Annotated in this window: 46 protein-coding genes and 1 pseudogene (2 of these 47 cut by a window edge); 8 read left to right on the top strand and 39 right to left on the bottom strand. The window is 63.3% G+C overall.

Annotated elements, in window-relative coordinates; translation table 11 throughout:
- From BMY06_RS30435 to BMY06_RS30370, 14 genes are all read right to left on the bottom strand, one after another.
- Positions 1–197, bottom strand: the start of a protein-coding gene (locus BMY06_RS30435) for a VOC family protein (protein WP_074986863.1). Its footprint begins 511 nt before the window's first position; the window shows 197 of its 708 coding nt (coding positions 1–197); the start codon lies at positions 195–197; the stop codon falls past the left edge of the window.
- Positions 198–265: 68 nt separating this feature from the next.
- Positions 266–1,564, bottom strand: coding sequence for an MFS transporter (locus BMY06_RS30430; protein WP_161495559.1), 1,299 nt, complete (start codon positions 1,562–1,564; stop codon positions 266–268).
- 372 nt (positions 1,565–1,936) lie between these two features.
- Positions 1,937–2,998 carry an amidohydrolase family protein gene (locus tag BMY06_RS30425; RefSeq protein WP_390971777.1) on the bottom strand — a complete coding sequence of 354 codons (1,062 nt, stop codon included), beginning with the start codon at positions 2,996–2,998 and terminating at the stop codon, positions 1,937–1,939.
- Positions 2,999–3,080: 82 nt separating this feature from the next.
- Entirely contained in the window at positions 3,081–4,721 is a 1,641-nt protein-coding gene (locus BMY06_RS30420) for a cation acetate symporter (protein WP_074986860.1), read from the bottom strand.
- Positions 4,718–5,080 carry a DUF485 domain-containing protein gene (locus tag BMY06_RS30415; RefSeq protein ID WP_065062998.1) on the bottom strand — a complete coding sequence of 121 codons (363 nt, stop codon included), beginning with the start codon at positions 5,078–5,080 and terminating at the stop codon, positions 4,718–4,720. The genes BMY06_RS30420 and BMY06_RS30415 overlap by 4 nt, the downstream gene beginning before the upstream one ends.
- Positions 5,081–5,160: 80 nt before the next feature.
- On the bottom strand, positions 5,161–6,384 hold the full coding sequence (locus BMY06_RS30410) for an FAD binding domain-containing protein (RefSeq protein ID WP_074986859.1): 1,224 nt from the start codon (positions 6,382–6,384) through the stop codon (positions 5,161–5,163).
- Between the two features lies 1 nt (position 6,385).
- On the bottom strand, positions 6,386–6,880 hold the full coding sequence (locus BMY06_RS30405; protein ID WP_074986858.1) for a VOC family protein: 495 nt from the start codon (positions 6,878–6,880) through the stop codon (positions 6,386–6,388).
- Between the two features lie 344 nt (positions 6,881–7,224).
- A complete protein-coding gene (locus tag BMY06_RS30400; RefSeq protein ID WP_065063004.1) occupies positions 7,225–7,944 on the bottom strand; it encodes a TetR/AcrR family transcriptional regulator in 720 nt (239 codons plus the stop codon).
- A gap of 100 nt (positions 7,945–8,044) precedes the next feature.
- Entirely contained in the window at positions 8,045–8,965 is a 921-nt protein-coding gene (locus tag BMY06_RS30395) for a LysR family transcriptional regulator (RefSeq protein ID WP_065063006.1), read from the bottom strand.
- Between the two features lie 6 nt (positions 8,966–8,971).
- Positions 8,972–11,236, bottom strand: a complete 2,265-nt coding sequence (locus BMY06_RS30390; RefSeq protein WP_074986857.1) for a xanthine dehydrogenase family protein molybdopterin-binding subunit — start codon at positions 11,234–11,236, stop codon at positions 8,972–8,974.
- Positions 11,233–11,754 carry a (2Fe-2S)-binding protein gene (locus tag BMY06_RS30385; protein ID WP_065063010.1) on the bottom strand — a complete coding sequence of 174 codons (522 nt, stop codon included), beginning with the start codon at positions 11,752–11,754 and terminating at the stop codon, positions 11,233–11,235. Before BMY06_RS30385 ends, BMY06_RS30390 begins: the two co-directional genes overlap by 4 nt.
- The gene (locus tag BMY06_RS30380; RefSeq protein WP_074986856.1) at positions 11,751–13,046 is read right to left on the bottom strand and encodes a c-type cytochrome; all 1,296 of its coding nucleotides are present in this window, start codon (positions 13,044–13,046) and stop codon (positions 11,751–11,753) included. The genes BMY06_RS30385 and BMY06_RS30380 overlap by 4 nt, the downstream gene beginning before the upstream one ends.
- Positions 13,047–13,092: 46 nt before the next feature.
- Positions 13,093–14,229, bottom strand: a complete 1,137-nt coding sequence (locus tag BMY06_RS30375; RefSeq protein ID WP_074986855.1) for an alkene reductase — start codon at positions 14,227–14,229, stop codon at positions 13,093–13,095.
- A 58-nt stretch (positions 14,230–14,287) separates the two neighbouring features.
- Positions 14,288–15,502: an MFS transporter gene (locus tag BMY06_RS30370; RefSeq protein ID WP_074986854.1), complete on the bottom strand. Its 1,215-nt coding sequence runs from the start codon at positions 15,500–15,502 to the stop codon at positions 14,288–14,290.
- A 707-nt stretch (positions 15,503–16,209) separates the two neighbouring features.
- On the opposite strand from BMY06_RS30370, the gene BMY06_RS30365 reads away from it, so the two are divergent.
- The 4 genes from BMY06_RS30365 (at position 16,210) to BMY06_RS30350 (ending at position 21,385) form a co-directional block, all read left to right on the top strand.
- Positions 16,210–16,764: a sigma-70 family RNA polymerase sigma factor gene (locus BMY06_RS30365; RefSeq protein WP_065059246.1), complete on the top strand. Its 555-nt coding sequence runs from the start codon at positions 16,210–16,212 to the stop codon at positions 16,762–16,764.
- Positions 16,757–17,845, top strand: coding sequence for a FecR family protein (locus BMY06_RS30360; RefSeq protein WP_080180407.1), 1,089 nt, complete (start codon positions 16,757–16,759; stop codon positions 17,843–17,845). Before BMY06_RS30365 ends, BMY06_RS30360 begins: the two co-directional genes overlap by 8 nt.
- A 178-nt stretch (positions 17,846–18,023) precedes the next feature.
- Complete coding sequence (locus BMY06_RS30355; RefSeq protein WP_080180408.1) at positions 18,024–20,384, top strand: TonB-dependent siderophore receptor; 2,361 nt, start codon at positions 18,024–18,026, stop codon at positions 20,382–20,384.
- A gap of 182 nt (positions 20,385–20,566) precedes the next feature.
- On the top strand, positions 20,567–21,385 hold the full coding sequence (locus tag BMY06_RS30350; RefSeq protein WP_074986852.1) for an alpha/beta hydrolase: 819 nt from the start codon (positions 20,567–20,569) through the stop codon (positions 21,383–21,385).
- 17 nt (positions 21,386–21,402) lie between these two features.
- On the opposite strand, the gene BMY06_RS30345 is transcribed toward BMY06_RS30350, so the two are convergent.
- From BMY06_RS30345 to BMY06_RS30310, 8 genes and pseudogenes are all read right to left on the bottom strand, one after another.
- Positions 21,403–26,244 (bottom strand): NAD-glutamate dehydrogenase, encoded by a 4,842-nt coding sequence (locus tag BMY06_RS30345; RefSeq protein ID WP_074986851.1) that lies wholly within the window; start codon positions 26,242–26,244, stop codon positions 21,403–21,405.
- 176 nt (positions 26,245–26,420) lie between these two features.
- Positions 26,421–27,305: pseudogene (locus BMY06_RS30340) on the bottom strand (SMP-30/gluconolactonase/LRE family protein).
- A complete protein-coding gene (xylB, locus tag BMY06_RS30335; protein ID WP_074986850.1) occupies positions 27,302–28,069 on the bottom strand; it encodes a D-xylose 1-dehydrogenase in 768 nt (255 codons plus the stop codon). Before xylB ends, BMY06_RS30340 begins: the two are co-directional and overlap by 4 nt.
- A 53-nt stretch (positions 28,070–28,122) precedes the next feature.
- Complete coding sequence (locus tag BMY06_RS30330) at positions 28,123–30,525, bottom strand: glycoside hydrolase family 3 N-terminal domain-containing protein (RefSeq protein ID WP_074986849.1); 2,403 nt, start codon at positions 30,523–30,525, stop codon at positions 28,123–28,125.
- A 110-nt stretch (positions 30,526–30,635) separates the two neighbouring features.
- Positions 30,636–31,766, bottom strand: coding sequence for an ABC transporter ATP-binding protein (locus BMY06_RS30325; RefSeq protein ID WP_074986848.1), 1,131 nt, complete (start codon positions 31,764–31,766; stop codon positions 30,636–30,638).
- Between the two features lie 38 nt (positions 31,767–31,804).
- Entirely contained in the window at positions 31,805–32,656 is an 852-nt protein-coding gene (locus BMY06_RS30320; protein ID WP_074986847.1) for a carbohydrate ABC transporter permease, read from the bottom strand.
- 3 nt (positions 32,657–32,659) lie between these two features.
- Positions 32,660–33,541, bottom strand: a complete 882-nt coding sequence (locus BMY06_RS30315) for a carbohydrate ABC transporter permease (protein ID WP_074986846.1) — start codon at positions 33,539–33,541, stop codon at positions 32,660–32,662.
- Between the two features lie 119 nt (positions 33,542–33,660).
- Positions 33,661–34,941, bottom strand: coding sequence for an extracellular solute-binding protein (locus tag BMY06_RS30310; protein WP_074986845.1), 1,281 nt, complete (start codon positions 34,939–34,941; stop codon positions 33,661–33,663).
- A 296-nt stretch (positions 34,942–35,237) separates the two neighbouring features.
- On the opposite strand from BMY06_RS30310, the gene BMY06_RS30305 reads away from it, so the two are divergent.
- Entirely contained in the window at positions 35,238–36,305 is a 1,068-nt protein-coding gene (locus tag BMY06_RS30305) for a LacI family DNA-binding transcriptional regulator (RefSeq protein WP_065059235.1), read from the top strand.
- A gap of 83 nt (positions 36,306–36,388) precedes the next feature.
- On the opposite strand, the gene BMY06_RS30300 is transcribed toward BMY06_RS30305, so the two are convergent.
- The 3 genes from BMY06_RS30300 to BMY06_RS30290 form a co-directional block, all read right to left on the bottom strand.
- Positions 36,389–36,778 (bottom strand): type II toxin-antitoxin system VapC family toxin, encoded by a 390-nt coding sequence (locus BMY06_RS30300; protein WP_065059234.1) that lies wholly within the window; start codon positions 36,776–36,778, stop codon positions 36,389–36,391.
- A 9-nt stretch (positions 36,779–36,787) separates the two neighbouring features.
- Positions 36,788–37,060 (bottom strand): type II toxin-antitoxin system Phd/YefM family antitoxin, encoded by a 273-nt coding sequence (locus BMY06_RS40280; RefSeq protein WP_074986844.1) that lies wholly within the window; start codon positions 37,058–37,060, stop codon positions 36,788–36,790.
- A gap of 398 nt (positions 37,061–37,458) precedes the next feature.
- Positions 37,459–38,598, bottom strand: coding sequence for a porin (locus BMY06_RS30290; protein WP_065059232.1), 1,140 nt, complete (start codon positions 38,596–38,598; stop codon positions 37,459–37,461).
- 525 nt (positions 38,599–39,123) lie between these two features.
- Here BMY06_RS30290 and BMY06_RS30285 point away from each other — a divergent pair.
- Positions 39,124–39,492, top strand: coding sequence for a hypothetical protein (locus BMY06_RS30285; protein ID WP_074986843.1), 369 nt, complete (start codon positions 39,124–39,126; stop codon positions 39,490–39,492).
- 242 nt (positions 39,493–39,734) lie between these two features.
- The gene (locus BMY06_RS30280) at positions 39,735–40,403 is read left to right on the top strand and encodes a hypothetical protein (protein WP_231957503.1); all 669 of its coding nucleotides are present in this window, start codon (positions 39,735–39,737) and stop codon (positions 40,401–40,403) included.
- Between the two features lie 52 nt (positions 40,404–40,455).
- Here the strand turns inward: BMY06_RS30280 and BMY06_RS30275 are convergent, their stop codons facing one another.
- From BMY06_RS30275 to BMY06_RS30220, 12 genes are all read right to left on the bottom strand, one after another.
- Positions 40,456–41,664 carry a porin gene (locus BMY06_RS30275; RefSeq protein ID WP_074986842.1) on the bottom strand — a complete coding sequence of 403 codons (1,209 nt, stop codon included), beginning with the start codon at positions 41,662–41,664 and terminating at the stop codon, positions 40,456–40,458.
- 248 nt (positions 41,665–41,912) lie between these two features.
- Positions 41,913–42,806, bottom strand: a complete 894-nt coding sequence (gene aroD, locus BMY06_RS30270) for a type I 3-dehydroquinate dehydratase (protein ID WP_074986841.1) — start codon at positions 42,804–42,806, stop codon at positions 41,913–41,915.
- Positions 42,807–43,188: 382 nt separating this feature from the next.
- On the bottom strand, positions 43,189–43,446 hold the full coding sequence (locus BMY06_RS30265) for a DUF4148 domain-containing protein (protein WP_080180410.1): 258 nt from the start codon (positions 43,444–43,446) through the stop codon (positions 43,189–43,191).
- A gap of 168 nt (positions 43,447–43,614) precedes the next feature.
- Positions 43,615–44,313: a winged helix-turn-helix domain-containing protein gene (locus tag BMY06_RS30260; RefSeq protein WP_074986839.1), complete on the bottom strand. Its 699-nt coding sequence runs from the start codon at positions 44,311–44,313 to the stop codon at positions 43,615–43,617.
- Positions 44,314–44,336: 23 nt separating this feature from the next.
- Complete coding sequence (locus BMY06_RS30255) at positions 44,337–45,704, bottom strand: sensor histidine kinase (RefSeq protein WP_161495560.1); 1,368 nt, start codon at positions 45,702–45,704, stop codon at positions 44,337–44,339.
- 5 nt (positions 45,705–45,709) lie between these two features.
- On the bottom strand, positions 45,710–46,387 hold the full coding sequence (locus BMY06_RS30250) for a response regulator transcription factor (RefSeq protein ID WP_065059225.1): 678 nt from the start codon (positions 46,385–46,387) through the stop codon (positions 45,710–45,712).
- A gap of 394 nt (positions 46,388–46,781) precedes the next feature.
- Entirely contained in the window at positions 46,782–47,945 is a 1,164-nt protein-coding gene (locus BMY06_RS30245) for a glycoside hydrolase family 53 protein (protein WP_074986838.1), read from the bottom strand.
- A 151-nt stretch (positions 47,946–48,096) separates the two neighbouring features.
- Complete coding sequence (locus tag BMY06_RS30240) at positions 48,097–50,064, bottom strand: beta-galactosidase (RefSeq protein ID WP_065059223.1); 1,968 nt, start codon at positions 50,062–50,064, stop codon at positions 48,097–48,099.
- Between the two features lie 70 nt (positions 50,065–50,134).
- Positions 50,135–50,986, bottom strand: a complete 852-nt coding sequence (locus tag BMY06_RS30235; protein WP_065059222.1) for a carbohydrate ABC transporter permease — start codon at positions 50,984–50,986, stop codon at positions 50,135–50,137.
- Between the two features lie 18 nt (positions 50,987–51,004).
- Positions 51,005–51,910 carry a carbohydrate ABC transporter permease gene (locus BMY06_RS30230; RefSeq protein ID WP_065059221.1) on the bottom strand — a complete coding sequence of 302 codons (906 nt, stop codon included), beginning with the start codon at positions 51,908–51,910 and terminating at the stop codon, positions 51,005–51,007.
- A gap of 104 nt (positions 51,911–52,014) precedes the next feature.
- Entirely contained in the window at positions 52,015–53,277 is a 1,263-nt protein-coding gene (locus BMY06_RS30225) for an ABC transporter substrate-binding protein (protein ID WP_065059220.1), read from the bottom strand.
- Between the two features lie 161 nt (positions 53,278–53,438).
- Positions 53,439–54,605, bottom strand: coding sequence for an ABC transporter ATP-binding protein (locus tag BMY06_RS30220; protein ID WP_074986837.1), 1,167 nt, complete (start codon positions 54,603–54,605; stop codon positions 53,439–53,441).
- Between the two features lie 218 nt (positions 54,606–54,823).
- Between BMY06_RS30220 and BMY06_RS30215 the strand changes: the two genes are divergently transcribed.
- Entirely contained in the window at positions 54,824–55,858 is a 1,035-nt protein-coding gene (locus tag BMY06_RS30215) for a LacI family DNA-binding transcriptional regulator (RefSeq protein ID WP_074986836.1), read from the top strand.
- A gap of 29 nt (positions 55,859–55,887) precedes the next feature.
- On the opposite strand, the gene BMY06_RS30210 is transcribed toward BMY06_RS30215, so the two are convergent.
- Positions 55,888–57,402, bottom strand: coding sequence for an MFS transporter (locus BMY06_RS30210; RefSeq protein ID WP_074986835.1), 1,515 nt, complete (start codon positions 57,400–57,402; stop codon positions 55,888–55,890).
- A gap of 127 nt (positions 57,403–57,529) precedes the next feature.
- Positions 57,530–57,671, bottom strand: partial view of a porin gene (locus tag BMY06_RS30205; RefSeq protein ID WP_074986834.1) — the end only. Its footprint extends 908 nt past the window's final position; 142 of the gene's 1,050 nt are visible here — the last part of the coding sequence; its start codon lies beyond the right edge, outside the window; the stop codon is at positions 57,530–57,532.

Below are 57,671 nucleotides of genomic sequence, written 5' to 3'. Positions count from 1 at the left end.
CGCTTGAGGACCGTATGATCGACAATGCTTTCGACCTCGATGTAAATATCTTCGGCGAGCGGCACGACGCGATGCCCGATGCCATAGAGCGGGAAGAATCCGCCGTCGTAATTGCCGATGCCGGTTTCCTGGCTCAGTCGAAATGTGGCTTCGTACACGTTTTGCGCGGCGAGGCAAATATGATCGAAGTGAATCATCGTGAGTGCGTTCCTTGCTGTGGGGTGGTGAGAGGGCGAGCCGTTTCTGCCTTGAATTCGGGGCAGGCTTACCGGTTATGAAGCGATGGCCCGATTTGCGGTGAAGTCGACGACGGGTTCGCGTTTTTAGATGAAGCATCGTTCTGTTCGTATCGAGGCATCAAGGCGAAGACTGCGGAGGCTGCAATGGCCAGAAGCGCGCTCAGCATGAGGCCGGGCTGATAGCTGCCGAACCGGTCGGCGAGCCAGCCGATGGAGAACGGGCCGATGCCGGCGACGATGCAAAGCGAGCCGTATTGCCACGCGTAGACGCGAGGAAACACACGCAGGCCGAAATACCGCGTGCACATGTATGAGACGAGGTCGATTTCGCCGCCGAATGTCCAGCCCACTGAGAACGCATAGAAAGCCGCATAACGAATGCCGCCGAAATGGATCGCGAGCAGGCCCGCTGCGCCTACCAGGCACGAAAAGACCATGAGCCAGGAAGCCTGAACATAGTCGGAAAGCCACCCGCAGATCAGTCGCACGCAAATCGTGCCGATGCCGACCAGGCTGATGTATTTCGCGGCGGTGCCCGGCGCCGCGCCGGACTCAGCGAGCAACGGCGCCATGTGCTGAGCGTTGCCGGATACCACGAGGGTGGAGAGCGTGAAGGCGACGAACATCAGCCAGAATGTGCGGCTGCGTTTGGCATCGGCGAACTCACGCTCGAGCGCTTGCATATCGACGGCGTGCAGTCTCTCCTCGCGCCGCGGCGGCGTTTCGGACGTCGTCGCTTCGGCGCGATGATCGCGCAGCACCAGGAGAGCGATGGGCACACCGGTCGCGGCCAGTGCGGACAACGCCATGTAACCGACATGCCAGCCTAGCCGGTGAATCACGGCGGCGATCAACAACGGGAACGCCGCGCCGCATAGACCCAAACCGACCTGCGTGAGGCCCAGTGCGAGACCCCGGCCGCGATCGAACCAGCTGCTGACCACGCGCGTGTAAGGCAGGCCGCTGGTGCCGCTACCCACTAAACCAAGGAGTCCGATGAGTCCGATATACGTCACGGGAGAGCGCGCGCCGGCTGCAATCGCGAGAAAGCACAGCGCAAGCGCGAGCGCGCTGGCGGCGACTGTGCGCGCGGCGCCGAAGCGAGACAGCATGCGCCCCCAGAACTGCAATCCCACGGCAAGGCCGAGTGTGAACGCGAGATATCCCGCGCCGTACTGCGTTTTCGTGAGACCGAAGGCCTGTTCGAGGTCCCTGGCAAAGAGACCGAGGTTATAAGAACCCAGGCCGATCACTCCGACACCGAGGCCGGCCGTGCAAGCAATCAATTGAGGCCAGCCTCGGTGAAATTCGTCAAGCTTGCGCATACATGTCCTGTGTCTGGATGATTTCGTCGTGCCGACGCACGCGCGAAACAAACCGGGGTTATCGTTCAAGCGCCGCTGCACATGCATCGACGGGCTCAAGAATAGGGCCGAAAAAAAACACGATAAACGGAGATCTTGCGAACGCCGCGTTGCGTTTTCTGCAATGCACAGGCGTGAAAAGGGCATGCACGCGCCGCGGAATACGCGGGTGCGCCAGGCAATTGATGAAGTGGATTAAAGGAATGCGACGCGAGGGAAATAGCGCGTCCAAGCTGAACCAAACGATCCAGCTCGGCTCAAGAAAGGGAAATCAGACGCGGGCGTGCCCCGCGCTGTAGCGGGACGCTCGCGTAGTGCAGCAGGCGGGCCCGGCTAAATGCGCAGCAGTCGTGCGGCGTTGCCGCCCACGATCATGTTGCGCCCGGCGTCATCGATCGGAACGTGGTCGAGAAAGCGCACGGGCTGCTCGTATCCCATATCGAAGCAGTAGTCGCTGCCAAGCACGAGTCGATCCACGCCGACGTTCTTGATGAGAAACTCGAGTATGGGCCCCGAATGGGAAACCGTGTCGTAGCTGAAGCGGCGCGCGTAGCTGCTGGGCTGCTGGGCGAGCTTGCGCGTTTCAGGCCGCACATTCCACCCGGCATCGATGCGCCCCAGCAGAATCGGCAAAGCCCCGCCCGCATGCGGCAGCGTGATTTCCAGCGTGGGATAGCGGTCCATCACGCCGCCGAGAATCAGATGCGACGCGGCAATGGCCGTGTCGAAAGGATTGCCAAGCAGATTGCTCAGATAGTAGTCGGCGAGGCGGCTCCCACCGACGGTTTGTTGGGGATGCAAAAAGACCGGCAGCCCCATTTGGGCGATACGGGCGAAAATCGGATCGAAGCGGGGATCGTCGAGATCGTGATTGTCGATGTTCGTGCCCATATACACGCCGCGCACGCCAGGCAAGTCCGCGGCGCGATCGAGTTCATCGAGCGCGTCGCGCGCGTCCAGCATCGGCAGCGTCGCCAGCACGACGAATCGTGTGGGGTGGGCGCGATAGACGTCCGATGCTGCCACATTCCACGTTCTCGCCAATCGCGCATTGAACGGGCGGTCGCCCCAGTATGCCATGGGCACACTCAGTGATAGCGCCTGAACATCGACGCCACTTGCGTTCATGTCCCGCAGGCGTTGGTCGACATCGATGAACTTCATGGGCAACGGACCCAGGCCGCCAGCCGGTGTCTTGAAGGTGAACGAGTGGCCGTCGGACACAAAACTGCCGCCGTATTTCGAGCCTTCCTTACCGATGAGGTCGCAATACGCTTCGGGGTAGTAGTGCGCGTGAACATCGATCGAACGCTGGTTGGCGGCCGCCGCCGAAGCCTGTGTGCCGCTCACGCCGAGTGCGGCTCCCCCGGCGACCGCGCCCAGTGCGCCGAGCAAACGGCGGCGAGCCGGGGAAATACAGCATGTGCACTCCATACCTTGTCTCCTTCTGTTTATATGTGGTGAGTATTTGCGAGGCTTACGCACCGTGCGTGGTGCCTATTTCACATCTGACAGTTTGCGAATCGAACAGCATGCGCTCGCGTTGCGCGCGGGCTGAGCGGTCGGTGACTGAGAAAAACCAGATGCCTGCAAATGCGCAAATCATCGAAAAGAGCGCGGGATATTCGTACGGGTAAGCCGCATGAACGTGCCCCAGCACCTGCACCCATACTGTTGGGCTGAGTATGGTCAGCACCACGGCGACGGCGAGTCCAATCGTGCCGCCCGCCACGGCGCCGCGCGTGGTCATGCCACGCCAGTAAATCGACAACAGCAGCACCGGGAAATTCGAGCTTGCGGCGATCGAAAACGTCAGGCTGACGATAAACGCGATATTCTGCTTTTCGAACGCGAGTCCGAGCAGGATGGCGAATATTCCCAGAACAGAGGTGGTCGCGCGCGAGACGCGCATTTCGTCGCGCTCGGAAGCCTTGCCACGGCGCAGCACGTTCGCATAGAGGTCATGCGAGATCGCAGAAGAGCCCGCGAGCGTGAGCCCCGCCACGACGGCAAGAATGGTCGAGAACGCAACGGCGCAGATAAAGCCTAGAAAGACATTGCCGCCCACCGCGTGCGCGAGATGAATCGCGACCATATTGACGCCGCCTGTCACCGCGCCCGAAGGCGTGTGATAGCGTGGGTCCGTCGCCACGAGCGCAATCGTGCCGAACCCGATCACGATAATGAGGGCGTAGCCTATGCCGACGATGCCCGTCGCGTAAAGAATGCTCTTGCGCGCCGCCTTGACGTCGCGGACTGTGAAAAAGCGCATCAGGATATGCGGCAAGCCCGCGGTGCCGAATATGAGTGCGAGGCCCAGCGAGATGGCCGAAACCGGATCGGAGACCAGGCCGCCCGGTCGCATGATTGCGTCGTGCGCCGGATGCACGGCAACGGCTTGGGCAAAGAGTGCGTTCAGGCTGAAGCCGAGGCGCGAGAGCACCATGATCGCCATGAACGCCGCGCCCGCGAGCAACAGCACCGCCTTGATGATCTGGATCCACGTGGTGGCGAGCATGCCGCCGAAGAATACATAAACGACCATCAGCACGCCCACCATCACCACGGCCACGCTGTAGTGCAGGCCGAACAGCAGTTCGATCAGCTTGCCGGCGCCGACCATCTGCGAGACGAGATAGAGCAGCACGATGACGATGGAACTCGACGCCGCGAATGCACGGATCGGGCGCTGTGCGAGACGCCAGGACACGACGTCCGCGAGCGTGTATTTGCCGAGATTGCGCAGCGGTTCTGCGATGAGGAACAGAATGATCGGCCAGCTTGCGAGAAAACCAATCGAGTAGATCAAGCCGTCGTAGCCGCTCGTAAATACTAGCGCGGAGATGCCGAGCAGCGAAGCGGCCGACATGTAGTCGCCCGCAATGGCCCAGCCGTTCTGAAGTGCGGTGATCTTGCCGCCTGCCGCGTAGTGGTCGGATACGCTGTTGTTCCTGCGCGCCGCCCATTTGGTGATGACAAGCGTGGAGGCGACGAAAACGAGGAACATGCCGATGGCGAGCGTATTGTGGCCTTGCGCGATAGAAGAAGTCGTCGCGGCTTGCGCCGCAACGGGCAGGACCGCCAGCGTATAACACGCGAGGAGTGCAAGGCGTTTCATGACGTCCCTCCTTTTGCGCAGGCTTCGACCATCGCGTCGTGTACGCCGTTGGCGCGCGCGACATAGATCGCCACGAGCGCGAACGTGAATACGAACATGCCGAAACCGACCGGGAACCCCCAGGTCATCGGCTTGCCTTGCGTGATCGGCATGCCGAGCCATTTCGCGTTGAAAGCAAGTGACAGGATGAACGCGAAATAGACGCCGAGCATCAAGGCAGAGAGGCCCCACGAGAAGGCGCGGCGCGTTTTCACGAGCGCGGTAAAGCGGGGATGGCCGACCAGCGTCAGCGGGGGATCGGCGGACAGGGCCGCCCCTTCGGGCCCGTATGCGCCGTGAGAGGAAAGAGTGGGTTCCACGTAGTCTCCGTTTCGATTGTGTTTGGCTCGCGCGGCGTCACCCGGGTATGGCGTTGCCGATGTGCGCCACGCGGGTGCCGTCAAGCCGTCCAGGGAACGGCGGTCTCGCGCATCACCGCCTCGGGCGTGCGGTAACGTTCGGCCATCTCGCGCTCGGACGCGTCCTTGAGTTGCGCCTGCATGTACGCCCCAAGGTGGCGCGCATGCTGAACGATGGCGGCCCCGAATTCCGTGCGAACGGCGCTATAGGCTTCCAGCGCAGCGCGCACGTCGGCACTTTCGCGCAATGCCTTGACGAGTTCCATCGCATCGCCCGCGGCTTTGGTCACGCCCATTCCGCAGTGCGGGCGCGCCACGAATGCGGCGTCGCCGAGCAGGGCGATGCGGCCAAAGGCCATGCGCGGCACTTCGAGATCGAAAATGGGCTGGAAGAGCGGCTGCGCGGCTTTCGTCACGATCTCGGCGAACTGCGGCGCAAGCAGAGCATGCGCGGCGTCTTCCATGTTGGCCAGCACGTCGTCGCGAATCAGCGTCGGCGGGATGCCGCCCTCCCAGCGTTTGCCCGACGCATCGGTGAGCATGTCGCGAAGTGCCACCTGCTCGTCGGTCGCGCGGTACCAGACAAAGTTGTAGCGCCGCTCGCCGGGCCGGGTGCTGTTGGCGTGGCCGGCCACCGGGTAGCCAAGAATCTGTTCGCGCGGGGGCAGGCAGAACGCGAATTTGTCGAAGAGCGCCGCATGCGTGGGCGCGGAAATGGCCGCTTCGTCGACAAGACCGCGCCATGCGACATAGCCCGCATACTGCAACGCCACGCGCGGCAAAAACTGCTCGCGGATTGCCGAGCGCAGTCCGTCCGCCGCGATCACGAGATCCGCCGTGTGCGTCGTGCCGTCGGCCAATGTGACGGTGGCGCGCTCGGCGTCTTCGTCCACGCGGACGGCCGACATGCCCGGGTGATAGTGAGCATCGTGGATCGATCCGCGCAACACGCTGTACATCTTGCCCCATGCGGTGAGCACTTGGGGCATATGGCAGGACGAAATCAATTCGCCATCCTGATCGAATGTGCCGCGCTTGTCGATGCTGACGCCGATCGTGTCGTCAAAGTGGATGTCCGCCGCGCTCAGCGCCGCGAACAGCTCCGGATGCGTGACGATACCCGCACCGCGTCCCGAGAGCGCTTCCGGGACGCGTTCGAAAATCTTCACCGTCCAGCCGTCGCGCGCGAGCAGGTTGGCGGCGAACAAGCCGCCGAGCGAGCCGCCCACCACGATCGCGGTGCCCTTCGTAATCTTGCCGTTCATCTCAGTTCCCTGCCTCTGCCAGATCGCCCGATTCGTTCAGTGATGCTGACGATCGTTTCTCGCCGTGTTCGACCTCCGAGGCGGGGAAGTTCAGTTCGATGGTGACGCCCGAGGGGTCTTCCACGAAGATCTGGTGCAGGCCGAGGCTGGGCACCGTGCGATCGCGCCATTTGAGCCCTTCGGCGCGCAGCGTTTGCCACGTCGCCTGCACGCCGGTTGCGAGAAAGGCGATGTGATCGACATTTCCCGTGCCGCTTTCTACCAGGGCCTTGTCGCCCAGGTACGCGGTCAGTCCATCGGGGTTGTGCGCGTCCACGCCGATGATGTGGACGATGCCGAAGTCGGCTTCGTCGCCACCCCGGTAGAGCCACGCGCCGGGAAAGTCGAAGGGCGGCCGGTAGCCGCGCGTGAAGCCGAGCACACGTTCGTAGAACCCGCATGAACGTTCGAGATCGGTCGTGCGGATCGAGTAGTGGGCGAGTCTGGTAATCGGCATAAGATGTTCCTCATAATTTATCGATCGATAACTGATCGGTTGATAAATTGTAGGGAGGAAGGCGCCTGAATACCAAGCGCAAAAGCGCGGGTGTTTACCCTGGAGCGGACGGGCGTTCCAAGGGGCGTATCGCTCGAATCAGGCCAGGCTCGGGGCTTCGTGGATGCGCAGGGGCGTGCGCGAAATCGCGGACTGTTTGCGAGGTGGCACGTGTATGTTGGGGAGGGTGTGGCAACGCGGGAATCTGCGGCTAATGCAATGCCGCGTTGCGGACCGTGCAAGCTGCGCGAAGCTCGCGTCAGCGCGAACGTCCCACGCATGACGTGCGAGGACGAACGAGTGCGTCAGGACGCCGCTTTCGCCTGTTTTGCCCGCGTCGCTTTGGCCGCGGGCGCGGGCCGCAGATGCTTGAGCGCCGCCGGAACGCCGTTGAGGAAGGCGTCGATCTGCAAGGCGATCTGGCCTTCGAGGTCGTCGGGAACCGGCAGCCCGTAAATCCATTTGCGCACGCCAATATAGAAAATGCTGGCGTGCAGGCTCCAGATCAGTTCGAGATCGGCCGCGCGTTGTTGCGCATTGTTCGCGGGTTCCACGCCGTATGCCTCGCGAATCTCGTTCATCACGGGAACGAACACGCGCTCGCGCAGGCGCGCGAGGTATTTCGAGTTGATGCCTTCCTTTGTCAGCCCCGCGAAAATGAAAATGCGAATCCACTCGCGGCGCAGGATGACTTGGGAATAGCCGTGATAAAACGTGACCATGCGCTCCTGAATGGGAACCGTGCGGTCGAGAATCAGCTTTTCCCACGACGAGTCCCATTGGTAGACCTCGTCGTACACGCGGTCGATGAGCGCTTCCTTGCTGGAGAAATAGCGGTAGAGCAGGGGTTGCGTGACCCCGAGCTGGCGCGCCAGTTCGCGCGTGCTGCCCGAAAAGCCGTGCGTGGCGAAGTGGTCGATGGCCTTGAGCAGGATCTGCCGCTCGCGCACTTCAGGCGCAAGGCGGCGCGCCGTGGCGGATTGCGCCTGCGGCGTCGCGGCTCCCTCCGTTTTCTTTCGCGGCATGCTGGATCACCACTGGTTGCGTCGTGGGGATCATACAAAGATTGCCCGCCGATGGCTAGCGGGCCCCATGCCGCGCCCTCCCGCACTCGCGAGCGCGCGCTCATGAAAGACGCTGCCCCTGCATGGCCGGAATGCCCGCGTAGAGCGCCGAGAGCCAGTCGATGAAGACCTTCAGCTTCGGCGGCATGTGGCGATTGGGCGGATACACGACGGAAACCGGCCGCGGCTGGGTGTTGCAGTCGGGCAGCACCTCGCACAACCGGCCTGCGCGAATGGCGGGCTCCACGAGGTAGAGCGACGTTTTGACGAGACCGAGACCGGCGAGCGCGCATTCGACCTGCGCGTCGGCGTCGCTCACCGCTATCGCCCCGCGCAGGGCTACCGTGCGCCGCGCACCGCCCACCATGTACTCCAACGGGCGCGGGCGCCCGGTGTCCGCCGACACGTAGTCGACGGTGCTGTGATGCATAAGGTCGTCCACGCTCTCGGGCGTGCCGTGCCGCTCCAGGTAGGCGGGCGTCGCGCAGGTGCAGGTGGACATGCTGCCGATGCGCCTCGCGACCATGGAGGAGTCCGGCAGCTCGCCCACGCGCACGACGCAATCCACGCCTTCGCCCACGAGGTCCACCCGGCGGTCGGTGACCGCGAGGTCGATCGAGATGTCGGCAAAGCGTTCCACGAACTCGGGCAGCGCGGGAATCACAATGCGCCTCGCCATGGCCGTCGGCATGTTGACGCGCAGTTTGCCTTTGGGCGCGATGCGCGCGCGCGACAGCGAGGCCTCCATGTCGTCGATCTCGCTGAGTACCGCAACGCAGCGCTGATAGTAGGTGCTTCCGTCTTCCGTGGGCGACACGCGGCGCGTGGTGCGGTTGAGCAGCTTGCAGCGCAGATGCTGTTCCAGTTGCCGCAGCAGCGCGGAGACGCGCGGCGTGGTCAGCCCCGTGAGTTCCGCAGCGCGGGTGAAGCTGCCGGTTTCGACGATGCGTGCGAACACGTGCATCGACAGTAGCGTATCCATGCTCTCTTACACCTCGATGAGCTTGCGCAGCGAGTCGCCGGCCAGCGGCAGGTCGCGAACGCGCTTGCCGCTGGCGTCGAACAACGCGTTGCCGAGCGCGCCGGCGGTCGGTCCCATGGCTGCTTCGGCCGCGCCGAGGAAGGGCGCGCCGGGGCGGTCGATCAAATGCACGTTGATCTGTTTGGGCGCCGACGAGTAGCGCAGGATGGGGTACGTGCCCCAGTCGAAGCTGCGGATGCGCTGCGTGTCGAATTGCAGGGACTCGTGCAGCGTCCAGCTCGCGGACTGGATGATGCCGCCCTCGATCTGGTTGCGGATGCCGTCGGGATTGACGATCTGCCCGCAATCGACCGCCGCTTCCGCATGCTCGAGCGTCACCTGACCCGTCTCCGGCTCGATCGAGACTTCGACGGCAACGGCAACGTACCCCATGAGGTTCTTGTACCTGGCGAATCCGAAGCCCACGCCACGATTGCGGGCGCGCGGCGCGCGCGGCCAGCCGAACTGTTTTGCGGCGAGCTTGATGACGTCCTTCGCGCGCTCGTCGTCGAGATGCCGCAAGCGGAACTCGACGGGATCGACGCCGGCCATACGGGCGAGGTCGTCCATCGTGCTTTCGATGGAGAAGACGTTCATGTGCGCGCCGAGCGAACGCATGGCCGAGGTTTGCAGCGGCATGGTCGGCGAAAAGTTGTTCATCACGTAGATGTTCGGCAACACGTAGAGCGGAATGCCGTTTCGGTCGCCGCCGCCTTCGGGTTGCAGCATCGGCGTGGAAGGCGCGGAGACGAATGGCTTTTCCAGCATGCGCGCAGGCAACAGCCGCCCCGCGTTGACGATGCGCTCGTTGTGCGAGCTGCTCCACAGTGCGTAGTTCCAGTCGACGATGCGGCCGTTCGCGTCGATGGCGGCTTTCACCTCCGTCACCATGGCGGGGGTGTAATGGTCCCAGGTATGTTCCTGCTCGCGCATCCATTGCACGCGAACCGGCTGGCCCGGCATGGCCGCCGCGATCAACGCCGCATGGGCGGCCACGTCGTCCGCGCCGTTGTGCCCGTAGCAGCCCGAACCCTCCACGTGTACGCAACGCACGTGCTCCTTCGGCAGCGAGAGCATTTCTGCGAGCGCGTCGCGCAGCGGATACACACCTTGCGAATGCGTCCAGACGGTCATCTGCGTGCCGTCGAACAGGGCGACCGAGCATGACGGACCGATCGAGCCGTGCATCATGTAGCGCTTCGTGAACTGCGCGCTGAGCGTCTTGACGGCGGGCGGCATGGGCGCGTGGTGATCCGCGATCTTGATGGGCTCCGTCGCGATGACTTTCAGGTCGCGATGCACCGTATGCGGATCGGGCAGCGCGCGGCCATTCGTCCAGACGCTTCCGGCCGAGAGCACACGTTGCGCCTGGACGGCTTGCCATTCGCCTTTCGCCACGACGGCCAGCATGCTGCCGTTGCGCACGATCCTGACCACGCCGGGCATCTTCATGACCGTGGCCTCGTCGTACGCCGTGAGGTGCGCGTCGTAGACCGGCGGCATCACCACGCGCGCGTGCAGCATGCCGGGCAACGCCATGTCCTGAACATAACTCACGCCCCCCGTCACTTTTGAGGGGATATCCACGCGCGGCAGTGAGGTGCCGATCACGCGGAACGTTTTCGGGTCCTTGAGCGGCGAGGTGGGCGCGGCGCTACGATGGAGGTTGACGAGTCCAACCGCCTCGCCATAGCTCATCATCCGGCCGTCGCGCGCGCGGATCACCGCGTTGTTCGCGACGAGCGTCGCGCCGTCCACGTTGAAGTGCGTCGCGGCGGCGTCCACGAGCAGGCCGCGCACCTGGGCGGCGGCGTTCAGCAGCGCCGACCCGCTGTCGGCGATGGTATGGCTGCCCGCGGTCAGACCTTCGTCGGGAGACGCGCCGGTGTCGGCGGTCAGGAAGGTGATGAGCGCGGGCGCCATATTCAGTTCTTCCGCCGCGACCTGGAGCAGTGCCGTGCGCACGCCCGTGCCGAGTTCGACCTTGCCCGTGAAAACGGTGACCTTGCCTTCGGGCGTGATCTTGATCCACGCGTCGAGCATCGGGTTGGTCTTGAGGCTGCCCGCGAGCGCCTGGGTCTCCTTCGAGACATGCACCGCCGCGCCTTCGTCGGCGATCACTTCCTGAGCGAACAGCTTTGCACCGGGCGCCATGCTGAAGGCAACGAACAGGGCGCCCGAGATCATGAAGTGGCGGCGGCCTTCGTCGACGAAATCGTCCTGGTGGCTCATCGTTGCGCCTTCGTTTCGATGTGAGGTTGAGCGACGGCTTGCGCAACCGATTGAAGCGCGGGCTGTGGCATGCCCGCGACCTCGCGCACGGCGGCGAGAATGCGCATGTGCGTGCCGCAGCGGCAGAGGTTCGGCTCCATGTGATCGCGCAGTTCCTGCTCGCTCGGGTGCGCGTTCTTGTCGAGCAGCGCTTGTGCGCGCATGATCATGCCCGCGATGCAATAGCCGCATTGCGCCGCCTGGTGCTTGATGAATGCGTTCTGCAAGGCTCCGGGATGCGCAGCGTTGCCGAGCCCTTCGAGCGTGCGTACGGGGCGTGCGCCAATCGCGCTCACCGGCACGAGGCAGGAAAACGTGGCCTCGCCGTCGACGATCACCGTGCATGCGCCGCATTGACCGAGGCCGCAGCCGAACTTCGCTCCGTGCAGTTTGAGATCGTTTCGCAGCGCATACAAAAGCGGCGTGGACGGGTCGATATCGAGCGTGTGCGTGGCACCGTTGACATTCAGGGTAATCATCGCGCACTGTCCTCCTTTCTGAGCTTGGCGACGAGCGGGACGGTGTCGGGCCACGCGGGTTTCGCAGACCACTTTGCGCGCACATAAGCGAGCAGATCGGCGACTTGCCGGTCGTCGTATACGCCGCTGAATGCGGGCATGTAGTTCATTGCGTCCTCGCCGTGCCAGTTGATGCCGTTCAGGATCATCTGGATTGCGTTGCGCGGCGTGGCGGCGTTGATGGCCGTGCTGAAGGCAAGCGAGGGGCGTTCGCCGATCGTCTGCATGGGTGAGCCGTCGCCGTGGCACTGCGCGCACGATGCGCTGAACAGCACCGCGCCGCGTTGCTCGGCCGGTGTGGTCTCACGCGCAGCGCTCATCATGCTCGTGGCGGCCGCTGGCGTCGTATGCGGCGCATCGCCGTTTTGAAGCGACATGATGTACGTGGCGATCGCCTCGACGTCCGACTCAGGCACGGTTGCGAGGTCGCGCGTGACGGGCAGCATCGGGCCAGCGGCCGCGCCGTGCTCGGATGCGCGGCCCGTGCGCAGGTACGTGACGAGTTGTTCGCGCGTCCACGGCTTCGACGCGCCGTGGAGCGCGTTGAGCGGCGGCGCTTCCCAGCCGTCGACAATGCCGCCTTCGAACGCCTGCCCTGACTTTTCTCCGCCGATGGCGTTGAGCGGCGAGTGGCACGACGCGCAGTGCCCGAGCCCGTCCACCAGCAGTTTGCCGCGATTCCATTGCGCGTCGTGCGCGGGGTCTGGCTGAAGCGGGCCGGGGCGCAGGAACAGCACGTTCCAGAAGGCCACGAGCGGGCGGAAGTTCAGCGGAAAAACGAGCGCGTTCGCGGGCGCGGTGGCCTTGACCGGCTCGCGGCTCATCAGGTATGCATAGGCTGCCGAGACGTCATGGCGAGACATATGCGTGAAGTGCACGTACGGAAAGGCGGGATAAAGCTGATGCCCGTCGCGCGCGATGCCACGGCGCAAGGCGCGGGCGAAGGCCGCCTCCGACCAGTTTCCGATGCCTGTTTGCGGGTCGGGCGTGATGTTCGTGGCATAGATCGTACCGAACGGCGTAGCGAGCGGCAGGCCGCCCGCGAACGGCTTGCCGTTCTTCGCGGTGTGGCATACCACGCAGTCGCCCAGAGCGACCACGCGCGCGCCTTCCTGCTTGAGCTGGACGTCGAAGCTGTCGGGCGACGGCGGCGTGACGGGCGCGATGGCCGGCTCGTACATGACGGCGCCCGCCACCGCCAGGCCCACGACAGCGAGCGCGCCAACGGCCAGCGCAATGCGTTTGCGATTCATGCTATCTCCTCGCTTCCTCGTTCATGGGCGCCTTTGCGGTAAGGCTTCACGAGGAGAGGGCGTCGGCGGCGGACGGTTCGCCGGAGGGAGCGCCATGCGGCGGGTAATCGACGTAGCCGACATCGTCGCCGCCATACCAGCCCACCGGGCGCGGCGCGGCCAGTTCGAGATTCCCGGCAATACGCTCGACGAGGTCCGGGTTCGCGATGTACGCGCGGCCGAACGAGACGAGATCGGCGTCGCCCGCGGCGATCAGGCGATCGGCGGCCGAAGGCGTAATGGAGCCGTTGAGCATCAGCGTGCCCTTGAACGCGGGACGCAGGGTCTCAATCATGCGGGGCAAGTCCGGCTGGCCGCTCCAGCCGTTCGTGTCGGCCGCGTGCAGATACGCGATGCCCGCTTCGTCGAGCATGCGCGCGACGTACGCGTAAGTGCCATCTGGATCGGCGTCGCGCACGTTGTTGTAGGCCGCATACGGCGAAACGCGCACGCCCACTTTGGCGAGCGGCATGACTTCGCCCACGGCCTTGATGACTTCGGCGAGAAAGCGCGTGCGGTTGGCAAGCGAGCCGCCGAACTGGTCTTCGCGCGTATTCGTCGTCGACGAGAGGAACTGATGCAGCAGATAGCCATTGGCGGCGTGGATTTCAACGCCGTCGAAACCGGCGGCGAGCGCATTGATGGCAGCGCGCCGGTACTCTGCGATGGCCTGGACGATTTCGTCGGTCGTCATGGCGCGCGACGGCGTGGCGTGGATCTTCGTGTAGAAGCCGTTTTGCAGTTGCCCCCACACTTGCAGTTGCTCCAGATCGTCGTTCAGGCCCGAAGGCGAGAGCGGCTGATTGCCGTCGAGTAGCGCCAGCGAACTCACGCGGCCGCTGTGCCAGAGTTGCACGAACAGGCGTCCGTGCTTCGCGTGCACCGCTTCGGTCACGGGTTTCCAGCTCTGCACCTGGGCGTCGGTCACGAGGCCCGGCGCCAGTTCGAACGCGGCGGAGTGCGAACTGACGTTCGTGGCCTCGCTGATCAGGAGGCCCGCCGACGCGCGCTGCGCGTAATACTGCGCCATCCGCGCGGTGGCTTCGCCTTGATGTGGCGCGCGTGCGCGCGTCATGGGCGCCATCGCGATCCGGTTGGGCAGCGCGAGACCGGACAGGTCGTAAGGAGTCAGCAACGAAGACATGGCGAGTTTCCTGTGGGTCACTTTCCTGCAGTTGAACTGTGGGTACAAACTTCGGGGTCTATCGGCCGGTGCGCACGTGGGTGCGTCCGACGAAAAGAAAGTGGACAAACGCAATGAGCGGGAAAACGAGGGCGACGCCGGCAACGAGCGTCCAGCCGCCGCGCGCGAACAGCGTGCTGGCGAGCGCCGAGCCGATCGCGCCGCCCACGAAGATGCTCGTCATGTAAAGCGCGTTGAGGCGGTTGCGGCTCGACGCATGCAGCGCGTAGATCTCGCGTTGGCCGAGCACCATGTTCATCTGCACCGCGAAATCGAGCGTGATGCCGGTGACGACGAGGCCGAACACGCCCCATGCCGGATGCACGAGGGCTGGCAGGAAAGACAGCGCGGCCGTCACCAGGGCGACGAGCGTGGCCCGCACGGAATGACCGGCGTCGGCCAGTCGGCCCGCCACGGGCGCGGAGGTGGCGCCGATTGCGCCCACGAGTGCGAACAGTGCGATCTCCGACTGCGTGAGCCGGTACTGGCGCGTCAGTTCGATCGGCACCGCCGTCCAGAAGAGACTGAACGTGGCAAACATGAGGCCCTGGTAGAGCGCACGATCACGCAACACGGGCAGGCTTCGGGTGAGCGCGACGAGCGAGCCGAGCAATTCGAGGTAAGTGGCGCGGTGCTCGGGACGGCGCTGCGGGATCGTGAGCGCGAGCACGGCCGTGACGAGCGCCATCAGAACCGCCGCGCCGCCGAACACGACGCGCCAGCCCAGGTGGTCGGCGACCACGCTCGCGAGCGGGCGTGAGAGCAGCACGCCGAGCAGCAGCCCGCCCATGATGGTGCCGACGATGCGTCCGCGCGAGTGGTCGGGCGCGAGGTGCGCCGCGAGCGGAATCAGGATCTGCACGGCGACTGAACTGAAGCCGATCAGGAAGGAGAGCACGAGAAACCAGCTTGCCGAATGTACGAGCGACGCCGCCGTGAGGCTCGCGATCGACACCAGTGCGGTCACGATCATGAGCTTGCGGTTTTCCAGCAGGTCCCCGAGCGGAACGATGAAGAACAGGCCGAGCGCATAGCCGATCTGCGTGAGCGAGACGACGAGGCTCGCGGAGTCGGCGGACATGTGGAGCGACGAGCCGATCAGCAGCGTGATCGGTTGCGCGTAGTACAGGTTCGCAACGATCGCGCCGCAAGCGAAGGCAAACAGCGCGACGAGTCCCGACGTGAGTTGGACGGAATCCGATTTGCCGCCGAGGGCGCGAGAGGGCATGGACATGTTTGCTCCTTGAGCGGTGGCCGCGTGCCACTGACGCGGAAGACTCAACAGATCGCAACGTTAGAAGAGTCGCCGGCCTTGTGGAAGCCGAACACAACGCAACCCCGCGTTGCGTAAATTGCAATGAAAGCGCAGTGTCAGGTGCAGTATGTGCAGGTCGGAGAGTCCGCGCTTTGCGAATTGCGGTCCGTTTTTTGGATTCGCACGATGTCGATTCGACGCGAGTTGTGGAGGGCGCGATTGACAATGCCGCTCACAATCGATCGGAGCGTCTGGAAGTTTGAACGATGGGCGCGTGGCGGCGGTTACTGAAGTTGCGGATCCTGTTGCACTCGCATCTTTTACGCGATGCGTGCCGGCGAAACGTTCGCGCGAAGGCATTGATGTCGTAGCAGCAGCCGGCCGCGTAAAGAGCGATCTACCGAACAGGATTGAGTGGTCCGCACAGGCGTCGGGAATGGCCTCAGCAACCCACGCTCCATGCCAAACATTGAATGACGATGACGGACTTGGCGCCTCGCACAGAGGCGAGGCTCTGCGACTTTACATAATCTAAGTTATCGCACTTTTCAGTATCAACCAAACGCCCCCATCCCCAACCACCTTGCATCAAACCCAATAAACGATAATAATTCTCATTCGTAAAATAACCGTAAGTGACATGAAACCGGCCGCCCGTGCGGCACTGGTGCCGTGCAGACCGATCCGTGCAGCCGTCTTCCAGCCTCGCCAACGCCTTTGCCGCGCATTACCGGACGCTCGTCGCGTTCGCCGCGCGCCGCATGAAGTCGGCGGAAGCCGCGGCGGATCTGGTTCATGACGCGTTCGTCAAAGTGGCGTCCTTGCCCGGCACCGCGGAGGTCCGGCAGCCGCGCGCGTTCTTCGTGCGCGTGATCGAGAACCTCATGATCGACCGTTTCCGCGAAAGCCGCGCGTCGGCGCACGCACGCATCGACGTGACGCCGCTCGACGACGATAATGACGCCTTCGCCGATCTGGCGATCGATCCGGTCGATCCGAGCCAGCTCGCCGAGGCCATGCAGACGGCGCGCGCGCTCGAAAGCGCCGTGAACGCGCTGCCTGCGCGCTGCCGCGAAGTGTTCGTGCTGCGCAAGGTGCACGGGCTCTCGCACGAAGCGATCGCCGAGCGTCTGCAGATCAGCAAGAACATGGTCGAAAAACATTTGCGGCGCGCCTTGCTGGGTCTCGTCGAGTTCGATCGAGGCGCGCACGGCGACGACATCCCGCCGGCTCATGACTAAGGAATTCCCGCAACCGGCCATGTCCGTTTCCACTTCAGCCGACACCCCGAGCGACGCGCGGGCGGCCGCGCATGCGCGCCGCGTTCGCGCCGAGGCGGCCGTCTGGGTCGTGCGGATCGACGCGGGCCGCGCAACGCCCGACGATGCGCGTCTCGCCCGCTGGCGCGCGCGCTCGCCGCTGCATTGCGCGGCCTTCGACGACGCGCTGGCGCAATGGCGCAGCGCCGATGCGCTGCACGTTTCAGCGCGCACTGATGCTGCCGCACAGCGCGTCGACCGGCGCGCCGAGCAACCTGTCGAACAACGCATGGAACCGCGCGCCAGGCGCCCTGCCGCGCGTTTCGCTTTGGCTTCGATCTTCACGCCGCCGCGCGCGGCCTTTGCATCGCTGTGCGTGGCGCTCGGCGTCGGCGCGGCGTGGTATGTGCATGCGCCCGATTTGTCGACATCATCGGGCGAAGTGCGCACGTTCGCGCTCGACGACGGCAGCATCGTGAAGCTCGACGCCGATTCGGCCATCGACGTGCGCTACGACGCGCACGAGCGCCGCATCGTGCTGGCGCGCGGACGCGCCGCGTTCGACGTGAAGCACGGCGACGCGCGCCGCTTTGTCGTGCGCGCGGGCGATGGCGAGGTCGTCGACATCGGCACGGCCTTCCAGGCGAGTCTGCCCGGCGACGACGCCCAGCACAGCGGCGAATCGCTCGTCACGGTCACGCAGGGACGCGTGGACGTGCGCAACGCGTGGGGCAATCTGGAAGCGGGCGCGGGCCAAAGCGTCGCCTATGGCGACGCGGTGCGCGCGCCGGCCGCCGCCGTGGTGGATGCCTACTCGGTCACCGCGTGGCAGCGCGGGCGCATGGTGTTCACCGATGCGCCGCTCGCCGACGTGGCCGCCGCGCTCAACCGCTATTGGAAAGGCCATTTCATCTACGTGCGCGGCAGCGCGGCGACGTTGCGCGTATCGGGCAATTTCGCCATCGGAGCGCCGGCCCAGGCGCTCGACACCCTCGCCGAAACGTTGCGTTTGCAAGCCACGCGCATTGCGGGCCGCGTCGTGATCTTGTCGGCGCCGTCGTGAGCCTCACGCGATAAACACGTCGCGCAAAAATATTTCGCGCGCGACGTCCGGTTTTTTCTCCGCACAACGTCTATTCCCTCAGTAAGACCAAACAATCAGGGGAATTTCGTTGTTCACGCAAGCATCACTTCGACCACTCGCGATCAGTGCGGCGGCTGCCGCTCTCTTCGGCGCTTCGTTGCCCGCGCTCGCCCAGCAAACTGCTCAAGCGACGCAATCCACGCAACGCGATGCGCGTATCGACTATCGCATCGCGCCTTCCGACCTCAACACGGCGCTCAACCGCTTCGCCGAAGCCAGCGGCGTGCAGCTCGCTTACGCGAGTTCGCTCGTCGCCGGCAAGCAGTCGCCCGGCTTCACGGGCCGCGCCGATGCAGCCGGCGCGCTCACGCAGGTCCTGCGCGGCACGGGTTTGCGCGCGGTGCGCGGCCAGAACGCGGCCTTCGTGCTCGAAGTCGATCCCGAACCGCCCGGCACCGACGCGAACGTAGCCGCCGAAACATCGCTGCCCGCGATGACGATCCGCGCGCAAAGCGAAGCCGATGCGCACGATCCGACGGTTGCCGGCGCGGCGCTCAAATCGTCCACGCCGCTCACGCGCACGCCGCAATCGGTGTCGATCATCGAGCGCAAGCAGATGGACGAGCAGAACGTGCAGTCGGTCGCGCAGGCACTGCGTTATTCGGCGGGTATCGTGCCGGAAACGCGCGGTATCGGCGATCGCTACGACAGTTTGCAGATGCGCGGTTTCGGCGGCTTCGGCGGCAATGCCGTGTACGTGAATTTTCTCGACGGCCTCAATCTCGGGCGCGGTCTTTCGTATGCGGTGCCGCAGATCGAGCAATACGGTTTGCAGCGTATCGAAGTGCTGCGCGGACCGAGTTCGATTCTGTATGGTCAGGCGAATCCGGGCGGCGTGGTGGTGCTCGAAAGCAAGCGTCCCGAAGCCGATCACGTGAATGAAGTGATGCTCGGCGCGGGCACGCACAATCGCTGGGAAGGCGCGTTCGATCTCGGCGGCGCGGTCGACGCGGACAAGCGCGTGCTCTATCGCTTCGTCGGTCTCGCGCGCGATGCGGACACGCAAGTCTCCGGCACGAAGGAGCAGCGCATTTACGTGGCGCCCTCGCTCACGTTGCGTCCCGATGCGAACACGGAATTCACGCTGCTCGCGAGTTATCAATACGATCCGAACAACGGCTATTACGGTTTTTTGCCGCGCTACGGCACGGTTTCGTATAACCCCAATGGGCAGATCGGCACCGGCTTCAACGACGGCGAACCCGATTACGATCACTTCCGCCGCGAGCAGGCGAGCATCGGCTATGCGTTCACGCACCGCTTCAACGACGTCTTCACGGTGCGTCAGAACGCGCGCTACACGCATATGTGGAGCGATTATCAAACGGTCTATTCGAGCGGCTACACGAACTCTAGCAACCGCTACCTCAATCGCCTGACCACGGCTTCGCTCGAGCATCTCGATGCGCTCTCGACCGACACGCAGCTCGAAGCCGATTTCAACACCGGCCCCGTGCGTCATGCGGTGCTCATGGGTCTCGACTATCAGATGACGATGTCCGACCGCCGTCTTTCGTCGGGCAAGGCGCCCTCGCTCGACATTACCGATCCGATCTACGGCCAGTCGCTGACCGCGCCCAAGCTCGCGAGCTACACGCGCCAGCGCACCGACGATCTCGGCCTCTACGTGCAGGATCAGATGACGATCGGCAAATGGTCGTTCGTGCTCGGCGCGCGCGAGGATTACGCGTCCACCAGCGCGAATGAATATGTGAAGCACACGTCGTCGTATCAATTCGATCGCGCATTCACGTGGCGCGCGGGCGTGCTCTACGCATTCGACAACGGCATTTCGCCGTTCGCGAGTTTCTCGCGCTCGTTCCAGCCGGTCACGTCGGGCACGACGGCGGACGGCAGCTCGCTCAAGCCGTCGACGGGCCGTCAATTCGAAGTGGGCGTGAAGTATCAGATTCCGGGCACGACGAGTTTCACCACGCTGTCGCTCTACGATCTTCAGCAAACCAACGTGTCGACGCCCGATCCGAACAACGCGAATTACCGCGTGCAGACCGGCGCGGTGAAAAGCCGTGGCGTCGAACTGGAAACGCATTTGAACATCACGCGCGATCTTTCGCTGATCGCGGCATACAGCTATACGAGTGCGTATGTGGCGAGCGCGAACGATAGTTCGCTGGGTCACACGCCGGCCGCCGTGCCAAAGAATACCGCTTCGCTGTGGGCCGACTACACGCTGCATCGCGGTACGTTCAAGGGTCTCGGCATGGGCGCGGGCGTGCGTTATATCGGCAGCACGTATGGCGCCGCCGACGATTCGTTCAAGGTCGGTTCATTCACCCTCGTCGATCTCGCCTTGCATTATGAAATGCGCAATTGGCGTTTCGCGCTCAATGCGTCGAATCTGTTCGATCGTCAATATGTGGCGGCGTGCGCGAGCGCGACGCAATGTTTCTGGGGCGTACGTCGCGAAGTGATTGGCACGGCGCGTTATCAATGGTGAGTCTCACGATGAAATCCTCACGCGCTTTCGTGCGACGCACGGTGTGTGTCTTCGCGGGAATGTCGATGGCGGCGGCTGCGTGGGCGGCAACGCCGGATGCGGCTTCTGCTGTCACGACAACTAATTCGGATGCTAAATTATCAGGCGACGCAAACGCCCTGCTTCCCGACACCGAATCGTTCGTGATCGACGCCACGCCGAACGGGCCGCGCTATCGCATCTGGCTGTATCACCCCGCGTCGTCCGTTTCAGGCCGCCCTCAGCCCTTGCTCGTGCTGCTCGACGGCAACGCGACCTTCGCGCTCGCCGTAAGCGCGGCGCGCCTGCAGGCGAAGCTGATCGGTCCGGTGACGATCGCCGCCATCGCCGCCGATAACGACGCCCTTTTCGATGAAAGCCAGCGTTTTCGCGACTTCACCACGCCGGCGCGCGACGGCTGGGGCGTGCCGAACGACGCGCAAGGCAAACCGCTCGACACCGGCGGCGCGCAGGCGTTCGAGACCTTCGTGAACGAGACCTTGCCGCGCGCCATCGAAGCCCGCACGCAGCTTGCGCCGCGCGCCCGCATGTTGTTCGGGCATTCGCTCGGTGGCTATTTCGTGCTGAACGATGCGCTCGCGCATCCGCAGGCATACTCGCGATATATGGCGGCGAGTCCGTCGATCTGGTGGAATGGCGCGGAGTTGCTGGCGAATGTTCGCGCGAGCGCGCAATCGTCGGCGGGAAAAAACTCGCACCACGCGCAAGCGCGCATTCCGCTCGCCATCCGCATCGGCGGCGACGAACAGAAACTCGCGCCCAATGCGCCGCCCGCGCGCGTCGAGCGCGTGACGCACGCGGCGATGCTCGACAACGCACGCACCTTCGCGGACCTCCTGCACACGACGCCCGCGCTCGGTTTCGACGCCGACTTGCAGATCTACGCGGGGCAGAATCACGTGTCGTATCTGCCCGCTGCGATCAGCGAAGCCGTGGCGCTCGCGGCGCGAAGCGTGCCGTAATCGGCACGCTGGCACATTCAAGCACGTTCGAGCGCCGCCATCGCGCGCGCGATCACCAGCAGCACGGAGAGGCTCACGTTGCTCGACGCACGCAATTCGGCGAGCAGATGGCCATAGCGTTCGAGCGCCGCTTCGTGCTGCGCGCACCATGCGTCGACGATCGCTTCGGCGTCGGCCGTGTTGGGCGACTGGGCGAGCGCGCTGGTCGTGAGCGCGCGCTTGAGCCGCGCCACTTCGGCGAGCGCGGCCGCGCGCGCCATCGTGTCCCAATGCGTGGGCGTGGGCAAAGTGGCCGCGCGTTCGCTAATCCAGCCATAATTCAGCCGCGTGCCGAGCGCGAAGTATGCGGACGCGACCAGTTCGAGCGGACGTCCGCAGGCCGCTGCCACTTCGGCGATATCGAGCAGCGCCACCGGAATTTCGCCGCTCGCTGCGCGCAGAGCGAGCGTGCTCTCCACGCCCGCGTTCACGAGTTCGCCCTGGCGCACCGAGAGCGCTTCGAGATCGGCTTCCGGCAAAAGCGCGGGTAATTGCGGCGCGAGGCGTTGAGCGGCATCACGGCAGCGCGCCAGCAGCGAACCCACACCGTCGCGATCCACCGCGCCCGCCTGCAGATGGCGCAGGAACCACAGCGCCGCGCGTTCGAGCAAGCGCGCAATATCGACGAACATGCGTGCCTGCACATCGTCGGGCACGCGATTGTCGAGCGCGTCGATCGCGCGCCAGATCTCGTCGAGATCGAACACATCGCGCGCCATGATGCAGGCGCGCACGATTTCGTCGGGCTGCGCGTCGGTCTCCTCCATGAGTCGGTGCACGAACGCGCAACCCACGCGATTGATAAGCGCATTGGTCAGATGCGTCGCGAGAATTTCGCGGCGCAACGGATGCCGCTGCATCGGTTCGCTGAAACGCTGCTGCAAAGGCTTCGGAAAATAATCGATCAGCAAGGCCGCGACGAGCGGATCTTCGGGGACATCGGAATTGAGCAGCGCATCGTAGAGCCACATTTTGCTGTACGCGAGCAGCACGGCGCGCTCGGGCGACGTGAGGCCGAGTTTCGACGCCTGGCGCTCGGCCACTTCCTCATCGGTCGGCAGGAATTCGATCACGCGATTGAGTCGCCCGGCGCGTTCGAGCCAGCGCATCACGCGCGTTTCCGCATCGAGCAGCGGCACTGCATAGCGGCCCGCAATCGAGAGCGACTGAGTTTGATAATAGTTGTCGCTCAATACGAGCAGGCCGACTTCGTCGGTCATTTCCGCGAGTAACGTATTGCGCTGCCGGGTGGTCATTTCACCATCGGATACCACCAGTCCGAGCAGAATCTTGATGTTGACTTCGTGATCGGAACAATCGACGCCCGCTGAATTGTCGATCGCGTCCGTATTGATACGGCCGCCGCGTTGCGCGAATTCAATGCGCCCGAGTTGCGTGACGCCGAGATTGCCGCCCTCGCCCACCACCTTGCAACGCAGATCCGAACCGTTCACGCGCACAGCGTCGTTGGCACGGTCGCCCACTTGCGCGTGCGTTTCGCGCGCGGCTTTCACATACGTGCCAATCCCGCCGTTATAAAGCAGATCGACCGGCGCCTGGAGAATCGCGCGAATGAGTTCGTTCGGCGTCAGCGCAATTGCCTCGATACCGAGTACCTCGCGCACCGCGGGCGAAAGCGGAATCGTCTTGACGGTGCGCGGAAAAATACCGCCGCCCGCTGAAATCGCGGCAGTATCGTAATCGGCCCAACTCGATCGCTCCAGTGCGAAGAGCCGCTTGCGCTCCGCGAAACTCAGCGCCGGGTCGGGCGCGGGATCGAGAAACACATGGCGATGATCGAATGCCGCCACGAGCTTGATATGCGGTGACAGCAGCATGCCATTGCCGAATACGTCGCCCGACATATCGCCGACACCGACCACGGTGAAGTCGCTCGTCTGCGTATCCACGCCCATTTCGCGGAAGTGGCGTTTGACCGATTCCCACGCGCCGCGCGCGGTGATCGCCATTTTCTTGTGGTCGTAGCCCACCGAGCCGCCCGACGCGAAAGCGTCGTCGAGCCAGAAACCATATTCGGCGGAAATGGCGTTCGCATAATCGGAAAACGTGGCCGTGCCTTTGTCGGCGGCGACGACGAGATAAGGATCGTCCGGATCGTGACGCACGACATCGGGCGGCGGCACGATGGCGTTATTCACGAGATTGTCGGTGAGATCGAGCAGGCCGCGCAAAAAGGTCTGATAACAGGCCACGCCCTCGCGCATCCACGCTTCGCGATCGCTGGGCGGCGGCGGATTCTTGACGACGAAGCCGCCCTTCGAACCAACCGGCACGATCACCACGTTCTTCACCATCTGCGCTTTCATCAGGCCGAGCACTTCCGTGCGGAAATCCTCGCGACGGTCGGACCAGCGCAGGCCGCCCCGCGCGACGCGTCCGCCGCGTAAATGCACGCCTTCCACACGCGGCGAATACACCCAGATTTCGAACATCGGTTTCGGTTCGGGCAATCCGGGAACTTTCGACGGATCGAACTTGAACGACAGCGATGGACGCGGCGCGCCATTCGGCTCGTGACGGAAATAATTGGTACGGACCGTCGCGTTGATCACGCCGAGAAACTGGCGGAGAATGCGATCCTCGTCGAGATTCGGCACCTGATCGAGCGCGGTTTCAATGGCCTTGAGCGCAAGTTCGGCGCGCTGTTCGCGCGCCGCTTCTACGTGTGGATCGAAACGCACCATAAACAATTCGACCAGTTGCCGCGCAATGGCCGGATTGCCCGTTAGCGCGCGTTCGATATAAGCGTCGCTGAATGTCGAGCCCACCTGGCGCAGATATTTCGCGTAGGCGCGCAATATCGTCACCTCGCGTGCGCCCAGATACGCGCGCAAAACGAGGCGATTGAAATCGTCATTCTCGATGCGCGCACTCCATACGGCTTCGAACGCGTCCTCGAACAGATCTTTCACGCGTTCGATATCGAATTCGGCATCGTCGGCGAGTTCGAGCCCGAAATCGTGCACCCACGCGGGATCGCAGCCCGGCACCTGAATCACATAAGGCCGCTCTTCATCCACGCGCACGCCGAGATGTTCGAGCATCGGCAAACTGCGCGAGAGCGCAATCGCTTCGCCCGCGCAATACACCTTGAAACGAAACGCGCGCGGCCCGGATTCGATGGGCCGATACAGATTCATGGCGATGCCCGCACTGCCCTGCACACGTTCGATCAATTCGATATCGCGGACCGCCGTGCGCGCCGGATAATCGTCGCGATAACCGGCGGGAAACGAATCGCCGTAACGATGCAGCAAGCGCGTGCCCTGCTCTTCGCCAAATGCGTCGAGCAATGCATCGGCGAGATCGTCTTGCCAACGCCGCGTGACCTGCACGAGCCGCGCTTCCAGTTCACGCGTATCGACATCGGGCATCGTGCCGGGCTCGGCGTGCACGACAAAATGAATACGCGCAATGGCCGATTCGGAAAGCAGCGGCGTAAATTCCACGGAAATTCCGTTGAATGCCGAAGCGAGCAGATTGGCGATGCGTCGGCGCAAATCGGTATTGTATTTATCGCGCGAGACATAAACGAGGCAGGAGACGAAACGATTGAAACGATCGCGCCTCACGAACAGACGCGTGCGCTGATGCTCCTGCAAACGCAATACACCAAGCGCGATATCGTAAAGCTCGTCTTCCGTGGCCTGAAACAGTTCGTCGCGCGGATAGGTTTCGAGGACGGTCACGAGCGATTTGCCGAGATGCCCTTTCGGTAAAAAGCCCGCGCGGCGCACGATATTCGCGCACTTGCGGCGCACGATCGGAATGTCGGCGGCGGGCACCATATACGCCGTCGAGGTATATAGACCGACGAAACGGCGCTCGCCGCAAATCTTGCCGTCCGCGCCAACGAGTTTCACGCCGACATAGTCGAGATAACCGGGCCGGTGCACCGTTGCGCGCGAATTCGCTTTCGTCAGAAAGATCGGCGAGGCGCCCGCGATGATGTCCGCCGCGGCGGGCGGCAGCGGCGTAATGTCGGGGGTGTCGGGCGTGCGCAACGATTCGCGCAGAATACCGAGACCCGAATTGCCTACGCCGCGCAACCCGAAACCGTCGCCATGCTCGACGAGCGCATAGTCGCGCTGACCGAGAAACGTGAAATGGTCGGCCACCATCCACTCGAGAAACGCACGGGCTTCGAGCTCTTCCGCGCTCGTTTCCCGGGCCTTCATGCCTTTGATGGTTTCGCGCGCCACCTCGACGATTTTCGGCCAATCCTCGACGGCGGCGCGCACATCGCCCAGCACTTTGGCAATATCGCGGCGCAATTCGTCGAGTTTTGCTGCATCGCCGCAGCGGTCGACTTCGAAATGAATAAACGACGTGAGTTGCGACGGCCCGTCTTCGGCGCCGGACGCCCCGACGTCAATACGCTCGATGCCGCCTTCCTTGCCTCGCCAGACGCGAAACACCGGATGCATGGCCGAATGCAGCGCGAGCCCGAGCTTGTTGACGGCCATCGACACCGAATCGACCAGAAACGGCATATCGTCATTCACGATTTCGATGACCGTGTGATCGGAATGCCAGCCGTGCTGTTCGAGAATCGGGTTATAGACCCGCATGCGCTCGGAGCCGGGCACGAAACGCTGCGCCGTTTGCCAGTGCGCCATCGCCGCGCCATAGAGATCGGCGATGCTGCGGCTGCGCAAATCCTCGGCATCGACGAAATCGTAATAGTGGTGCAGGAACGGTTCAACCGTTTGAAAGGCGGGTTCCGGCAATCGCGCTCTCGCGAATGCCAGAACATCGGAGAGCAGATGGGCGACGAATTCCTCGTTCCTCGCTTGCATGGCGGACTCCTCGACGGATGGCCATCGACTGCATCGGCGGTAAAGCCATTATGCACCGGCAAGGTGATTGAACGATGACTGCGTGTGCGGTGTTCTACTTACGCGAGCATGCCCGAGTTCGCGTTGAGAATGAATGTTTTAAAACGTTATTGCGTCGAACACACGCACGGAGCTGTTTAATCGGGGCAAACGATACGGCATAGCGATTGCTTCTGGCCGGCGGCGGGCGCACGGAACGAAAACAACGCGCCCGCAAACGGCTCGCGGGCGAGCGCCACTTCGTCCAGACCTTTGCGCGCGGTGGTCACATAAGCCGTCCGCAGATCGTCGCCGCCGAATGCGAGTTTCGTCACGTTCGAACAGGGAAAGGCAACGTGCCCGACGCTCATGCCATTCGGCGCGTAGCGTTCGATGCGCGCGCCGCCGAACGTCGCGACCCAGACCTAGCCTTCGGCATCGACGACAAAGCCATCGGGATCGCCCGGCGGCGCGTGCGTACTAAAGAGCCGCCTCGACGAGAGTTCACCGTCATCGCCCACGTCGAATGTATAAATGGCGCGGCGCAGCGAATCGACATGATACAGCGTGCGAAAATCCGGACTCATCGCGGGACCGTTCGTGATGATGTAGCCGCTGTCGTGCACGCGCGGCGCCTGATCGCCCTCGACGCGCCAGAGCGAGCCGGTTGGTTCCCGTTCCGCGTCGTCCATCGAGCCGAACCACAGGCGCCCTTCGGTATCGACATGCGCGTCGTTGAGCCGGTTGCCGGGCAGACCGCTTTCAACCGGCACGCACAACACGAAGCGCGCGTTTTCCGGCGTGAAGCGATGCAGCCCGCCCTGCAATCCGCAGACAAAGCCGCCGTCCGCGTGCGGCAGCACGAAACCGGTTTGCGCGGGCGCCTCCCAACTGCTGCGCTCGCCGCTTTCGGGTACATAGCGATGCACGCGGCGTCGTTTGATATCGACGAAATACAGCGCGCGCTCGCGCTCCACCCACACGGGGCCTTCGCCGAGCAGCGCGCCCACGTTCCATTCGACCTCGGGTGTCAGCGTATTCATGCGCCGTACCAGCCGGCGTCGACGAAATAATCGCGGCCCGTGCAACGCGCGGCGTCGTCGGAAGCGAGAAACAACACCATGCGCGCGACATGCTCGGGTTCGATGCGGGCGTGCAGGCATTGCTGCCCGAGCAGCTCCGATTCGCTTTCGTTCGATTGCCAGAGCTTCATTTGACGCGGGGTGCGAACCGCACCGGGAATCACGCAATTCACGCGAATACCGTATTCACCGAGATCGCGCGCGAGCCCGCGCGTGAGGCCCTCGATTCCCGCTTTGGCGGTCATATACACGCTGAGATTCGGCGTGGCCAGATGCCAGGAAATCGAGCCGAGATTGACGATCGCGCCTGCGCCCTGCTTGCGCATGCCGTCGACGACGGCTTGTGCACAAAAGAATTGATGGCGCAGATTCACGGCGAGCCGATCGTCCCAGTAAGCCGCGCTGACGTCGCCGACGTCATGACGGTCGTCGTTGGCTGCGTTGTTGACGAGAATCTGTACGTCACCAGCAGCCTGAGCGATGGCTTCGAAATAGCGTTGCAGGGCGTCGATATCACGCAGATCGCAGCGATGGTAGACGGGTTCGTATTGCGTCTGCCTGCACGCCTCGACGAGCGCGAGCGACGGTTCGTCGGCTACGTCCAGAAAATGCACGCACGCGCCTTGTGCGCTGAACGCCTCCACCATGGCGGCGCCAATGCCGGTGCCGCCGCCCGTGATCACGACCACCTTGTCGCTCAGGCTCGGATAAATTGCATAAGACATGGGTTATTTCGCTTCCGGTTCAATCGATGCGTGATGGCACGCGCACGGGATATTCAATCGACGCTCACATCGCTCGTCATGCGCCAGTCGCGCGGCAGCGTACGCGTCGCTTTACCCGTGACGGCAAGCGTCGCGTGCAAGTGAATATCGCGGCTTGAACTGCCAATCATCAGATCGAATTCGCCGGGTTCGACAATGCGCTCGCCGCGACCATCGGTGAAATTCAACATGTCGACGGGCAGACGAACATGCACGAGCGCCGCGCCGCCCGCTTGCACCGTCACGCGTGAAAACGCCTTCAATTCACGCACCGGACGCGCACTTGACGCCACGCGATCACGCAGATAAATCTGCACGACTTCCACGCCGCTGCGAGCGCCTGTGTTCTTCACCGTGAATGAAAACGCGAAGGTGCCGGTTTCGATGGGCGCAGTGGGCGTCGCGATGTCGAGCGCTTCATAAGCGAAGCGCGTGTAGCCGAGTCCGAATCCAAACGGATAACGCGAGCCGAAATGCCACGCAACCGGCGTGCCCGCGCTTTTGAGCCGATGGTTATAGACGTAAGGCACTGCGCCCGCGCTGGTCGGCACGGAAAGCGGCAGGCGGCCGCTGAAATTCTCGCGCCCAACCAGCAGAGCGGCGAGCGCTTCGCCGCCCTTCTCGCCCGGCGCGAACGCCATCAACTGGGCAGCGACGCGTTCCTCCTGGCCGCCGAGGTTGTAAGGGCGCCCGCCCGTCATCACGACGACCGTGGGCGTGCCGGTCGCGAGCACGGCGTCGAGCAGCGCCTGCTGCACGCCGGGAAGCGCGAGGCTGTCCGTATCCGAGCCTTCGCCCACGGTGCCCGACTGGAACAGGCCCGCGAGGTCGCCGACAAACACGATCGCTACATCGGCGGCGCGTGCCGCTTCGGCGGCGGCGATAATGTGCGTGGTGTTGGTACTGATCAGTGCGTCGCGGGTGCCCACTTCACGCGTGTCGAGCGAGACGTCGCCCGGAAAGACCGGCGCGCCCGCGCGGCGTTCCTCGATAATCGCGCAGCCCTGCGCGTAGCTGACGTGCGCCTCGCCGAGCATATTGCGCAGCGCTTGCAGCGGCGTCGTCATCGACGAGTGCGCACTCTCGCCGCTATTGATCAGATGCACGGGAAAGCTGTAACCCGCGAGCAACGCCAGCGGATCGTCGGCCGTCGGCCCGATTACGGCCACGTTCTGCCTGCCGTCGTTGGCGAGCGGCAGCACGCCGTCGTTGCGCAACAGCACCACAGATTCGAGTGCCACCTCGTGAGCCACATCGCTGGCGGCTTCACTGCGTACGTTCACGCGCGCCACGTCGGCATAGGGCTGTTCGAATAAACCGATGTCGAACTTCGCACGCAACACGCGTTTGACTGCCGCATCGATCGTGACTTCGCTGATCTCGCCACGCGCCAGGGCTTCCTTGAGATGCAGCGCACACTCGTGGCCGGGCAACTCGATGTCGAGTCCCGCGTTGAACGATTGCGCCGCGGCATCGGCGGCGTCGCGCGCGATGCCGTGATGCGTGTAGAGCAGATTCACGGCCGCATAATCGGCGACGATCAAACCGTCGAAGCCCCACTTATCGCGCAGCACGCCTTGCAGCAGATCGCGATTCGCATGGCACGGCACGCCGTCGATGTCGTGATACGCGGGCATGATCGATCCTGCGTGCGCGAGCTTCACCGCCATTTCGAATGGCAGCAGGAAGGTGTCGTTGAGTTCGCGCGGCCCGACGTGCACGGGCGCGTGATTGCGCGCGCCTTCGCTCGCCGAATGCGCAACAAAGTGCTTGAGTGTGGCAAGTACGTCGCGCTTCTCGCCTTGCAGGCCCTGCACATAGTGGCACGCCATCACACCGACCAGATACGGATCTTCGCCGAACGTCTCTTCCGTGCGCCCCCAGCGCGGATCGCGCGAAACGTCGAGCACGGGCGCGAGTCCCTGATGACAGCCAATCGAGCGCGCCTGCTCGCCGATGACCTCGCCCACTCGGCCAACGAGCGCCGGATTCCATGTGGCCGCGTAATTGAGTGGCGACGGAAACAGCGTGGCGTCCTTGATCATCAGCCCGACGAGACACTCCTCGTGCGCCATCACCGGAATGCCCATACGCGTATGCTCGATCATCTGCCGTTGCAGCGCGTTGAAGGCCTCCACGCCCTCTTGCGGATCGACCGTGTGCGTGCCGAGCGGGCGCGTGACCTGACCGAGCCCGTGTTGCAGGAGCGTGTCGAGCGGCACGCCCGTATCGCGCTGCGCGAAGTCTTCGGTGCGCCACTCGTGACGGCCATTCGCGCGCAGCTTGAGCCAGACGGCATGCAACTGCGCGATTTTTTCGTCGATCGTCATGCGCGCGAGCAGATCGGCGACACGCGCTTCGGTCGGCGTATCAGCGCGACGATAAACGGGCACCTCGCTTTGATGGTCAAGCGACATCACAACACTCCTGGTTGGTCGTGCGCCAGGCGCAATGTTCGCCCGAACACATTAGTTATCCTGCTTAATATTTCAACGCGACGGCTCATTGAATCACCCGCACGCAACGATCAATGCATGCGCTTGAACGCCATGTCCCGATCGTCGAACAGATGGCAGGCTTCGGGCGGCAGCGCGATCGTCACGTTCTCATCGAAGGCTAGCGCACTGTCGCCGGGCAGCTTGGCGATCAGCGTGGCAGAACCCGCGCGTGGCTGAACGAGATGCACATAGCTGTGCTCGCCCATACGCTCGACGAGCCGTACGCGACAGGGGAGTGTAGGCGCGTTGCGCACGGAGTCGGCGAGACGCAGATGCTCCGGGCGAATACCGAGCGTCACCTTCATACCGACACTTGCGTGGCCGGGTTCGACGCGCGCGAGCACGCGCTCGCCGCTATCCAGCGTGACGTGCACGCCGCCCACGTCCGCGCTCGCGATCGTTCCCGCAAAGAAATTCATCTTCGGCGAGCCGATGAAACCCGCCACGAAGCGGCTGCGGGGATGGTGATAGAGATCGAGCGGCGCGCCCACCTGCGCGATGCTGCCGTGCCGCTCCATCTCCGTGCCCGCCTGCAGCAGTACGATGCGGTCGGCCAGCGCCATCGCCTCGACCTGGTCGTGCGTGACATACACGGCGCTCGCTTCACGGAACTCGCGATGCAGGCGCGCGATCTCGGTGCGGGTCTGCACGCGCAGCGCGGCATCGAGATTCGAAAGCGGTTCGTCGAACAGAAATACGCCCGGCTCGCGCACGATGGCCCGGCCAATCGCCACGCGCTGACGCTGTCCGCCGGACAGCGCTGCGGGACGGCGTTCGAGCAACGCGTCGAGTTGCAGCGCGGCGGCGGCACGGCGCACTTTCGTATCGATGAGCGCTTTATCGATCTTCGCCTGGCGCAGGCCGAACGCCATGTTTTCGTACACGCTCATGTGCGGATAAAGCGCGTAATTCTGAAACACCATCGCCACGCGACGCTGCGCGGGCGCAACGTCATTCATGCGCTGGCCGTCGATACGCAACTCGCCGTCACTGATCGATTCGAGGCCTGCAATCATGCGCAGCAGCGTGGATTTTCCGCATCCGGACGGTCCGAGAAACACGCAGAACTCGTTCTTGCCCACTTCGAGCTGCGCGTTGCGAATCACCGCCTGACCGTTTGCGTAAGACTTCTGTACGTTTGCGAGAGAGATGCTTGCCATGTCGTGATGTCGGTGTCGGTGTCGGTTTAAACGGTGCGTCAGCCTTTGAGCGAGCCGGCCATCATCCCCTTGATCACGCGTTCCTGACCAAAGGCGTACGCCACGATCAACGGCAGCGAAGTCAGCGTGACGACGGCGAGCATCGCAGGTACGTTCGACGAATACTGGCCCTGAAAATCCCATACCGCGAGCGGCAGCGTGCGATGCTCGGAGGTGGAGGTGAGCATGTAGGCGAAGATGAATTCGTTCCACAGGCCAATGCCGTTGTAGATCGCCACCGTCGCGAGGCCTGGGCCGGACAACGGAAAGAACACGCGCCAGAAGATGCCGAACGGGCCGCAGCCGTCGAGTTGCGCGGCTTCTTCGAGTTCGCGTGGAATCTGCCGCATGAATTCCGTGAGGATGAAAATCGACACGGGCAGGCTCAACGCGACATATGGCCCGAGCAGCGCGAACGGTGTGTCGTAAAGGCCGAGATTGCGCGTGAGCAGATAGATCGGCACGAGCGTGGCATGCAGCGGCACGATCATCCCTGCCACGACGAGCGCGAACAGGGTCTTGTTGAACGTGAAGCGCAGGCGCGCGAACGCATAGGCGGCCATCGCGCTCACGATCACGATCAGTACCACGGACACGCCCACGACGAACAGGCTGTTGCGGAAGTAGGTGAAATACGGGCCTCCGAGTACGGCCGCGTAGTTGCCGACATACAGATGTTTCGGCAAGGCCCAGACCGGCGAGGAGAAGGTTTCGTCCTGCGTTTTCAGGCTCGTGGCCACCACGAAGATGAACGGCACCGTCGTGACGGCCAGCCAGATCAGCGCGAGCAGCGGCACACCCACGCGGAGCTTGCGCAGACTGAATGCGCGTTGATGCGGGAGCGTCGACATCGCTTAAACCTCCGTTGCGTAACGACGCGTGAAGCGCAGCGAAATCGCCGCCACCGCGCACACGATGATGAACATCGCCGAGCCGATGGTGCTGCCGTAGCCGAGCTGGAATGAGCTGAACACGGTGCGGTACATATACGTCGCCATGAGTTCGGACGAGCCTTCGGGACCGCCCCCCGTCATCACGTAGATCAGATCGAAATAGCGCAGCGAACCCAGGACGGACAGCAGCACGGCGGTGCGCACGGTGCCTTGCAGATGCGGCAGCTTGATGCGCCAGAAAATGGTCCATTCGGAGGCGCCATCGAGCCGCGCAGCTTCCGCGATTTCCTGCGGCAACGAAGAAAGACCCGCGAGAAACAGGATCATGTAGAACGGCGTGTTCTGCCAGCAGATCACGGCGATGGTCGAGCCGAGCGACAGATGCGGGTCGCCGAGCCAGTCCTGCGCGAGCGCGTCGAGTCCGAGTCCATGCAGCGCCGCGTTGAGCGGGCCGAAGTTCGGATCGTAGACGTTCTTGAACAGCACGCCGATCGCGACACTCGACATCAGCAGCGGCAGGAAATAAAGAATCTTGAGCAGACGCGAGCCGCGCCCCGCTTTTTCAAGCATGACGGCGAGCGCGAGCGCAATCGGCAACTCCACTACGATCGATGCGGCGGCGAGCAGCGCATTGTTCGCGAGCGATTGCCAGAACACGGCATCGTGCGCGAGCTTGGCCCAGTTGGACAGCCCCACGAAACGCGCGTTGCTGCCGAGTCCGTTCCAGTCGAGCAGGGAAAGCCGCAAGCTGGAAACAAGCGGATAAAGCAGGAAAACGGCGAGCAGCACCACCGCGGGCGCGAGAAAGGTGGCGGCAACGAGCCACTGCGCGGAGAATCGCAAGCGGCGTTCTGGAACGGCGGAAAGTGCGATATTCACGGAGCGTTCTGCCGGCGACGTTCTCGCGAACGCGCCGGTCTTAAAGATAAATTGATCAGGATGACGAATCGTAATAGTGTGAATCAGCCGCCCGACTTCGACGCGGCTTCCATTTGCTGCGCGGCGGCCTGCGGGGTGACCGAGAGGCCGAACAGCGCCTGGGTCGTGTCCTTGTGCAGTTCGCCCAGCCGCGGCGGCAGCGCCTGGTCGTACCAGAGCTGCACATTCGGCGCCTGCACGATGAGCGCCTGCAGACGCTTGAGGAACGGATCGGGAATCGCCACGTCCTTGATCGGCGGCACCTTGTGATCGGTCACGCGTGCGCGCATCGACTCGTCGTCGGTGAGCGACTGAATCAGCTTGAACGCCTGATCGGGATATTTGCACGCGCTCGAAATGCTGAGGAAGCCGTCGCCGACCGTGCCGATCACGTCGCGCGGATCGCCCTTGCCGCCCGGCACGCTCGGGAACGGGAAGAAGTCGAGCTTGGCCGAGAAGGCGGGATTTTCATTGGCGATGGTCGAGGCTTCCCAGCCGCCCATCAGTTCCATCGCGGCGCGGCCCGAATACAGCAGGCGGCGCGAGGCGCCCACATCGTAATCGAGGCCGTTGTAGCCCTGCGCGAACGCGCCCGCTTTCACGAGATCCTGAATGTACTTGCCCGCCTCCACGAAGGCCGGGTCGCCGAAGCCTTTGCCACCGCCTTCCACCGCGCCGCGCACGACGTCCGGGCCGCCGATGCGATCGACGAGATACATGTAGTACATCGAGCCCGTCCACTTATTCTTGTTTGCGAGCGCGAATGGCGCGATGTCGTGGGACTTGAGCACCTGCACCACGTGCATTAGTTCGTCCCACGTAGCGGGCGCCTTGAGGCCGTATTGCCTGAACAGGTCCTTGTTATAGAAGATCACGGCGGCCGAGGCGTTTTCGGCCGCAACGCCATAGGTCTTGCCGTCGAAAGTCACGGCTTTCCAGGAGGCGGGCAAGAATCGATCGCGATACGCGGGGTCTTTCTGCAGATACGGCGTGAGGTCAGCGATCTGGCCGGCCTTCACATATTCGTTGAGCGTGCCGCCGCCCCACGATTCGAACACGCAAGGCGGCTGATTCGCACCGAACGCCACTTTCAGCTTGGTCTTGTAAGCGTCGTTCAGGATGTGCGAGTTTTCGACCTTGTAGCCCGGGTTTTTTTGCTCGAAGCGGTCGGACGCGGCGCGCAGGATCTTGCTGGAACTGGCATTGGTCTGCTGATCCCACGTCGTGATCACTTTCGCGTCCTGCGCGTGCACCACGCCCGCCGCCGCGAGTGCGGCGAACAGCACCGCCGCGCGCGTCGTTTTCGCTACCACCGCGTACGCCATCTTGGGTGTCTCCTGTCGTTGGTTTTGTTTGCGACCGCTTAACGTTATCCTTAACGTTACAAGATCGTAGTCGTAACGTTACAGGCTCGCCAGACAGCGTTAACCCTCGAACTACGCCACGGGCAATGGTCGAGCGACGTTTCCGTACAACGCTTGCTGCACGGCCTGTGCGTGCCTGAAGTGTCGTGCTGCGCGGTTCTGCTAGAATCATTTCCACTGTAACGCTAGCGTTACCAAGACCTGCCCAGTTGCGGTTCGTGTCGCGCCGCCTCACTCTTTCATAACAAGCTAGTCGCATGACCAAGCAAAATCCCACGCTGGCCGACGTCGCGAGGCTGGCCGGCGTGTCGCAGATGACCGCATCGCGTGCGCTCAACGGGCGTCCGGGCGTGTCGCGAGAAACGCGCGACGAAGTGCTGCGTATCGCGTCCGACATCGGTTACGTCGTCAATCGCACCGCCCAGAAGCTCTCGGGCGGACGCAACGGCATCATCGGCATCATGACGCCCACGCTCGACACGCAGTTCTCGAGCGAGCTGATTCTGGGTGCGGGCCGCGCCGCGCGTGCGGCCGGTTGCGAAGTGCTCGTCTACACGGTGTCAGACGACAGTCACTCGCATCAGGAACTCATCAAGCTCGTGCGCCAGTTTTCCGATGGTCTGCTGGTGATCCTGCCGCGCGAGACCATGTGCCTCGATGCGCTCGCCACCGCGCACGTGCCGGTCGTGGTGGTCGATCAGCGCGGCACGCTCAATCGCTTCCCTTCGGTGTCGGTCGACAATTACGGCGGCGCGCGCATGGCGGTCGAGCATCTTGTGTCGCTCGGCCACAAGCGCATTGCGTTTCTCGGCGGCGACGAGGCGATCGAAGGCGTGCGCGACCGGCAGCGCGGCTATCATGACACGCTGGTGCGTCACGGCATCGAGCTCGATCCGGCGCTCGTCGTGACCGGCGATCTTTCACAGATGACCGCCTTCGAAGTGGCGACCGGGCTGGTCAACCTGCCCGATCCGCCCACGGCCATTTTCACGGCCAACGACCAGAGCGCGTTTGGCGCGATTGCAGCCGCGCGCGAAGCGGGTCTGCGCGTGCCCGACGATATCTCCGTGATCGGTTTCGACGATATCCCGATGGCCGAGCAGTTTCATCCCGCGCTCACCACGGTGCGTCAACCGTTTCAGCAGATGTCGAGTTCGGCGGTCAATGCGCTGCTCGCGCAGATCGCGGGCAGCGACGCGGTCGCGCAGCGCACGACCTTCCCCGCCGAGCTGGTGGTGCGCCAGTCCACGGCGCAAGCTCCTGCTGCCGCGCGGCGGCCTGCGGAAGCTGCACGGCGTGTGGGGCGTCAACGCGCGAAAGCGTAACGGTGATTGAATAGAAAGCGGCGCGCATTATCTTCGGATAACGCGCGCCGTTTTTGCGTTGAGGCCTCTATTTGCGCTGCTTTTCACCAGATGGTGTCGAGATGCGTGAGCGCGCGCACGCGTGCGTCGGGCGTGACGAGCGGCACGCCGAGCGTGCGCGCCGTGGCGGCAACAAGCCGCTGCGATGACGGCAATTCCGGCGACAGCGTGGTGGCACGCACCGCGATCGCGGTATCGACGGGCACCATGCGCACGCCTTCGATCGACGCGAGCGTGGCGAGCCAGCGCCGCGTATCCATCGACAAGGCGAGCCGGCCGTTTTCCACGAATTGCGCCAGTTCCAGCACGCTGATCGTCGAGATCAGCACCTCGCCGTTTTCCAGCGCGCCGTCGATGGCCGTGCGCGCGGGTTCGCTCAGCGCCTTGTCGTCGCGCAGCCAGTAGACGAGCGCGCAGGTGTCGAGCGTGACCATGCCCGCATCTTATTTGCCGACGGGCGACGCGCGACGCGTGCCCTCGCCTACGGCCTCGCTCAGTGCATCGATGCGCGCATCGACCGGCGCGTTGAAATCGCAATGAACGATGGCCGCGCGCAGCGAGTCGAGCGGACTCTTGCGCTTCGCGCGATAGGGACGTATTTCGATGGTCGGCTGGCCGCGGTCGGTCACCACCACGCTTTCGCCGAGCATTTCGACTTGCCGGAACAGTTCGCAGGCTTTCGCCTTGAACATCGCTTTCGATACCCGTTTTTCCATTGAAGGATCTCCACCCATCGTGATCGGCGCGCTGTAGTTTTGTAGGAGCCGCATTGCGAGACGTCGCGCACCGTGGACGTTATCGCTAACGTCTGCAAGATAGCATGGTCGTCGGGCGACATTCAAGGGCGGATGAACGCGGGGTTTCCCGAGTGCGCGCCGACCCCGGAATGCGTGGATACGCGGGAAATAGCGATGAAACGGCAAACACGCGGCTTTGAAGCGGAGGCTGAAAAAAAGGACGCCGGCATGTCAGGGTGGAGGAGTTTGACCACGCCGGCGCGGCCCGGACCAACGTCCGGCCGGGCCTGTCCATACGACTCGCTACTGCTGAGAACTCACTGGATACTGCATGGAAATTGCGGTTGCTGCCGCAGACTGCGTCTGTTCCGCCCGAATCAGAACAGATGCATGACGCCCGCGAACACGCCGAACTGGCCCTGCCCGTAATTCGGATTGCCGTTCGCCGACGAGCCCGTGGTCGGATCGTAGTCGTTGTTGCCGTACGAACCGTTGCCGAGGTTGATATTCGACGTCGAGCTGTTATGCACGTAGCCCGCTTCCGTGTAGAGGAAAGTGCGCTTCGACAGGTTGTACGTGCCGCCCAGCGTATAGAGCGTGGCGTTACCGTTGCCCTTGTTGGCGTTGGCGTGGAAGACCGCCGCCGTGATGGCCGCCGCCGCGTTGATCTGCCAGGCTGCGCCGATCCATTCGTGATCGACCGCCGTCGGTGCGGATACGCCGCCAGGCTGCGAAGCATCGGTCACGCCCACGCTCGCGTTGGTCGCGTTCGGCGCGCTCAGATGCTGATAGCCCGCGTAGAACTTGACCGGGCCGAACACCAGCGTGCCGCCCGCGAGGATCGAGCGCGAGTGCTGATAGACGTCGTTGAACGTGCCGTCTGCGCCGCGCACTTCGTCGTAGATCACGCGGAAATCGCCGAGGCCGTACGAATAGACCGCTTCGATGCCGTCCGTGCGGCCCTGCCCCGTGGGCGTCGAGGCCGCGTTCCACTTGGTGTTGTTGGTCAGCGCGTACTGGCCGCGCATGTAGAAGCCGCCCCAACTCGGCGTCTGGTATTCGAAGCCGTTCGAGGCGCTCGCCCAGTTACGCCCGCGCACCAGCGTCGCGATCGCGTAACGCTGCATCAGTTGCGGGTCGGCGCCCCAACTGTCCTGCGAGATTTCGCCCGCGCCGAGATTACCCATCTTGAAGGTACCGTAGCGGTCGTTGTCGAAACCGACGATCGCGTGACGGCCGAACAGCGCGCCCGCCGACTGGCCCGTCTGCGTGTTGAGCTGGCCTTCGAGCTTGAAGATCGCCTTCGTGCCCGCGCCGAGATCTTCGGAGCCTTCGAGGCCGAACCACGAACAACCCCAGTCGCCGCTTTCGGCGCTCACGGCGTTCTTGTTGCCCGGCAGACCTGTTTCGTACTGAATGCCGTTGTCGATACGGCCGTACAAGGTGACCTGGCTTTGCGCCTGGGCGGCGGACGATACCGCAGCCAGCACGGCGAGGCCAATCAGCTTCTCTTTCATCAGGTATCCTATCTTTTTGCGTGTGTCTCCAAACCACGTCCCGGCTTCGTGGGGCTTGCCGGCGCAGCGACCCGAAATGCGCGAGGCTCAGGCCCCTTGCACTTCGGGAGCCGATTATAAAAACGCCCCGCGCGCTCGCGGCGGCCTCAAGCGCCAGGGAAAATGCGCCCCAGTTCTAACGTTGTTTCCACTCGGGAGTTGCGCTAGCGCTAACGTTATGGCCACGTCATGTGGTCAGATCCGGCGGCGAAGCCGGTCGCAGCGTGGCGCGCCGCGGGCGCGCCAGCGTTACACACGTGTGCAAACCGCGGTGGAAACGCGTTCCACCGTGTTACCGACCGGACGGTCGCGCTTAACGTTCAAGGTGGGTGTCGCGCTAACGCGACGCTGGCGGGCATGCGTTCTGCGGGCTGAAGTACAGCGGCGCATGTGCGCCACCCCGCCCACCCTTCTCTCTCTGCGATGAATCGACATTCGTCCGCGCCGGGGCCGGCCCCGGCTTCCGCGTCCCTTCGCCCGCTGCGCGTGGCCATCTGGCTCGGCCTGGTCGGTGCGCCGCTGCTCTGGGTGCTGCAACTTGCGCTGGCGGTCACGCTCGTCTCCGCAGCATGCGGCGACGGCATCCAGCGCCACGCCGACATGCCCTGGCCTCACGTCGAGGGCATTGTGGGGGTGGCGTCAGCCTGTGCGTTCGTTATCGCGCTTGCGCTGGCAATCGCGGCCGGTCGCGCGTGGCGCCGGATCGTGTCGCTTTCGCCGGACAAGCACGACTCCCAGCGCTTTATTGCGTGGTGCGCCGCCTCCTGCTCCGTGCTGTTTCTGGCACTCATTGCATTCTCCACGTGCGTGCTGGTGATCGCGCCGATCGAGCGGTTGTGCACCCCGTTCAATTGAAGCGTGTGTGAAAATCCCGCCCCGTTAAAATCGTCTGATCAACGAAATATTTACCGCTTTTACCGCCTGTATTAGAACGCGAAAATCGGGGCCATGGCGAGGAATCGAATGTCTGCGAATGCATTTTGATTTGCGATGCCAAATGCCCGCATCTCGTGCAATTGAATAGTGCGGATGAACCGTAAAGTCGAAGCCGTCGGGGAACCCATAGCGAGCGTTTCCCGGTTTCAGGGAGAAAGGCAGTGACTTCGGTAAATATGGGTTGGGCGCTGCGCGCGACAGTAATGGGCGCGGCGATTTTGGGAGCGGCGGCCGTGCAGGCGCAGGAAGTGTATGTGACGGGGGGCACGCTCGGCGCAGGTCTCGGCGGCGCGATCAATCTGGGCCCGCATTTCGGCATGCACGCAGAAGCAGCGGGATTCGGCCTGAGTCACACCGTGACAGTCGACGATAACCGCTACGACGGCCACCTCACGCTCGCACAAGGCGGCACCTATCTCGATCTGTATCCGTTCGCGTCGAGCGCGTTCCGGTTGACCGCGGGCGCCCTCTTCAACGCGGACTCGCTTTCGGCAACGCTTTCGCCGAACGCGCAAGGTAACTATCAGATCGGCGGCCAGACAGTGCCGGCGCTCGGTCCTTCGCCAACCGCGAAAGCAACGCTGCCGCACGTGATGCCGTATATCGGCATTGGTTATGGTCACAAGAAGCCGGCACTCGGTCTGGGCTTCTCGTTCGACCTTGGCGTAGCGTATGGCCGTCCGCGTGTGTCGTACGACGTGCCGTCGATTTACGATCCGTATGTCTCGCAGCAGGATATCGCCAACGAAGAACAGAAGTTCAGCGACAAGATCACGCGCTATCACTGGTATCCGGTTGCGCAGATCGCATTGACGTATCGCTTCAATTAAAAATAGGGCGAGGCTTCACGCATGCGGGCCTCGCCACATATTGCATCGGCAATCAGAACGACATATCGATGCCAAGCATGGCGACGATCTGCGTAGGTGTCGATGATCCCGTGAGGTTTTGCGAATCGCCGACGGCCGGGGCGGCGTTCACCACTTGCCCCGTGCTGTCCAGCGTCTGGCCGCTCGCGTGCTGCCACGCTTCGAGCGCGTAGAGTTCGGTGCGCTTGGAAAGCCGATAACCCTGCTTCAACGAAAGCTGCGCATAGCGCGCGGCATGCGCGACACCATTACCTTTCGAGGCCATCGTGTACGAGACGCCCGCCGCCAGATTGACGTCCGCCTCGACTTGCCAGCGCGCAAATGCACCGTACGTATTGAACGAAGCCGTGTCCGCGAAAAGCGAACGCGCGCCGGGCAAATAGCGCACGTTGGAATACATCAATCCCACGCGCGTCGGGCCGAAGGTGAAGCTGCCTGCCATGGCGACATCGCGCATCGATCGCGCCGTGACGTAGCCCTCATTCACCTCGGAGACGCCGAACGAGCCGGTCGATGTCGAATCGAATGCGGCGCTCGTGCTGCCTTCCGTGTTTGCCGTGCTGGTGAGCGCGTTATCCATGCGCAGATAACCGGCGGCGAGCGCGAGCGGTCCATGCGCATAGCGCAGCGCGACGCTCATCGTCTGGCCGCTGCCGATGCTCCCCGCCACGCCACCCAACGCATACATACCCGCTGCCTGCAAGCCATGCCATTGCGGCGACACGTACAGGGCCGCGTTGCTCGCGCGCACGGTCGTGTCCATGCCATCGAGGTCGCCGGGATGCGCGCCCGCCGCGCCGGTCAGCGAACCGACCGACGAAAGCGGCCCCACGAACAGGAAATAAGGCGTGTATTGACGACCAAGCGTGCCGGTGCCGTAACGGTCGTTGGAAAGGCCCACGTAGGCCTGTCGATTGAATATCGAACCGCTCGAAGCCGCTTCGCCTTCATTCAAATCGAAGCCCGATTCCAGCACAAAAATAGCGTGCGTGCCGCCGCCGAGCATCTCATCGCCTTTCAGGCCGAATTTCGAAGCGTACAGATTGCCCTGGCGAAGATAGAGATTCGCGTGACCGTGCTGATTGTTGACATAGCTGATGGCGTCGTCGGCCACGCCGTAGAACGTGAGGCTGCTTTGCGCGTGCGCGGACGGTGATGCCACGGCGGCAACGGCGAGCAAAGCGCTGGCCGATGCACCCAAAAAGGAATTGTTCTGTTTCATTCGATGGGGTGATGCGCACAGAACAATGCTATGGAGTCCGTAGTTAACAATGCGATTCTCTGTTCTATGCATGAATGCTGCTTTGATGCGGCATTTGTCCGGAAGATTCTCCAGACGAATACCGAAACCTGAATAGAAACCGCGCGCACCGCTCAATAGCGCGGTGCGCGCGTTTCAGGGTGAGCAGCCAGCGCAGCCGTCTTGTGACGGCATGCGTTACGTAGCTTGCTCGGCGATCGTCGTGCGGATTACTTGCCGCTCGCAGCCGTATCGATGGTATTGAGCACCTGGCGCAGCGATTTTGCATCGACCTGGCCCGGCGCTGACGCCTGGCCGATCATGCCGAAGGTCAGATCCGAGCCGAACACTTCGCCCGAGAAACGCGAGACCGCACCAAGACCGCCCATCGACATGGTCAGCAGCGGCTTGCGGGAATAGTGATCGCGAATCTGTTCGGTGGCGTCGAGCAGTTTCAGCACGTCAGCGGCGTTATGCGGCATGACGGCGATCTTGAGAATGTCCGCGCCCATCTTGTCCTGCTTGCGCAGCCGCGAAATGATTTCGTCTGTCGACGGGGTTTTCTTGAAGTCGTGACTCGACATCACGACCTTGATACCGGCCGCGTGCGCCGTCGCCACGACTTCGCGCACGACGCCCGGATCGCGGAACATTTCAACGTCGAGAATATCGATGAAATGCGCCTTGATCAAGGCGAGATACAGATCGCCGTATTGTTTGTCGCTGATTGCCTTCGCACCGCCTTCGGCCTTGGTGCGGAACGTGAGAATGAGCGGCTTGCCGTTCGCCACGGCCGCGACCTGCTTGCCCAGTCCGGCGACGCGTGTGGCGTCGGTATCGAAGTCCAGATAGTCGACGCGATACTCGATGATATCGACATCGGGGTTGCTGCCAATCGCGCGCGCCTGAGCCAGCACGTCGTCGGCCGTCGAACCCGTGGTCGGAACGATGATCTTCGGTGCACCCTGGCCGATCACGACGTTGCGGATGGTGATCGGCTCGGCATGCCGTTGTGTGACTGCCGCCGCCGGGGCGCTGGTCGCCGCCGACGCGGTCGTGACCATTGCGAGCCCCTGGGTCGCCAGCAACATCGAAAGCGAAATCACCGTCTTGCGCATCTTCATCGTTTCAAACTCCTTGTCATGTATTCGGGTGTACTCGGGCGTCGACCTCGCGGCGCGCGACGGGCTGGCAAGGCGAAGAAAGACGAAGGTCAGGAAGAAATGAACCGAGGCCGAATCGCGTTTGCGCCGCGTCGTTCATGAACGTGGCCATGCGTGCGCGAGAGCGCACCGGTATCCGGTTCGCGTCGCAGAGTATGAGGGAATTCATGACATGCTGCGCTGTTTCCGCCACGCCGCACGCGAGAAAACGAGCGGTATCGTAGCAAGCATGCCGCGGAAACAGCGCCGCAAAAAATGAAGCTTTCTTTAGGAAGTGTGTTCGGAACCGTTAAAGCGAGCGAGAAGCATCGCGCGTAACGATGCGCTGCGCATGAGCGCTGTGTTACGGATGCGCGGCCACGCAGTCATGCCGATAGTCGACGGCGAGCTTTTGCTCCGCCGTATTCAGGTCGGCGGGAAACACACCGTTATCCGAGCCGGGTTGATAGCCGCGTGCTTCGAGTTCGCCGAGCTCTTTCATCAGATCGGCGTGCGTGACGCCTCCGGCCGTTTTCTTGAACGGATACGACAGGCATTGTTGATGCGAAAGATGCGTCGCGGCAGAAGCGGCAAAGCTCGACGTGAATACAACGAGGGCCATCGCGAGATGAGGCAAGCTTGATTTGAGGTTCATAATCGACTTTTTTATAGGTTGCGCAGCGCGCTGAACTCGAACCATTAGACTAGCCGACGCCGCTCGCCAGGTAGTCCCCCGAAAAGTTAAAGATAATTTAGGTATCGCGACCACGCAATCGTCATTGCGCCGGTTTCAGCCTGCGCTTTCGGGCGACATGTCCACGTCGGCGCGATAACCAAGACGCGGAATGACCACGAGCTTCACCGGCGCGCCGGCTTTCGCAAATCGGCCGCGCAATCTGGACACCAGCCGGTGTAGTGATGTCGGGTCAACCTCGAGTTCGCCGAATACATAATCGACCAGTTCGGCATGACGAACCGGTTCACCAGGATTGCGCAGCAAGCGATCCATCAGCAGATATTCGCGACGACGGAGCAGCAGTGCGCTGCCATCGCTGCAAATCAGGCTGCGCGTGGCGCGCGAGAGCAAGGGTTGCGATGCACTGTCTGACGTCGTTGTTTTGGTCGCGGTTTGTATCGTATGGCTGCCGGGGCGCGTGATGGCCTGAAGGCGAGCGTGCAACTCGACATAGTCGCAGGGCTCGTCGAAACAGATATCCACGCCGGAATCCAGTAGTTTGACGCGCGTTTCCGTCGTGGCCTGCGACTCGACGATCACCAGCACCGTATGATTCGGTCGCGCCGCAAGCGTGCGGGCGACGTGCTCCGCCTCGCCGTTCGTCAGCGCGATAATCGCGTCGAGATAGTCGGTGCCGGCGAGCCAGGCAGCGTCATCGGGGCGGTCGAGTTCGACGACGCTGTGATTCGATTCTTCCAGCGCCCTGGCGAGATAGCGCCGCCGTCGCTCGACGCCGATGCAAAGGATGCGCATACCTTCTCTCCTCCGTCGTCCATTCAGTCACGCTTGAATTGCGTCCAGCAATCGAGCCGGACGCAGAGACCCGGATGCGCATCCGTAAGCGTCAGGCCGAAATCGTGCAAGCGAACCACGGCCTGCACCACCGAAAGGCCCAGCCCCGAGCCCGGCACGACGCTGGTGAGGTCGCTGCGATAAAAGCGTTGAAAGACCGCTGTGCGTTCGGTATCGGGAATGCCGGGACCGGAATCGGAGACCACAATGGTCGGGCCATCGCTGCCGTCCACCACACTCAGCAATACCGTGCCGCCTTCCGGCGTGAATTTGATCGCATTGTCGAGCAGATTGACGAGCACCTCGAACATCAGCGGATAATCGGCGCGGATGGTGGCGCGCGAGCGCAGATCCACCAAAAAATTCAGACCGTTCGCAGCCGCGACCGGCTGATAAAGATCGGCGGCTTTACGGCACAACGCCTCGATTTCGACATCGCTGAAACCTTTTTTGCGTTTCATCGATTCGATTTCGGAGATCCGCATGATCGCTGCAAAACGCTGCAGCACGTCTTCGGTTTCTTCGCGCGCCTGTTCCAGCAATTGCGCGTGCGACGAAGACAATTCATTGCCCTGAATACGCGCCAGCAGCGAGCGAATGTGAATGACGGGCGTGCGCAAATCGTGTGCGATGCCGTCGCTTGCGCCTTTCACTTCATGCATGAGCCGCGACACTTCGTCGAGCATGTGATTCACCATGGTCGAGAGCCATGCAATCTCGTCGCGCCCCGCTTCGGGCAGACGCGCCTCGAAGTCGCCGCGCGTGATCTGTTGCACGACGCGGCGTACGTCGCTGACACGACGCAATTGCGAAGTCGACACGAGAATGCCAATCGCCAGTCCGCCGAGCACGACAATAGCCGCGCTCCATGCGAGTCCGCCCAGCATATAGGCGCGCAAACGGGACATTTCGTCGACGTCGCGCGAGACGACCAGGATGTCGCCGTTCTCCAGTTTCATCGCCTTCGTGCGCATGTAATCGGGTAGCGCGGTGGCCTGCTCGGCGAGTAGGGGTTTGCTCCAGACGCCCTCGCCGTCCGGCTGCACCCTGGAGGGAAAAGCGAGAATGTCGCCCGCGATATGCCGATGGTTATCGCTGAACAGTCCGTAAAAGTTGACCGGACGGCGCACTTCGCTGCGAATATGGGCCGCGATCTGCATCGGCACCTTGTCGACTGGCAGCGCCGAGAAATACGCGAACTGCCAGGCAATGTTGTAATCCGCCTGCGTCGCCGTATAAGAAGCGGAATTCCAGTAATTCATATACACGACGCCGGACATTGAGCCTGCAAACACGAATCCGTAAATCAACAGCAGCCGGAAAATCGCGCTGCGCCATAGGCTCATCTTCATACGGCTCATCCAAGCATATATCCCGATCCGCGGATCGTCTTGATCAGCGGCTTGAGGCCAGCCCGGTCGATTTTCTTGCGCAGATTGCCGATATAGACTTCAATCAGATTCGTGCCCGGATCGAAGTGCATGTCCCACACCGACTGAAAAATCATGGTCCGCGTCACCACCTGTCCGGAATTGCGCGCGAGATATTCGAGCAAACGGAATTCGACGGGCGGCAAATTGACTTCGATATCCGCGCGCGTCACCGAACGCGCGATCAGGTCGATTTCGAGGTCTTCGACTTTCAGTGTCGTGATCACCTGTTGCTGCAGACGTCCCCTTCGACGCAACAGCACCTGAATGCGGGCGCGCATTTCCGTGGCCGAAAACGGCTTGGCGATGTAATCGTCGCCGCCTGCCAGCAGGCCGGTGACGCGCTCGTCCACGTCGCTGAGTGCGCTGATCATCAGCACCGGCGTTTCGATGCCGACGCTGCGTATGGTCTTCACGATCGTGAGGCCGTCGATGCCGGGCAGCACGCGATCGAGCGTAATGGCGTCGAACTCCGGGCTGAGCGCACGTGCAATGCCTTCCGCGCCCGTACGCGCCCACTCGACCTCGAAACCCGCGTTGGTGAGTTCTTCCGTGATGTCCCTGCCAACGATGGGATCGTCTTCAATCGTGAGAATTTTGCTCATGCTCCAACCTGGTTCCAGCCTGATAGATGGGGGACGCCGATCACCCCGTTTTGCGCTCGTGTTTTACAGCCCGCCTTTTCAGCCAGTATCGCAAAGGCGAAATTGGCGAGAATGAAGAATCCTTTAGGTAGGCGCGGACAGGCGCGTGGGGAAACGGACGCAAGCGAAGCGGCGGCGCGCGGGCGCAGTATGCCACCGACGGCGCGAGCGCCACGACGCGGGAATCAGGCCGAATGGACGCCATGTCGCCCAGGCGCGGGATCGAGACCGCGGCAGGCGACAATACGTCGCATTGGAGCAGGTGAATCGGCGGCGAGCTGCCGCGATTGATGAGACGAATGCCTCATCGGCGAGGCGAAGGTGAAGCCCGACAAGGCCGCCGCGCCACGCTACGCTAGCGCGTCTTGAACACGTCGATCGACGAAAGCGCGTGACCGTGAAAGTCGAACAACGTGTTGTTGTCCCACTGATCGCCGCCGCCCACTTTCCAGCCGACATCAGGCGTGGGAATCCACTCGGGCTCCCACCAGAAGATGCCCTTGCCGCGCCCGTCCGGGATACTCTTCACCACGTTCGTCAGCGCCGCGAAGAATTGCGACTGGCCTTGCGGAGAAGGCGGGAACGTCGCGGTGCCGGTATTCGTCATCGCGTTGGGTTCCGCGTCGCCGTCGCTCGTGGTCCACGGGTACGCCGTTTCCACCACGATGATGTCCTTGCCATAGCGCGCGGAAAGATCGTTGGCGTTGTTCTGCAGATCGTCGAGCGAGCCTTGCCATTGCGGATAATACGAAAGCCCGATCAGATCGAAATTCACGCCGCGCTGCACGGCGCTGTCGAACCACCAGCGGCTCTTGGCGTTGTCGCCGCCGCTGTCGATATGCAGCATGTGCTTGATATCCGGATCGACGGACTTCACCGCGTCGTGCGCGGTCTTCAGCAGCGTCGCGAGGTTGTCCCATTGATCGTACTTGCCGAGCGGCCAGAGCATGCCGCCCGTGATCTCGTTGCCCGTCTGCACCCATTCGGGTCGCACGCCTTCTTCGCGTAGCATGCGCAGCACGCTCGTGGTGTATTCGCCGAGCAGATCGCAGGTCTGCGCGAGATCCTTGCCGGCCCATGCGTGAGGCGGATACTGCTTGCCCGGATCGGCCCACCAGTCGCTGTAATGGAAGTCGATCAGCACGCGCAGCCCGAGTTCGGCGGCGCGGCGTGCGAGCACGCGCACGTGCTTCGCATTGTTGTAGCCCGTGGCGGGACTTTGATTCGCCGGGAAATAATCAGGATTCCCAGGATCATTCCAGACTTTGATGCGGATGGCGTCCAGGCCATGACGCTTGAAGATGCGCAGGCAGTCGTCGGCTTTGCCATGATCGTAGAAGCGTGCGCCGTTCGCTTCGAGTTCGAGCAATGTCGATACGTCGGCGCCCATCGCGAGGTGCTCACCGGGTGCTTCGCGCGCCCCGTTTTCCGTTTCGCCTGCGCGCGCGAGGCCCGGAAGCGAGGCGCCCGACGCGAGCGCCGTGCAGGCCAGCCAGGACAGCATGTCTCTTCGATTCATCTGTGCTCCTCCTTGTTATGCGGCGGGCCATGCGAACGCTGCGACGGTCCGCCTGATGGTCCGGGCATAGCGGCATCATCCATGCATACGATGCTTCCGATACGCCCGACGTGCCGGGTCAGCTCAGCTCGGCTCCGTTATTCGCCTCGACTCAGCGCGGATCGCGCCACGCGCAGACATCGCCGCGCGCGAGTTCCGGAGCGCCGAGCACGAACTGCGCGCCTTCGGGCGCAGGCGCACGCACGCGCGCTTCGCCGAAGTTGAACGCGAAGCTCAAGCCGCCGCGACGCGCGAGACGCACGCCTTCGGGCAGCGTCTGCGTATCGAGCCCGGCCGCGCGTGCCGCCGCACCGAGCAGCGCGCGATGCAGATCGTGCGTGAGCCACGCCGTGGCGTATTGCACGCGGCCGCTCGACAGCAGCGCGGGCCAGCCATCCTCGAACGTGGCGTCGACCTGCGCGCCTTCGTTCGCACGCACGTGTTCGCGCCAGTGCAAAGCTGCGCCGCTTACGTCGCCGAGCGACAGCGCGGGCGCGAGCGTGGGCCGCAGCGATTCCGCTTCGAGCACCTGCAGCGGCAGCACGCGTTGCAGCGGCCCCGGCGGCAGATTGCCGGGAATCGCGAAGTGCGTGGTTTTCGAGCCGGTACGCGGGCCAAACAGCCAGCGCGCGTCGCTCTGTTCGACCTTGGCGATAAACGCGTCGTCGAGCACGGCCAGCGACGGCACCACGACGAGGCGGTACGCAGAGAGATCCGCGTGACGCGAGACGATATCGACGTCGAGGCCTTGCTCGCGCAGCGCACTGTAATAGTCGAACGCGAGCGTCTGATAATCGAAACCCACGCCGTGGCGTTGAATCTCGAACATCCATTGCGTCTCGTAGTCGAACACGAGCGCGACGGCGGCAGGTGCGGGCGCGCCGAGCGTGCGCAAGGTCTCGCTCAGCGCGATTTCGCGCGCGGCCTGCGCCACTTCCTCGCCGCCCGGCGAGAGTTCGTTATTCGGCAGATTGAGGCCCGAATGCATCTGTTCCTGCGCATACGGGCACTGACGCCAGCGGAAATACGACACGAGTTCCGCGCCGTGCGCGAAGGCCTCATAGGCCCACAGGCGCACCATGCCCTTCGCGGGCACCGGATTCCAAGGCGCCCAGTTCACCGGACCGGCCTGCTGCTCCATAACCCAGAAACGGCCCGCGCCAATCGCGCGATAACGGTCGTGATCGAACGCCGACACATCGGGATGCGCGGTGCGTGCATAACGCGCCTTGTCCGCTTCCGGCACGCCGATCACTTCGGTACGCGCGATCGGATAACTGTCCCACGTCGCCACGTCGATGGCGTTGTTCGCCGCGAATTCGTAGTGATCGAAGGTCGTGAAAAAACCCATGAAATTGTGCAGCACGTCCGCATCCGGCGCGTGACGGCGCAGCACCTCGGCTTGCTCGCGATGGAAGCTCGCCACTTCGTCGGACATGTAGCGGCGGAAGTCCAGCAGATGCGAGGGATTGGCGTCCGTAGGCGTGAGCACGGGCAGACCGACCGTCTCGAACGACGGGTACTCCATGCTCCAGAACACGTTGCCCCACGCTTCGTTGAGCGCCTCGATGCTGCCGTAGCGTTGCGCGAGCCACGCCTGAAAACGCTGCTGCGCGGCGGCCGAATAGCTCGGCACCGTGTCGTGGCAACCGAGTTCGTTATCGGTTTGCCACGCGACCACGGCGGGATGCCGGCCATAGCGCTGCGCCATCGCTTCCGTAATGCGCTCGCATTCCTTGCGATACGCGACGCTGGCGATGTCGTAATGGCGTCGCGAACCGTAATTCCAGCGCGTGCCGTCCGCGCGCACCGGCAGCATGTCGGGAATCGAATCGACAAGCCATTTCGGCGGCGACGCCGTGGGCGTGCCGAGCACGAGTTTCAGGCCGCGCGCCGCGAGCGTTTCGATCGCTTCATCGAGCCACGTCCAGTCGAACACGCCCTTGCGCGGCTCCATGCGGCTCCACGCGAATTCGGCGATACGCACGTGCGAAATGCCGAGTTCGGCCATGCGCCGCGCGTCGTCGGCCCACATCGTGCGCGGCCATTGTTCGGGGTAGTAGCAGACTCCGATTTGCATGAGTGAAAAACCCGGTACGGTTAAACGTTGAACAGCGGAAAAAGCACCTTCGACACCAGCGAGGATTCGTTTAGCCCTTGCTGGCGCCGAAGGTGAGACCCGCGACAAAATGCTTTTGCATGGCGAAGAACATCAGCACGGAAGGCAGCGCCGCGAGCACCGAGCCGGCCGCCACGAGATTCCACGCCGTGGTCCACTGCCCTTTCAGCGCGGCCACGCCCACGGTGATCGGCGCGGCGTCGTCGCCCTGGGTGAGACAGAGCGCCCAGAAGTAGTCGTTCCACACGAAGGTGAACACCAGAATGCCGAGCGCGGCGAGCGCGGGCCGCACGAGCGGCATGACGATGCGCCAGTAAATGGTCCATTCGCTCGCGCCTTCCACGCGCGCCGCTTCGATCAATTCGAATGGCAACTGCTTGATGAAATTGCGCAAAAACAGCGTGCAGAAACCCGTTTGAAACGCGACGTGAAAAATAATCAGCGCCCACACGGTGTTGTAGAGGCCCACGCGCAGCGCCATATCGCGCACCGGAATCATGAGAATCTGGATCGGCACGAAATTGCCCGCAACAAAGGCGAACAGCACGGCGGTATTGCCGCGAAATTTGTAGGTCGAAAGCGCGAAGCCCGCCATCGACGCCAAGACGATTGCGCCAATCACCGAAGGCACGGTAATGAGCACGCTATTGGCGAAGTAATGCAGCATGGGCGTTTGCGTGAGCGCCGCGCCGTAGTTATCGAACAAGGCGAAATGTTTCGGCCAGCCCCAGTAATCGCCTTGCTGGAGTTCTTCGGTGGAGCGGATCGAGGTGACGAGCACGGCCAGCATCGGCAGCAGCCAGATCACGAGCGCGATGGGCAGCGAGAGTTTATAGAGCGCGCGATTCGCGGGTTTCCAGCGTTGGACGGGAAGCGGATACATAAAGGCAACTCCCTTGTTTCAGTGTTCTTCGCGCAGCATGCGGCGCAGATGGAACACGATGTAGACCAGCATGATGGCGAACAGCACGACGGCGATCGAAGCCGAATAGCCTTCGCGGTAATACTTGATGGCCTGGTCGTACATGTAATAGGCGAGCACGGTGGAGCTGTCGAACGGACCGCCGCCGCTCATCACCGCGATCAGGTCGAAGCTGCGCAGCGCGCCAATCACGGTCAGCACGATCGCCATGAACGTGACGGGACGCAATTGCGGCAGAATCACGTGCCAGAAAAGCTTGAAACCCTTCGCGCCTTCCATGCGCGCGGCTTCGACAATTTCCGGATTGATCGACGTAAGGCCCGTGAGATAGAGCACCATGCAGAACGGCGTTTGCGGCCACAGCGCGGCGAAGATGATGCCGTAGGTCACGAGCTTGGGATCGCCGATCACCGGCACGCCGTGGCCCAGAATCAGGCGCAGCAGACCGAACGTGGGATCGTAGAACCACGAGAACACGAGGCCCACCACCACGCCCGAGAGCACGAACGGCGCGAAAAACAGCGACTTCACGATGCGAATACCGCGCACCGTCTGATTCAGATAGAGCGCGAACATCAGGCCGACGGGCGGTGCAAGCTGGAACAGCACGAGCCAGAGCAGATTGTTCTTGAGCGCCGTATAGAACGTGTCGGTCTGGAATAACTCGATGTAGTTCGCGAGGCCCACGAACGTCTTTTCGGTCATGCCGTCCCAGTTATAAAAACTGAGCGCGATGCTGCTGAAAATCGGGTAGATCACGCAAAGCGTAAACAGCACGCCGCCTGGCAACAGGAAATACAACGCGGCGCGATTCTGCTGACGACGCGATGTGGAAGCGCGACGCGGCCGCGCCGCCCCCATGGGGCGCGCTACGGTATCGGACATGTTCAGGCCTCGCTATTTATTACGGATGACGAATCAAGCGAATGAAGATTTGCGTGGCGGGCCGGCGGCTGCGCGCCGCCGGCCCGCCACGCAATGACGTGCGACTACTTGTGGTAAATGCGCTGACGCGTGGTTTCGAGTCGCGCGAGCAGCGCGTCGATCTGCGTCGGATCGGAATAGAACTGCTGCATGGCCTTCATGCCTTCGTCGGCCATTTCCTTCTGCATGTCGCGGTCGTAGAATTGCGCGATGCCGCCCTTCGTGTTCGCGAGCGTCTGGAAGCCGACCTTCGAGATCGCATCTTCAGGCTCGGCCGCCTTGTTGTTCGACGGCAGCTGGCCCCAGCCGCGCGCGAGATCGGCGTTGATTTGCGGCGATTCCATGAAGGCGAGCAGACGGCGCGCGTCGGCCTTGTTCTTCGCCTTCGCGGGCACCAGCAGCACGTTCACGGGACCGTCTTCGGCGGTTGGCACGTTGGCGTCGATGATCGGGAAGCGGAAGAAGCCCACGTCCTGCTTCATGTTGGCCGGGAAGCTGGCCGAGAAGAACGTGCCCATCAGCATCATCGCGGCCTTGCCGTTCACGAGCACCGGCGCGATCGAATCGACGTCGTAGGACAGCGCGTTGTCCATGAAGTAGTGGTTGTCGATCAGCGTCTTCCAGGCGGTGAAGACCTTCTTCACGCGCGGGTCGGTGTAGGGAATCTCACCGGCCATCAATTGCTGATGGAACGCGTTGCCGTTGATGCGCAGATCCAGATAGTCGAACCACGCGGCGAGCGTCCAGCTGTCGCGCGCGGCGACGGCGATCGGCTGCACGCCGACGGCCTTGAGCTTCTTGCAGGCGTCGAGGAATTCGTCCCACGTTTTCGGTTCCTCCTTGATGCCGGCCTTCTGGAACAGGTCCTTGCGATAGAAGAAGCCGTACGCGTCATAGCCGAGCGGCGCGGCGTACTGCTTGCCCTTGTACGTCGACGCTTCCTTCACCGAGGCGTATTGCTCGTTCCAGCCGTTCTTCGCCCAGTCGGACGAGAGGTCTTCGAGCAGGCCGCGCTGCGCGTAATACGCCATGCGCTCGCCGTCGTGCCACGACACCACATCGGGCGGATCGGTCGCGAGCCAGCCGCTCATCTGCACCTTGTAGGCCTCTTCGGTCACGTACGACACCTTGAGGTCGACGTCGGGATTGGCCTTCTTGAACTTGTCGAAAGCGTCTTGCCAGGTCGAGCGCTGATTGCCGCGCGCCGATACGTTGACGGTGAGCGTGGCCGCGTCGGCGCCGGCGCTCGCGAGCGTGGCGGCCACCAGCGTCACGGCCGCCGTGGCGCGCGCGAGCGTGCCGAAGCTGCGGAAGCGTTGTGCGAACATGTTTTGTCTCCAGATGTGCGTTGTTTGCTCGTCTTGCATGCGGTTACTGCGTGCGTGTTGACTGCTTCACTGCTTGTTTACCTGCGTGCTGCCTGCTTGCCTGTGAAACTCGCCCCGCTCTCGCGGCGGGGTAAAGCTGACTACGGGCGATCGCGTTTTTATCAGATCAGCGCTGCGGCCGCCGCCGAACCCGCATCGGCGTGTGTGCGCGCAACAGCCAGCCGCTTGCGCGCAAGACCCGCTGCGTCGAACAGATGGCAGGCGTCGGCGGGCACGCGAATGCGCAGCCGCTCGCCCACGCCGATAGGCGTGTCGCCAGGCGCCTTCGCCACCAGCGTGCCGGCGGCGTGATCGGCGTGCAGATAGCTGTGCTCGCCCAGACGCTCGGCGAGCACGGTCGCGCCCGAGATCGATTGACCTTCGCCATCGAGACGCTGATGCTCGGGCCGCACACCCAGCGTCACACGCTCGCCGCGTTGCAGACCGCGCCCGTCGACGCTCGCAAGCAGCGTGTCGTTGCCGCCCGCAAAGGCGACGCGCACGCCCTGCTCGCTCACGGCGTCGACCGTGCCATCGATGAAATTCATGCGCGGCGAACCGATGAAGCCCGCCACGAAGCGCGACTTCGGATGGTGATAGAGATCGAGCGGCGCACCGCTTTGCGCGACGCTGCCGTACTTCTCCATGTCCGCGCCCGCATGCAGCAGCACGATGCGGTCGGCGAGCGTCATCGCCTCGACCTGATCGTGCGTGACGTAGACCACGCTGGCATTGTCGAAACGTTGATGCAGACGCGCGATTTCCACGCGGGTGTGGCTGCGCAGCGCGGCGTCGAGATTGGAAAGCGGTTCGTCGAACAGAAACACGCCGGGCTCGCGCACGATCGCGCGGCCGATCGCGACGCGCTGGCGCTGGCCGCCCGAGAGCGCCTTGGGATGGCGGTCGAGCAGCGTGTCGAGTTGCAGGCTGCGCGCGGCGTCGAGCACGCGGCGCTCGATTTCGGGCTTCGGCACCTTGGCGATCTTCAGGCCGAAGGCCATGTTCTCGAACACCGTCATGTGCGGGAACAGCGCGTAGCTCTGGAAAACCATCGCCGCGCCGCGCTGGGCCGCGGGCACGTCGTTGACGACGCGCCCGCCGATGCGCAGCTCGCCTTCGGTTACCTCTTCGAGGCCCGCGATCATGCGCAGCAAGGTGGATTTTCCGCAGCCCGACGGGCCGAGGAATACACAGAATTCGTGGTGGCCAATCTCGAGATCGACGCGCCGGATCACGGGCGCGTGGTCGCCGTATTGCTTGCCGACGTTCGATAACTGGATCGTCGCCATCTTGTCTCCTCCGGATTTAAGCGCTTAAATTCTACGCTATAAATATGGCCGGGGGCTTGTGCGTCGGGCATTTAACCGCTTAAATTGCTGTGCGGAGATTCCCTGCGCTCATCGCCTTCCCGGCATGGTGTGGGTGAAAATTATCAAATTCCCCCGGCGGCTTGCAACATTTGAGTCGCAGTCCCTGAATGTGGGAAACGACACAACAAAGGCAGCCCATGGTCACCTTGTCAGAAGTCGCGCGGCACGCCCGCGTCACCGCGGCCACCGTTTCGAACGTGCTGCGCAATCGCGAGAAGGTCCGCCCGGAGACGGCGGAGCGCGTGCTCAAGGCGATCGCCGAACTCGGCTATCGGCCCAACCTCAACGCGCGCGCGCTCGCGCAGGGCCGCTCGTCCACGCTCGCGCTGATGCTCTCGAATATCGCCAACCCGTTCTATCCGGAGTTCGTGCTGGCGGCCGAGCGCGCGGCGCGCAAGGCCGGTCATTTCCTGATGGTCTGCAACACCGACGACGACGCGCAGATCGGCCGCGCCTACCTCAACCAGATTGCGGGCACCTTCGCCGACGGCGTGCTCGTGATGAACACCGACATCGCCATGAACGAGCTGTGCATCTCGGCGATGCACAACGGCCCGATCCTGCTGGCGATGTGGGAGCACCCGGAAAAACCGCCCGCGCTGCCCTGCGTGGCGGTCGACTTCGCGCGCGCGGGCAGGCTTGCGGCGCAGCATCTGCTCGAACTCGGGCACCGCAAGATCGGCATGCTGATCGGCGACGGTTGCGGTGGCCTGCAGGAGGCGCGTTCGGACGGTTTTCACGCGGCGCTCGCCGAAGGCGGCGTGGCTTGCGCGGCCGCCGAATTGCAGGTGCGCGACTCGATCGACGCGGGCCACGCGGCCTGCCTGACGCTGATGGCGGCGCACCCCGAACTTACCGCGATCTTCGCGTCGAACGACCTGCTCGCGATCGGCGCGATCCAGGCGCTGGTGGGCATGGGGCTGGCGGTGCCCGGCGATGTATCGGTCATCGGCATTACCGATATCCAGCTGGCGCATCAGGTGCGCCCCGCCCTCACGACCGTCGCGATCCAGACCGAGGCCGTGGCGGAACTGTCGATCAGCAGCCTGATTCGTTTGATCGGCGAGCCGGTGCAGGCGCCGTCGATGGCGATCGGGCCGCCGCCTCAACTCGTCGTGCGCGATTCCACCGGGCCGGTGAGAAAGCGCGCGCGTCGCGCGGCGTCAAAATAGTACGGATGCCGAACTATCAGCATCGACGCCTAGGAGACAGGAGTCGTGCGCCAGCGAATCAAGAGTGCAATGACGGCCACGCAGCCGCAGAACACCGCCAGCCAGGACAGCAGATTCGCGCTGGCCACGAGCGTCGCCTGGGTTTCGAGTTCGGACGCCATGCGCATCAGTTCGGGCATCGGCGGCATGCCGCCGAGATCGAACGGCGTGATGCGCTCGACGAGCCGCGTACGCGCAACCGTCTCGCCATATTGCAGCCACAGGCTCGCCGCGCCGGTGCCGCTCGCGGTCGCGATCTGGCGCACGATGTTCTTGAAGGCGTAGGCGTCCTGGAAATCGTCCTCGTCGAAATCGACGAAGGTCATGCCCGCGACCTGCGCCATCACGAACGGCACGGTCAAGCCCTGCAGGAACAGCGCGGGCAGGATCACATCCATCGACGCGCCGGTCATCGTGCGCAGCGAAAGCATCAGGAGCGCGACGGAAAACAGCACGTAACCGAACGCGATATAGCGGCGTTGACCGAACAGCTTGGGCGCGACCAGCGAGAAGCACAGCATCGCGCCGAGACTCAAGGTGGACGCCCATGTGAGCACTTCGCCCGTCACCTGAAAACCGAAGCCGAAACCGCTTTGCAGCAGCGTCGGAATCAGATAATTCCAGAGGCCGTTGAGGAAATAATAAATCGCGTAGAACAGAATGCCGACGAGATAGCGGCGGCCAAGCAGCGCGTGCGGATCGAGCCAGAGTTGAGGTTCGCGATGCAGCCGCACGAAGGCCGCGCCGATCAGCGCGACGCCCGCGAGCGGCGTCAGCGCGACCGAGGGCGAACTCGCGAATTCATAGAAACGCAGGTCGCCGAGTCCGTGCATGAGCACCATCGCGCCGAGGCCGAAGAGAATCACCACGGGCCAGTCCATCGGATCGATGTCGAGTTCCCAGAGGCCGCCAGCGGGCGTCACGCGATGCGGATACGTGAGCAGCACGAGCACCAGCACCGCGAGCGCAAGCACGACCTGGATCGCGAACACCATCTGCCACGCGGCGCCTTCCACGAGTTCGGCGGCGAGCCAGGGCGTGATCGCCGAGAGGCCTAGCGAGCCGATATTGAAGCCGATGAACAGCGGTCCGCGTTCGTCGCGCGCGGCCACGAGCTGGATGAGGATGCGCGAAGCCGCGAACAGACCGCCCGCGCCGAAACCCTGCACGCCGCGCGCGATCGTCAGTTCGAGCGGCGTGTCGCAGAGCATGCACAGCAGCGAGCCGAGGGCCGCGACGAGCAGCCCCACCACGGTGTACGAGCGATAGCTGGTGTGTCGCGCGATGCGCGCGAGCATGAGATTCGCCACGCTCGCCATCGCGGCGTAGGACGTCATGCTCCAGAGGAAATCTTCGGGTGAGGCGTGCACGCCGCCGCGGATGTGCGTGCCGGCGATGCCCATCATCGACGAGGCGACGAAGTCCACGCCCGCCGCGCCGCCCAGCGCAACCGTGAACAGGAAGACGCGCCTCGGCGAGAAGTCGGGCAGCGCGCGCAATCTCACTGGCGCGCTCCGTCATGGACGCGCGCGCCGCGTGGAGAAACCGGAGACCCGCCGACGATGGTGTGCGTCACGTTTTCTCCTGCGCGCCTCTCCTGGCGCCGCGCTGAAAAGAGCCGAATTCGGGTGGCTAGAAGCGGTCGATCATGCCGAACTGCACGCCGCGCACCGTCGCACCGGGCCACGATGGCGTCAGACCCGTCACGTTCACGCCGCGCAGCGTCATCTCGCCTTCGCCGCGGTTGCGCAGCCAGCCCGCGCTCGCGTAGAGC

Source organism: Paraburkholderia tropica (assembly GCF_900109265.1).
In the GTDB taxonomy this organism is placed as follows: domain Bacteria; phylum Pseudomonadota; class Gammaproteobacteria; order Burkholderiales; family Burkholderiaceae; genus Paraburkholderia; species Paraburkholderia tropica.
Note: the sequence above shows the minus strand (reverse complement) of the source record. Positions and strands in the feature narration are given on the sequence as shown.

Coding starts and splice junctions, on each gene's coding strand:
- BMY06_RS30320 (WP_074986847.1), bottom strand. CDS start 32,656: ATGTCGACGCTCCCGCATCAACGCGCATTCAGTCTGCGCAAGCTCCGC.
- BMY06_RS30375 (WP_074986855.1), bottom strand. CDS start 14,229: ATGTCTTCGTTGCTGACTCCTTACGACCTGTCCGGTCTCGCGCTGCCC.
- BMY06_RS30245 (WP_074986838.1), bottom strand. CDS start 47,945: ATGAATCGAAGAGACATGCTGTCCTGGCTGGCCTGCACGGCGCTCGCG.
- BMY06_RS30370 (WP_074986854.1), bottom strand. CDS start 15,502: ATGTCCATGCCCTCTCGCGCCCTCGGCGGCAAATCGGATTCCGTCCAA.
- aroD (WP_074986841.1), bottom strand. CDS start 42,806: ATGAAGATGCGCAAGACGGTGATTTCGCTTTCGATGTTGCTGGCGACC.
- BMY06_RS30420 (WP_074986860.1), bottom strand. CDS start 4,721: ATGAAACGCCTTGCACTCCTCGCGTGTTATACGCTGGCGGTCCTGCCC.
- BMY06_RS30290 (WP_065059232.1), bottom strand. CDS start 38,598: ATGAAAGAGAAGCTGATTGGCCTCGCCGTGCTGGCTGCGGTATCGTCC.
- BMY06_RS30265 (WP_080180410.1), bottom strand. CDS start 43,446: ATGGCCCTCGTTGTATTCACGTCGAGCTTTGCCGCTTCTGCCGCGACG.
- BMY06_RS30405 (WP_074986858.1), bottom strand. CDS start 6,880: ATGCCGATTACCAGACTCGCCCACTACTCGATCCGCACGACCGATCTC.
- BMY06_RS30430 (WP_161495559.1), bottom strand. CDS start 1,564: ATGCGCAAGCTTGACGAATTTCACCGAGGCTGGCCTCAATTGATTGCT.
- BMY06_RS30380 (WP_074986856.1), bottom strand. CDS start 13,046: ATGAATCGCAAACGCATTGCGCTGGCCGTTGGCGCGCTCGCTGTCGTG.
- BMY06_RS30250 (WP_065059225.1), bottom strand. CDS start 46,387: ATGAGCAAAATTCTCACGATTGAAGACGATCCCATCGTTGGCAGGGAC.
- BMY06_RS30240 (WP_065059223.1), bottom strand. CDS start 50,064: ATGCAAATCGGAGTCTGCTACTACCCCGAACAATGGCCGCGCACGATG.
- BMY06_RS30230 (WP_065059221.1), bottom strand. CDS start 51,910: ATGTCCGATACCGTAGCGCGCCCCATGGGGGCGGCGCGGCCGCGTCGC.
- BMY06_RS30260 (WP_074986839.1), bottom strand. CDS start 44,313: ATGCGCATCCTTTGCATCGGCGTCGAGCGACGGCGGCGCTATCTCGCC.
- BMY06_RS30310 (WP_074986845.1), bottom strand. CDS start 34,941: ATGGCGTACGCGGTGGTAGCGAAAACGACGCGCGCGGCGGTGCTGTTC.
- BMY06_RS30275 (WP_074986842.1), bottom strand. CDS start 41,664: ATGAAACAGAACAATTCCTTTTTGGGTGCATCGGCCAGCGCTTTGCTC.
- BMY06_RS30220 (WP_074986837.1), bottom strand. CDS start 54,605: ATGGCGACGATCCAGTTATCGAACGTCGGCAAGCAATACGGCGACCAC.
- BMY06_RS30400 (WP_065063004.1), bottom strand. CDS start 7,944: ATGCCGCGAAAGAAAACGGAGGGAGCCGCGACGCCGCAGGCGCAATCC.
- BMY06_RS30225 (WP_065059220.1), bottom strand. CDS start 53,277: ATGTTCGCACAACGCTTCCGCAGCTTCGGCACGCTCGCGCGCGCCACG.
- BMY06_RS30390 (WP_074986857.1), bottom strand. CDS start 11,236: ATGAGCCACCAGGACGATTTCGTCGACGAAGGCCGCCGCCACTTCATG.
- BMY06_RS30395 (WP_065063006.1), bottom strand. CDS start 8,965: ATGGATACGCTACTGTCGATGCACGTGTTCGCACGCATCGTCGAAACC.
- BMY06_RS30305 (WP_065059235.1), top strand. CDS start 35,238: ATGACCAAGCAAAATCCCACGCTGGCCGACGTCGCGAGGCTGGCCGGC.
- BMY06_RS30235 (WP_065059222.1), bottom strand. CDS start 50,986: ATGTATCCGCTTCCCGTCCAACGCTGGAAACCCGCGAATCGCGCGCTC.
- BMY06_RS30325 (WP_074986848.1), bottom strand. CDS start 31,766: ATGGCAAGCATCTCTCTCGCAAACGTACAGAAGTCTTACGCAAACGGT.
- BMY06_RS40280 (WP_074986844.1), bottom strand. CDS start 37,060: ATGGAAAAACGGGTATCGAAAGCGATGTTCAAGGCGAAAGCCTGCGAA.
- BMY06_RS30300 (WP_065059234.1), bottom strand. CDS start 36,778: ATGGTCACGCTCGACACCTGCGCGCTCGTCTACTGGCTGCGCGACGAC.
- BMY06_RS30345 (WP_074986851.1), bottom strand. CDS start 26,244: ATGCAAGCGAGGAACGAGGAATTCGTCGCCCATCTGCTCTCCGATGTT.
- BMY06_RS30360 (WP_080180407.1), top strand. CDS start 16,757: ATGACTAAGGAATTCCCGCAACCGGCCATGTCCGTTTCCACTTCAGCC.
- BMY06_RS30215 (WP_074986836.1), top strand. CDS start 54,824: ATGGTCACCTTGTCAGAAGTCGCGCGGCACGCCCGCGTCACCGCGGCC.
- xylB (WP_074986850.1), bottom strand. CDS start 28,069: ATGTCTTATGCAATTTATCCGAGCCTGAGCGACAAGGTGGTCGTGATC.
- BMY06_RS30410 (WP_074986859.1), bottom strand. CDS start 6,384: ATGAACGGCAAGATTACGAAGGGCACCGCGATCGTGGTGGGCGGCTCG.
- BMY06_RS30255 (WP_161495560.1), bottom strand. CDS start 45,704: ATGAAGATGAGCCTATGGCGCAGCGCGATTTTCCGGCTGCTGTTGATT.
- BMY06_RS30385 (WP_065063010.1), bottom strand. CDS start 11,754: ATGATTACCCTGAATGTCAACGGTGCCACGCACACGCTCGATATCGAC.
- BMY06_RS30330 (WP_074986849.1), bottom strand. CDS start 30,525: ATGTCGCTTGACCATCAAAGCGAGGTGCCCGTTTATCGTCGCGCTGAT.